At 47.0% G+C, this 57671-nt stretch carries 53 protein-coding genes, 1 pseudogene and 1 riboswitch (1 of these 55 running past the window's edge); of the genes and pseudogenes, 40 read left to right on the top strand and 14 right to left on the bottom strand.

Annotation, left to right across the window (positions count from 1 at the left end):
* From G358_RS0114315 to G358_RS0114295, 5 genes are all read right to left on the bottom strand, one after another.
* Positions 1-541, bottom strand: the start of a protein-coding gene (locus G358_RS0114315; RefSeq protein WP_019637925.1) for an MDR family MFS transporter. The gene continues 929 nt to the left of window position 1, outside the view; 541 of the gene's 1470 nt are visible here — the first part of the coding sequence; it begins with the start codon at positions 539-541; the stop codon falls past the left edge of the window.
* 256 nt (positions 542-797) lie between these two features.
* A complete protein-coding gene (locus tag G358_RS0114310) occupies positions 798-1949 on the bottom strand; it encodes a mannitol-1-phosphate 5-dehydrogenase (protein WP_019637924.1) in 1152 nt (383 codons plus the stop codon).
* Positions 1946-2383 carry a PTS mannitol transporter subunit IIA gene (locus G358_RS0114305; protein WP_019637923.1) on the bottom strand — a complete coding sequence of 146 codons (438 nt, stop codon included), beginning with the start codon at positions 2381-2383 and terminating at the stop codon, positions 1946-1948. Before G358_RS0114305 ends, G358_RS0114310 begins: the two co-directional genes overlap by 4 nt.
* A gap of 3 nt (positions 2384-2386) precedes the next feature.
* Positions 2387-4480, bottom strand: a complete 2094-nt coding sequence (locus tag G358_RS0114300) for a BglG family transcription antiterminator (RefSeq protein ID WP_051107688.1) — start codon at positions 4478-4480, stop codon at positions 2387-2389.
* Between the two features lie 78 nt (positions 4481-4558).
* Positions 4559-5977, bottom strand: coding sequence for a PTS mannitol transporter subunit IIBC (locus G358_RS0114295; RefSeq protein ID WP_019637921.1), 1419 nt, complete (start codon positions 5975-5977; stop codon positions 4559-4561).
* Between the two features lie 444 nt (positions 5978-6421).
* Here G358_RS0114295 and mgtE point away from each other — a divergent pair, with 444 nt between their 5' ends.
* Complete coding sequence (gene mgtE / locus G358_RS0114290) at positions 6422-7756, top strand: magnesium transporter (protein ID WP_019637920.1); 1335 nt, start codon at positions 6422-6424, stop codon at positions 7754-7756.
* Positions 7757-7973: 217 nt separating this feature from the next.
* Entirely contained in the window at positions 7974-8099 is a 126-nt protein-coding gene (locus tag G358_RS34000) for a hypothetical protein (RefSeq protein WP_019637919.1), read from the top strand.
* A 275-nt stretch (positions 8100-8374) separates the two neighbouring features.
* On the opposite strand, the gene G358_RS0114280 is transcribed toward G358_RS34000, so the two are convergent.
* Entirely contained in the window at positions 8375-9082 is a 708-nt protein-coding gene (locus G358_RS0114280) for a DNA alkylation repair protein (protein ID WP_019637918.1), read from the bottom strand.
* A 494-nt stretch (positions 9083-9576) separates the two neighbouring features.
* On the opposite strand from G358_RS0114280, the gene G358_RS0114275 reads away from it, so the two are divergent.
* From G358_RS0114275 to G358_RS0114240, 8 genes are all read left to right on the top strand, one after another.
* Positions 9577-10491, top strand: coding sequence for a dihydrodipicolinate synthase family protein (locus tag G358_RS0114275; RefSeq protein ID WP_019637917.1), 915 nt, complete (start codon positions 9577-9579; stop codon positions 10489-10491).
* A gap of 51 nt (positions 10492-10542) precedes the next feature.
* Complete coding sequence (locus G358_RS0114270) at positions 10543-11955, top strand: ABC transporter substrate-binding protein (protein WP_019637916.1); 1413 nt, start codon at positions 10543-10545, stop codon at positions 11953-11955.
* 91 nt (positions 11956-12046) lie between these two features.
* Positions 12047-12925: a carbohydrate ABC transporter permease gene (locus G358_RS0114265; protein WP_026342261.1), complete on the top strand. Its 879-nt coding sequence runs from the start codon at positions 12047-12049 to the stop codon at positions 12923-12925.
* A gap of 13 nt (positions 12926-12938) precedes the next feature.
* Positions 12939-13781, top strand: coding sequence for a carbohydrate ABC transporter permease (locus G358_RS0114260; protein ID WP_019637914.1), 843 nt, complete (start codon positions 12939-12941; stop codon positions 13779-13781).
* 29 nt (positions 13782-13810) lie between these two features.
* The gene (locus G358_RS0114255) at positions 13811-14503 is read left to right on the top strand and encodes an N-acetylmannosamine-6-phosphate 2-epimerase (RefSeq protein ID WP_019637913.1); all 693 of its coding nucleotides are present in this window, start codon (positions 13811-13813) and stop codon (positions 14501-14503) included.
* On the top strand, positions 14500-15378 hold the full coding sequence (locus G358_RS0114250) for an ROK family protein (RefSeq protein WP_019637912.1): 879 nt from the start codon (positions 14500-14502) through the stop codon (positions 15376-15378). Before G358_RS0114255 ends, G358_RS0114250 begins: the two co-directional genes overlap by 4 nt.
* A gap of 11 nt (positions 15379-15389) precedes the next feature.
* Positions 15390-16244 carry a MurR/RpiR family transcriptional regulator gene (locus tag G358_RS0114245; RefSeq protein ID WP_019637911.1) on the top strand — a complete coding sequence of 285 codons (855 nt, stop codon included), beginning with the start codon at positions 15390-15392 and terminating at the stop codon, positions 16242-16244.
* 39 nt (positions 16245-16283) lie between these two features.
* On the top strand, positions 16284-16757 hold the full coding sequence (locus G358_RS0114240) for a NanQ anomerase/TabA/YiaL family protein (RefSeq protein ID WP_019637910.1): 474 nt from the start codon (positions 16284-16286) through the stop codon (positions 16755-16757).
* Positions 16758-17019: 262 nt separating this feature from the next.
* Here G358_RS0114240 and G358_RS30210 read toward each other — a convergent pair whose 3' ends face one another.
* Positions 17020-18024 (bottom strand): tyrosine-type recombinase/integrase, encoded by a 1005-nt coding sequence (locus G358_RS30210; RefSeq protein ID WP_019637909.1) that lies wholly within the window; start codon positions 18022-18024, stop codon positions 17020-17022.
* A 473-nt stretch (positions 18025-18497) separates the two neighbouring features.
* Positions 18498-18594: riboswitch (cyclic di-GMP riboswitch) on the top strand.
* A 56-nt stretch (positions 18595-18650) separates the two neighbouring features.
* Between G358_RS30210 and G358_RS0114230 the strand changes: the two genes are divergently transcribed.
* The 15 genes from G358_RS0114230 to G358_RS0114150 all read left to right on the top strand — a co-directional run bounded on the left by G358_RS0114230 (position 18651) and on the right by G358_RS0114150 (position 34314).
* Positions 18651-19103: a chemotaxis protein CheW gene (locus G358_RS0114230; RefSeq protein ID WP_019637908.1), complete on the top strand. Its 453-nt coding sequence runs from the start codon at positions 18651-18653 to the stop codon at positions 19101-19103.
* A 41-nt stretch (positions 19104-19144) separates the two neighbouring features.
* Positions 19145-20737, top strand: a complete 1593-nt coding sequence (locus G358_RS0114225) for a methyl-accepting chemotaxis protein (protein WP_019637907.1) — start codon at positions 19145-19147, stop codon at positions 20735-20737.
* Between the two features lie 563 nt (positions 20738-21300).
* A complete protein-coding gene (locus G358_RS0114215) occupies positions 21301-21588 on the top strand; it encodes an ankyrin repeat domain-containing protein (RefSeq protein ID WP_019637905.1) in 288 nt (95 codons plus the stop codon).
* A gap of 3 nt (positions 21589-21591) precedes the next feature.
* Positions 21592-22482 carry an oxamate carbamoyltransferase subunit AllH family protein gene (locus G358_RS31315; protein WP_019637904.1) on the top strand — a complete coding sequence of 297 codons (891 nt, stop codon included), beginning with the start codon at positions 21592-21594 and terminating at the stop codon, positions 22480-22482.
* Positions 22483-22485: 3 nt separating this feature from the next.
* Positions 22486-24030, top strand: a complete 1545-nt coding sequence (fdrA, locus tag G358_RS0114205; protein WP_019637903.1) for an acyl-CoA synthetase FdrA — start codon at positions 22486-22488, stop codon at positions 24028-24030.
* Between the two features lie 7 nt (positions 24031-24037).
* A complete protein-coding gene (locus tag G358_RS0114200; RefSeq protein WP_019637902.1) occupies positions 24038-25462 on the top strand; it encodes a YlbE family protein in 1425 nt (474 codons plus the stop codon).
* A gap of 34 nt (positions 25463-25496) precedes the next feature.
* A complete protein-coding gene (locus tag G358_RS0114195) occupies positions 25497-26960 on the top strand; it encodes a cytosine permease (protein ID WP_019637901.1) in 1464 nt (487 codons plus the stop codon).
* A gap of 15 nt (positions 26961-26975) precedes the next feature.
* On the top strand, positions 26976-27926 hold the full coding sequence (locus G358_RS0114190; RefSeq protein ID WP_019637900.1) for a carbamate kinase family protein: 951 nt from the start codon (positions 26976-26978) through the stop codon (positions 27924-27926).
* Positions 27927-27946: 20 nt separating this feature from the next.
* Entirely contained in the window at positions 27947-28402 is a 456-nt protein-coding gene (locus tag G358_RS0114185) for a nucleoside deaminase (RefSeq protein ID WP_026342260.1), read from the top strand.
* Between the two features lie 265 nt (positions 28403-28667).
* Positions 28668-30245, top strand: a complete 1578-nt coding sequence (locus tag G358_RS0114180) for a sensor domain-containing diguanylate cyclase (RefSeq protein ID WP_019637898.1) — start codon at positions 28668-28670, stop codon at positions 30243-30245.
* Positions 30246-30377: 132 nt separating this feature from the next.
* Complete coding sequence (locus tag G358_RS0114175) at positions 30378-31289, top strand: LysR family transcriptional regulator (protein WP_019637897.1); 912 nt, start codon at positions 30378-30380, stop codon at positions 31287-31289.
* 116 nt (positions 31290-31405) lie between these two features.
* The gene (locus tag G358_RS0114170) at positions 31406-32542 is read left to right on the top strand and encodes a 5-methyltetrahydropteroyltriglutamate--homocysteine S-methyltransferase (protein ID WP_019637896.1); all 1137 of its coding nucleotides are present in this window, start codon (positions 31406-31408) and stop codon (positions 32540-32542) included.
* Positions 32543-32646: 104 nt separating this feature from the next.
* Entirely contained in the window at positions 32647-32847 is a 201-nt protein-coding gene (locus G358_RS0114165) for a hypothetical protein (RefSeq protein WP_019637895.1), read from the top strand.
* A gap of 195 nt (positions 32848-33042) precedes the next feature.
* Complete coding sequence (locus G358_RS34420; RefSeq protein ID WP_338042704.1) at positions 33043-33198, top strand: hypothetical protein; 156 nt, start codon at positions 33043-33045, stop codon at positions 33196-33198.
* 120 nt (positions 33199-33318) lie between these two features.
* Positions 33319-34314 (top strand): ABC transporter substrate-binding protein, encoded by a 996-nt coding sequence (locus tag G358_RS0114150; protein ID WP_019637893.1) that lies wholly within the window; start codon positions 33319-33321, stop codon positions 34312-34314.
* A 110-nt stretch (positions 34315-34424) separates the two neighbouring features.
* Here the strand turns inward: G358_RS0114150 and G358_RS34570 are convergent.
* Positions 34425-34618, bottom strand: a pseudogene (locus G358_RS34570) (hypothetical protein); the annotation flags it as partial.
* 426 nt (positions 34619-35044) lie between these two features.
* On the opposite strand from G358_RS34570, the gene G358_RS0114145 reads away from it, so the two are divergent.
* The 4 genes from G358_RS0114145 (at position 35045) to G358_RS0114125 (ending at position 40215) form a co-directional block, all read left to right on the top strand.
* A complete protein-coding gene (locus G358_RS0114145; RefSeq protein WP_019637892.1) occupies positions 35045-36091 on the top strand; it encodes an ABC transporter substrate-binding protein in 1047 nt (348 codons plus the stop codon).
* Positions 36092-36104: 13 nt separating this feature from the next.
* Positions 36105-37112, top strand: coding sequence for a FecCD family ABC transporter permease (locus G358_RS0114140; protein ID WP_019637891.1), 1008 nt, complete (start codon positions 36105-36107; stop codon positions 37110-37112).
* On the top strand, positions 37105-38139 hold the full coding sequence (locus G358_RS0114135) for a FecCD family ABC transporter permease (RefSeq protein WP_019637890.1): 1035 nt from the start codon (positions 37105-37107) through the stop codon (positions 38137-38139). Before G358_RS0114140 ends, G358_RS0114135 begins: the two co-directional genes overlap by 8 nt.
* 345 nt (positions 38140-38484) lie before the next feature.
* The gene (locus G358_RS0114125) at positions 38485-40215 is read left to right on the top strand and encodes an ABC transporter ATP-binding protein (protein WP_026342259.1); all 1731 of its coding nucleotides are present in this window, start codon (positions 38485-38487) and stop codon (positions 40213-40215) included.
* Between the two features lie 78 nt (positions 40216-40293).
* Here the strand turns inward: G358_RS0114125 and G358_RS0114120 are convergent, their stop codons facing one another.
* Positions 40294-41061: a glycosyltransferase family 2 protein gene (locus G358_RS0114120; RefSeq protein ID WP_019637887.1), complete on the bottom strand. Its 768-nt coding sequence runs from the start codon at positions 41059-41061 to the stop codon at positions 40294-40296.
* A gap of 170 nt (positions 41062-41231) precedes the next feature.
* Between G358_RS0114120 and G358_RS0114115 the strand changes: the two genes are divergently transcribed.
* The 6 genes from G358_RS0114115 to G358_RS0114095 all read left to right on the top strand — a co-directional run bounded on the left by G358_RS0114115 (position 41232) and on the right by G358_RS0114095 (position 46974).
* On the top strand, positions 41232-41966 hold the full coding sequence (locus G358_RS0114115; protein ID WP_019637886.1) for a glycosyltransferase: 735 nt from the start codon (positions 41232-41234) through the stop codon (positions 41964-41966).
* A gap of 89 nt (positions 41967-42055) precedes the next feature.
* Positions 42056-42244 (top strand): hypothetical protein, encoded by a 189-nt coding sequence (locus tag G358_RS33480; RefSeq protein WP_169447436.1) that lies wholly within the window; start codon positions 42056-42058, stop codon positions 42242-42244.
* 10 nt (positions 42245-42254) lie between these two features.
* On the top strand, positions 42255-44543 hold the full coding sequence (locus tag G358_RS30200) for a glycosyltransferase (RefSeq protein ID WP_169447435.1): 2289 nt from the start codon (positions 42255-42257) through the stop codon (positions 44541-44543).
* The gene (locus G358_RS0114105; RefSeq protein WP_019637884.1) at positions 44527-45213 is read left to right on the top strand and encodes a glycosyltransferase family 2 protein; all 687 of its coding nucleotides are present in this window, start codon (positions 44527-44529) and stop codon (positions 45211-45213) included. Before G358_RS30200 ends, G358_RS0114105 begins: the two co-directional genes overlap by 17 nt.
* Before the next feature lie 14 nt (positions 45214-45227).
* Positions 45228-46337, top strand: a complete 1110-nt coding sequence (locus G358_RS0114100; protein ID WP_019637883.1) for a DegT/DnrJ/EryC1/StrS family aminotransferase — start codon at positions 45228-45230, stop codon at positions 46335-46337.
* The gene (locus G358_RS0114095; protein WP_019637882.1) at positions 46330-46974 is read left to right on the top strand and encodes an acetyltransferase; all 645 of its coding nucleotides are present in this window, start codon (positions 46330-46332) and stop codon (positions 46972-46974) included. The genes G358_RS0114100 and G358_RS0114095 overlap by 8 nt, the downstream gene beginning before the upstream one ends.
* A gap of 148 nt (positions 46975-47122) precedes the next feature.
* Here G358_RS0114095 and G358_RS0114090 read toward each other — a convergent pair whose 3' ends face one another.
* The gene (locus tag G358_RS0114090; RefSeq protein WP_019637881.1) at positions 47123-48184 is read right to left on the bottom strand and encodes a glycosyltransferase; all 1062 of its coding nucleotides are present in this window, start codon (positions 48182-48184) and stop codon (positions 47123-47125) included.
* A 14-nt stretch (positions 48185-48198) separates the two neighbouring features.
* A complete protein-coding gene (locus tag G358_RS31770; protein ID WP_084662801.1) occupies positions 48199-49722 on the bottom strand; it encodes a glycosyltransferase in 1524 nt (507 codons plus the stop codon).
* Between the two features lie 51 nt (positions 49723-49773).
* On the opposite strand from G358_RS31770, the gene G358_RS0114080 reads away from it, so the two are divergent.
* A complete protein-coding gene (locus G358_RS0114080) occupies positions 49774-49956 on the top strand; it encodes a hypothetical protein (protein ID WP_019637879.1) in 183 nt (60 codons plus the stop codon).
* Positions 49957-50143: 187 nt separating this feature from the next.
* On the top strand, positions 50144-50437 hold the full coding sequence (locus G358_RS0114075) for a MurR/RpiR family transcriptional regulator (protein WP_019637878.1): 294 nt from the start codon (positions 50144-50146) through the stop codon (positions 50435-50437).
* Between the two features lie 188 nt (positions 50438-50625).
* Here G358_RS0114075 and G358_RS0114070 read toward each other — a convergent pair whose 3' ends face one another.
* From G358_RS0114070 to G358_RS33675, 3 genes are read right to left on the bottom strand one after another with little or no spacing between them, the layout of a single operon-like run.
* Positions 50626-51633: a Gfo/Idh/MocA family protein gene (locus G358_RS0114070; protein WP_019637877.1), complete on the bottom strand. Its 1008-nt coding sequence runs from the start codon at positions 51631-51633 to the stop codon at positions 50626-50628.
* A 37-nt stretch (positions 51634-51670) separates the two neighbouring features.
* Positions 51671-52327 (bottom strand): Gfo/Idh/MocA family oxidoreductase, encoded by a 657-nt coding sequence (locus G358_RS33680; RefSeq protein WP_019637876.1) that lies wholly within the window; start codon positions 52325-52327, stop codon positions 51671-51673.
* Entirely contained in the window at positions 52288-52689 is a 402-nt protein-coding gene (locus tag G358_RS33675; protein ID WP_033404067.1) for a Gfo/Idh/MocA family oxidoreductase, read from the bottom strand. Before G358_RS33675 ends, G358_RS33680 begins: the two co-directional genes overlap by 40 nt.
* Before the next feature lie 238 nt (positions 52690-52927).
* Here G358_RS33675 and G358_RS0114060 point away from each other — a divergent pair, with 238 nt between their 5' ends.
* The 3 genes from G358_RS0114060 (at position 52928) to G358_RS0114050 (ending at position 57054) form a co-directional block, all read left to right on the top strand.
* Positions 52928-54118 carry a cytochrome P450 family protein gene (locus tag G358_RS0114060; protein ID WP_019637875.1) on the top strand — a complete coding sequence of 397 codons (1191 nt, stop codon included), beginning with the start codon at positions 52928-52930 and terminating at the stop codon, positions 54116-54118.
* 378 nt (positions 54119-54496) lie between these two features.
* Positions 54497-56251, top strand: a complete 1755-nt coding sequence (locus tag G358_RS0114055) for a proline--tRNA ligase (RefSeq protein ID WP_019637874.1) — start codon at positions 54497-54499, stop codon at positions 56249-56251.
* Positions 56252-56334: 83 nt separating this feature from the next.
* Positions 56335-57054, top strand: a complete 720-nt coding sequence (locus G358_RS0114050) for a YebC/PmpR family DNA-binding transcriptional regulator (protein ID WP_019637873.1) — start codon at positions 56335-56337, stop codon at positions 57052-57054.
* Positions 57055-57671 lie beyond the last annotated feature (617 nt).

The raw sequence follows: 57671 nt of genomic DNA, 5'->3' as shown, positions 1-57671 counted from the left end.
CAAAAGGCAGCACGAGGAAAAACAACCAGCGCCAGTCGGCAATTTGTAAGATCAAGCCCGAAAGCGTAGGGCCAATCGCAGGAGCGAACATAATTACGAGTCCGATCGTACCCATGGCCGCACCGCGCGTTTCCGGCGGATAGAGCACCAGGACGGTATTCATCATGACAGGCAGCATAAGTCCGGCACCTCCGGCTTGAAGCAAGCGTCCAACTAGCAGCAATTCAAAGCTCGGGGCAATCCCGCAGAGGAACGTCCCGGCGGTAAACAGCACCATTGCTCCGAGGAACATTTGGCGGGTCGTAAACCATTGCACCAGCAAAGCGGATACTGGAATAAGCACGCCGACAACGAGCATATAGCCGGTGGCCAGCCATTGCAGCGTAGCAGCGGACACTTCCAGCGCCACTTCCAATTTCGGTAAAGCGATGTTTAACAGCGTTTCATTTAAAATCGAAAAAAATGCGCCAATAATTAATGATACTAAAATCGGCAGTTTTCTGATGTTTTGTACATCATGTTGTGCAGCAACATTGTTCAAAGTTCCATCCCTATCCTTATCTATTAAATTTTATATAACAGTGTTATTGTAACAGAAAAGTGTTAACTCTAATTAATAAAATTTGAAATTATTTTCGAATGCGGTGAACCGGGTAAGGACGACAATGCATCGAATGCAGCCGACAATGCAATAGGAAGGAGGCCATGCCAGCAATAGCAGAAAAAAATAAAAGCTGAAAGGCTCCAGCAGGTTTGCACTGAAGTCTATCAGCTTGCTTGCTTCATTATTATTATCGCTAATGCTTTCCTTTAAGCTCTTCGTATTCTTTGGCAATATTCAGATGAAGTGGATGGTCCTTTGGAAGCTCTGTGTATTTCTCGATCGCCGCATGGACGCCGTGCTCTTTAATGTAAGCCTGCAGCTCTGCCGATTCCGGATCATTGCTCTCATCGAACAGTAACGCCGCGGCGACAGCTCTGGTCAGATGGGGGACGGCGATATCAAGCTTGTAAGCGAGCAGTGCAGGGCGGATAAGCCGATCGTTCGGAGAAATTTTTCTAATCGGCGACCTTCCGACCCGTCCGACCTCGTCTCTTAAATACGGATTGACGAATCGCTCCAATATTTGCTCGATATACTGTTTATGTGTTTCTTCGTCGAATACGTACGTCTTGACAAGCATGGCTCCTGTCTCCAGCAAAGCTCCTTTAACCTCAGCCACCACAGCAGAGTCGGTCATCGCTTCCTGTATCGTTTCGTATCCGCGCAAAAAGCCTTGGTATGCGGCTATGCAGTGACCTGTGTTGACTGTGAACAGTTTCCGCTCAATATAGGGCATTAATTGATCTACATAATGGACGCCTGCAATCTCTTTAAATCCGTCCAGCATGGCTGACCGATCCACGGTCCACTCATAGAACGGCTCAACAGTAACGAGCAGCGGATCATCATGCTGCTGCAGCGGTACGATCCGGTCAACCGCGGCGTCGGGAAAGGAAATCACTTGCTCCGCCTGGGCTTTAGCCGATTCAGGCAGATGGTCGAATACGTGATTTTTCAGCAGCGTGCTGCCGCCAATCGCATTTTCACAGGCGATGATATGAAGAGGACGGCTTCCGCGGGACAGTCTCAGTTCGATGCCTGCAGCGATCGCGGCGGCAATATGCTTCAGAACGGACACGCCGACGGCCGTTGTGACGATATCCGCTTCCGCGATGGCCTCAGCGACAAGAGCGTGATCGCTGCCATTAATCGCTGTAACATTGCCGACAATGATGGAATCGGCTTGCTCATTCGCTAGAGTAACCGTATACTGCCGTTTGCTTTCCAATAAATTTACGAGTGCCTCATTCACATCGACGAAGGTAACTTCATATCCGGAGTTGGAGAGCAGTAAGCCGATAAATCCTCTGCCGATGTTGCCTGCTCCAAAATGTACGGCCTTCATTCCTCGATCCCCTGTTCGAATATGTGTATGAGCTCTTCTTCTGAAGCAGCGTTAACGATTCGTTTCATTTCTTCGTCGTCAGATACGAGTACAGCTACGTTCGTCAAAATACTTAAATGATCATCCCGAATCGCTGCTAGACCGATGACCAATGTAGCGGGCTCGTCGCCGCCGAAGTCAATGCCGTCTGGAGCTGTAAGGATAGCCATGCCCGTAGACTTTATCATCGATTTGGCATCATTCGTGCCGTGTGGCATCGCAAGGCCGCCCCCAAGATAGGTGGAGAGAGAATCCTCGCGCTCAATCATTTTTTCGATATATTCCTGCGGGGCATGACCTGCATCCACCAGCATTTGTCCTACCATGCGAATCGCTTCATATTTATCTTGTACTTTTACATTCAGTTTCACTTTATCCTTAGATAGAATAGCCATGGTTTAATCTCTCCAATCCAGTGTTCTTATAATGTATTTCTCCAGCTGTGCTGATATGAAGCCTTTGATCTCTTCACGATTCCCTCCTTCCAGTAAAGTAATCATGTCCGCTAATAGCAGCATGCCGCTGATTTCGCTAAGTACTTCTAGGCTGGCTTTATCCAGCTTCATCGGGCCGAGCATGATGAGGATTTGCCTGACGGTACCATCCTCATGATTAAGTTCTAACGGTTCGTCGTAGCGGAATAGTGAGATGATGGGCTGCTGGACCCATTCACTTCGTGTATGGAGCAATGCAATCTCTGTATCCGGCATGACCAGGCTGCCCTGCTGCTCCCGAAGCAGCAATTGCTGTACGATCTTTTCTTTGCTTAGCAAAATATTCGGCTGATTCATCACCGTGAGCATCTGCAGCAGTTCGCCTTCCAAATCGGGCTTGGCAGCGAGCAGCTTCATGGGATGAACTTTGAAGTTATCAAGCAGCCGCAGTACGATGCCGGAATAAAGATGCAGATGGTTTATCCGCTCAAATGGATTTTGATCCGATTCCGGAAGGGGGACGGCGGATTCTTTATTTTTCAAAGTGATGTCCTGTATAAATGAACGCAGCCGTGCTGTCTCTTCATCTGTAAGAAGAGGGCTGATCTTAATGTATTTGTCTGAATCGAGCGGCAAGCTGACGGTAGAAATGATTAAATCATACTCGTCCCCAGGCAAACGAACTGCTTCATACCAAGAATGATGACCGATCAGTTCAATTTGCGGCAGCTCCTTAGAGATGCGTACCGCCAGCAGTTTGGATGATCCGATACCGCTGGTGCATACGAGGACCGCCCGTACTTTCCATGGGATTTGTTTTAACCGCTCCAGGGCGGCACCAAAATGCATAACGATATATCCGATTTCCTCGTCCGGCACATGGATGGCATGTACTAATTTATCCACGCCCTGCCTCACAAGGGTAAAGAGCTGATCGTAGTCCTTTTTAATTTGCGGCAGGATCGGATTGCGGATCGCGGTGCCGCTGGCGATTCTTTGGAAGGCCGGACGCATGTGCTGAATTAGCCCTTCCACCAAGGAACGGTCATCCAGAAACGAGCTTTGGGTTTGGCTCTCGATATATTGGATAAGCTTGGTTACCGTTTCGATCAGCGACATGTCGTTATGGTTGACGAGAAGTCCTAGCTCGTGCTGTGCTTCACCTGTCAGGAGGGAGCTGATATATTCACACTCTTCCGCAGGCAATTGCAGCTCAAGCAGCTGTATTAGCTTGGCAAGCTGGCCGTTGTCCTTGCTGTCCTTGTTGTCCTTGTTGTCATGGCCGATGCCCTGTAATGTGCCAGCATCTGTCTCGGCGGGATGAATAAAACAGTGATGCTGGATTCGGGTCAAGGCGACGGAAAGCTTGATTAATAGGCGTGTATAAGCGGCTTCGGACAACCGGATGGGCCACTGCTTGTTGAGTTGCCACAGCGCTCTTTCGAGCTTGAAGAACTGTTCCTTGCCGACCATATTCAGCAGCTGAATTGTTAAGGGATGGACAACGGTATGCTCAGCATGCTCATTTTGCTGTCCAAACAAATCGGAATCATCCAAATATTTAATCGCCAGCATGCTGATCATTTGCCGTTTCGCTTGTTCCGTCCCCGTTAATTCGACACCGTATCCGCGCCTTCTAATCAATGTTAACTGCTGCTGTTCGATTGTATCCTCAAGCTGATCCAAATCACTGCTGATCGTTGGCATCGTTACGTTCAGCTCGTGGGCGAGGGTGAACAGCTTCATCGGCTCGTCGTCCTCCAGCAATTTGCACAAAATAAGCACTTTACGTTCTTCGGACGAGTATTCAGCCGGTACGGATAAATTGAGCTTCTGGCGAAAAAGCTCCAGCTTATCGCTGTCCGCTTCAATTTTGATGCCGATCCCGGATTTCTTATGAAGAGTAATGCCACTAGCCGCTAAAACTGGCTCAATATCGAGCAGCTCCCGGTGAATAGTTCGTGTACTGGTTCCAATCTTATCTGCGATATCGGCGGCTGTAATTTCATTCTGTTGATTGAACAGCAACTCCACAATTCGTCGTTGTCTAGTTGACATTATGATAGGGCATCATTCCTTCATGATAGAAATGAGCTTAACGCCGACAGAAAACTGTCAGCGCCAAGCTTGAAATTATTAGCTCAATCTTTCCACGAGCGTGTCGTATTCAGGACTTTTTAAGAAGTTGTCGATGGAAATGTGCTCTGCATTAGGATTTTTTTGACGCGCCCGGTCCGTCAATGTTTTGTGGGTGATGACGATATCCGCATCATCCGGAATGTCGTTAATCGCCGTATTAGTTACGGTGATAGGGAGACCGGCGGCATTGATTTTCTTTCTTAAAATAGATGCCCCCATCGCGCTGGAGCCCATGCCTGCGTCACAGGAGAACACGATCTTCTTCACTTCGGCCTTCGTTTTAGTGGACGCATCAGCAGAAGGAGCAGCAGAAGCGTTAGTGCCCTTGGACTCAGATTTCATTTGCTGCATTTTTTCCTGTGCTTCTTCCAGATTGTCTCCGCTGTCCTTACTTGTCTTCAGCAGCAGAGATGCGATCAAGAAGGATACGACCGTTGCAACGATAACGCCTGCGAACATGGCCAGATATCCGCCCTTTGGCGTCATGGCCATATAGGCTATGATACTGCCAGGGGAAGGAGCCGCTACAAGTCCTGCACCCAAAATCGAGAAGGTAAACGTACCGGCCATGCCACCGCCGATAGCTGCAAGGATCAAACGCGGATTCATGAGAATGTAAGGGAAGTAAATTTCATGAATACCGCCCAAGAAGTGAATGATGACCGCGCCTGGTGCAGAGTTCTTAACCATGCCTCTTCCGAATACCCAGTAAGCAAGCAGGATGCCAAGACCTGGTCCAGGGTTGGATTCCAGCATGTAAATGATAGATTGTCCAGCTTTGGATACTTGCTCCAACGCTAATGGTCCAAGAATACCGTGGTTGATCGCATTGTTCAGGAACAATACTTTTGCCGGCTCAATGAGCAGGTTAGCCAGCGGAAGCAGGCCTGTGTTGATTAAAAATTCAACGCCTGAAGCAAGGATGTTGCTGAACGTCTGGACGACAGGACCAATCCCTTTGAAGGCTGCCAGGGCGAGTCCGCCGCCGATAATACCGGAGGAGAAGTTGTTGATCAGCATTTCAAAACCAGCCGGAATTTTGCCTTCCACCGATTGGTCGAATTTTTTCAGCACCCATGCGCCGAACGGTCCAACCAGCATCGCTCCGAGAAACATCGGGATGTCCGAGCCGACAATGACACCCATCGTCACGACGGCACCGATTACACCGCCCCTTACACCGTGAACCATATGTCCGCCCGTATAGCCGATCAGCAGCGGAAGTAAGTAGGTGATCATCGGGCCTACAAGTGAAGCCAGACTTTCATTCGGGATCCAGCCTGTTGGAATGAATAGGGCGGTGATTAAACCCCAGGCAATAAATGCCCCGATATTCGGCATCACCATGCCGCTCAAAAATCTCCCGAAACGCTGTACTAATACTTTGATACCAGATGAAGACTCTGCAGTATCCATATTGTTGACCTCCTATATGCATTTTTGATCATTGGATATTGGGTATTTGTATTTCTAAATTTATCGTAGCTGTTAGCGTTTTCAGTATCAATATAATCAAAAGCAGTTTGCTTCATGATGGCTGTTGACATGATTTTAGTGTTTGGAAAATTACAAAAGGTTATACTATACGGATTGCGGATTGCGATTGATCGCCACCACCTCGTAACGATTGCTGCTGCATGTTACAATGGTAAGTTAAGGAACAGCTGAAGATGAAATTTACCAAGAAATTCATGGTTTTATTTCATAGGATGAAGTGGTTTGGGACGGATGAGTGCGTGCAGGATAAAGGCGAGTCATTTGATACGGCCAGCGCGAGGCATTTGTGTTAACTTATGAATGAGGAGGGCTGTTCGATTAAACATAGGATAGAGGATATTTTCACAAAGGAGTACGTTATAGATGATTGATTTAAAACGATTGCAGAATGCGGTCATGACATCGGATAAGCAGGCGATGATTGCGATTGCCGAAGCTTACAGGCCGATTGATTTGGCGGAAAGTCTGGAAAAATTAAATCATGATGGACAAAACAAACTGATTCAATCGCTTCCTTCTGCTTTGTCTGCGGAAATATTGGAATTTGTGGAGCCATTGCTGCTATACCGGATCTTGGATCATCTGGAGGTAGATTTGACTGCCCGGGTACTGAACGAAATGTCAAGTGACGTGGTCGTGGATATGATGCTGGCCATCCATCGTTACCAAGCGGAAAAATTGCTGAATTTGCTGCCTGCGGATTACCGGGAGAGAGTTCAAACGTTGATGACCTTTCCAGAGGAAACGGCCGGAAGTTTGGCCACAATTGATTATATTGCCGCGCCTGGCACGTGGACGATCGATACGACGCTGGCTCATATCCGTAAAGTGGGGCGTGAAGCAGAGATTACGGCATATATTTACGTTACCGGAATGAAGGGGGAACTGCAGGGGGTAGTTTCATTAAAAAAAATTATTTTGGCCGAGCCGCATACCCAGTTAAGGGACATCGCAGACGAGCCAATTTCCGTGCCTGCTCTGATGGAGCAGGAGGAGGCGGCGGACCTGTTATCCCGGTATGACTGGGTCGCACTGCCCGTTGTGGATATGCAAAATCGCTTGATCGGGGCCATTACCGTAGACGACCTGATTGACGTCATACAGGAGGAAGCGACAGAGGATATCCAAATGCTGGGGGGAAGCCAGCCGTTGGAAGATGTCTACTTTAAAACCTCGATATTTCATTTATACCGCAAAAGAATCATATGGCTTCTGATATTGTTTGTTGCGGAAGCGTATACCGGTACTGTATTAAGACATTATGAGGATACGCTATCGGACGCTATTTCATTAGCCTTTTTCATTCCGCTATTAATTGGAACGGGCGGGAATACCGGTACGCAGACCGTATCGACATTAGTGCGGGCGTTAGCGGTTGGTGAGGTACATTTTCGGGATATATTCCGCGTGATCAGAAAAGAATTGATGACTGCGCTCATGACAGGGGTTACTATTGCAACGGTCGCTTTCGCACGGGCATGGATGCTTGGTGTCGAGTTGAATGTCGGGTTCGTTGTTGGCATAACCGCTCTCATGATCGTCATATGGGCTTCGCTTGTTGCCGCGATACTTCCGCTTATTCTTCACAAATTGAAGGCGGACCCAGCCGTAATTTCAGGGCCGTTTATTACGACACTCGTGGACGGTACCGGTTTGATTATTTATTTTTCGATCGCTAAAATATTGCTGAATTTATAATTATGCGCGAGGATATCCTGACTGTGGCTAACGTGTACTTAGGGCTGCTAGCTACACGAGGGATAAATTGCAATCCAACCAAGCCTGGGGGACAAGGGTATAACTTGTAGTACAAGTATCTAATAAATAGACTTTATTATAGGGGAAGATGTCCAATCTGTATTTTAAATACTTGAATAGGATGGTGTGTACGCTAAATAAAAGGAGGTATACACACATGGGTGAAGTTGGTGGATTAGGTTATGGCGGTGGATCTTGTGCCGGTGGATTATTTACTTCAACTGCAGCGATTTTAGTTCTGTTCATATTGCTAGTAATCGTCTCAAGAACCTTTCTTTATTAACTAATTATTTTTAGTTAAATCGCTTGTCTGCTTCCAGTAATCAGGATATGATGTGGCTGCGTAGCGAGTACCGCCGTGCAATCCGAAAACATCAGTAATGAAGCCGCGCTGGCATTTAGCTGGCGGGGCATTTTTTTTTGCTATAATAGGATTCAGTTGAATATATTTTTCATTTAGGTTGCAAGGCAATAAACCGTTTCTTAGTATTCAACACCAAATATATCCCATTAACGGTGAATCTGCCTTTGTAAAGTTAGTTTTTTGGAAGTTCGTCATTAACAAATGCAGGTCTTTTTCTTTACGCCAATTTTTCCTCTTTGTTGTATTTTGGCGATATATTCCGCCGCTAGGGGAACTTTGCACGCCGTTTGACCGACATCGACCTGTACTTTCCCAATCTGTTGAGCGATTAGCACAGCTTCCTCATATAAAGGAGCTGCATAAGCTCCAGCGATAATTACAAAGTTGTTCATCGTATACCTTACACGGTTTCTCTCCTGATGGATATCCGTTTGGATCTGCTGTAAAAGTTCGCGGATTTCCTCGAAATCGAGCTGCTCGTCAGGCGTAATCGATATATAGTTTGCGTAAGTGCTCCAACCGCAAGTGGCAATCATTTCTTCCTCGGAAGCTATCCACTCTCGCGCCAAATCGAGAGCGAAGGGACTTTCTGCAGCCACACCGGCTACCGTGTATTCGGCAGGCGAGTACCAGTTTGCATGCCGAACCCAATGCTGCAGCTGCTCTATTGTCATTTTTTTTGGATTTACCGATAATCCGGCTAAGTACATGGCGTCATAGTTTCCAGAGTCGTACAAAGCCAGGGCAAGCTCCTGGTCTTGGGCAACCTGTTTCACCAGTTTTTTTAAGTCGCCAATTTTGACCCCAAACAGAGGTTCCTCTGCGCCATGGCGCATCAAGGTTTTCTTCGTTTGTTCAGAGCCCATTTCCTCCAGTTTTCTCATTACTTCTGTCAATGTCATGCTGTACTCCCTCCATCGCTTATCCAATTCCTATGGAAACTTCCACTGCTTCTTCCTAACTAAGTACCCATCTCAACAGTAAGCATCACAAAAGTACATCAAATTTAGTATATCTAAGCCGTCTATTTAAAACAATGAAGCGTCAGCCAGAGTGAATGCTGCAATTGGAAGAGTAGGTGAAAGCCCGGTTGTCCACTTAGGAAAAAATTTTCACAACAAAAAAAATCAAGAAAATAATTTACAAACTCTCAATAACGTGTTACTTTGAATATGTAAGAAGCCGAGTACAAATACTACAACCAAAGTATCGTGTAAGGGCTTCCAGATTTAGCAGCAAGTTTTATCAAACGGGGAGGTCAGTTCATCGAACAATGCCTTGTCATGACTTTTGGTGAAAATATTTTCTATATATTAATATAAAGGGAAAATATTTTCCGGCCGGAATTCAAACAAGGGAACAGCTCAGACATGTTGACAACAAGGAGGAAATAGGAATGACATCTTTAGAGAAGTTTTACGGTATTTTACCTGCCTTCTACGCTTGTTACGATGACGAAGGGAATATTTCAGAAGAACGTACTTATGATTTGTGTGAATACTTGTTAAGCAAAGGGGTACAAGGCGTATACGTTGGCGGAAGCTCAGGCGAATGCATCTATCACAATCTGGATGAGCGCAAAGCGGTGCTGACTTATGCTGCCAATCATCTGAAAGGAAAAATGACGCTGATTGCCCATGTAGGCGCTCCATCTACTAGAGACAGCGTTGAACTAGCCAAACACGCTGCGGCACTAGGATACGATGCGTTATCGGCTATTCCACCTATTTATTTCAAGCTTCCTGACAGTGCCGTATATAAATATTGGAGTGATATTCTCGAGTCAACTTCGCTCCCCTTCATAATTTATAACATTCCGCAAACGACGGGGTATACGCTTAGTCCGGCGCTGTTTGCCAAGCTGCTGGAAAATAAGAAAGTGATCGGCGTAAAAAACTCCTCGATGCCGACGATGGATATTGAGCGGTTTAAGAGAGTCGGCGGTGCAAATGTCATCGTATTTAACGGACCAGACGAGCAATTCGTATCCGGAAGAGTGATGGGGGCGGACGCCGGAATCGGCGGGACGTATGCTTCGATGCCGGAGCTGTTCCTGCAGGCGAATGAATTCGTGAAGGCCGGTAAATTTTCCGAAGCAACAGCCATTCAAAGCGATATTAACGACATTATTATCGCTCTTTGCTCCTTGGACGGGTCGATGTATGCCGTCATTAAGGAAGTGCTGAGAAGAAAAGGCGTAAACATTGGCGGAGTAAGAGCGCCGCTGGAAAATATTAGCGAAGCAGATGCCGGACGAATCGATGGAATCATCCAGCTGATCGACCAGGCCATCGACCACCATTGTAAGTAATCCAATCAGTCAGTCACATATTTTCTTACCTACAACTAGGGAGGCTTACACATGAACAATAAGCGTTTGTTTACAACGATGACGGCACTTTTATTAATTGTTTCTTTGATGGCGGGCTGCTCCGGTAACAATAAAGCCGGCAACGGCGCGGCATCATCTAACGCAGGCAAAGGCGGCAAAGAAAAAGTTGAAATCACGGCATGGCTGACGCCGCAGTGGAAAGGCGTGCTGAACGCATCGGAGCAAGGCGCTGATTACGACAGCTTCTTGAAATATGCGGCAGAGAAATTTGCAGCTCAATACGATAAATACGATGCCAGCGTAAAAGTGGAAGTGATTGCGGGAGATCAGCGCGACCAGCTTCTCAATGTTAACCTTAGCAGCAACACCCCGCCTGATGTGTTCTTTGAAAGCGTATTTCCAATGGGGGACTATGTTCACCGCGGTGCGATGGTGCCTCTAACAGATATCGTCGATGATGAAGCCAAGAAGGACATTGACCAAAGCTTCTGGGATGCCGTAACGTTCGGGGACGATATTTACTTCTATCCGTTCCAACATAATCCGGGCACGCTCGTATACAACGCGGATATGTTTAGAGCGGCTGGTTTAGAGAAGTTTGTCGGCAGCGAGAACGAAATTAAAACCTGGACTATGGATGAGTATCAACAAATTTTAGACGCTCTGAAAACCAATCTGCCAAAGGACAAATATCCTAATGCTTACCCGATGGCTTTGTATGCTGTAAATAATCAAGGCGACACTTGGAATTTGGCGTACCTGAGAACGTTCGGCAGCCCGTTCTTCAATAACGAAGGCAACATCGTGCTTGATGACGAGAAGGGCGCTAAAGCGGCGGCTTGGCTTAAGAAACTCTATGACGGCGGCTATACGAATCCTGGAGCTGAATCCGTATCTTCCAACGATGCGAACGCCATGTTCCAGAACCAGCAGCTGGGCATCAGCTTTACGAATCCGATCCTCTTTAGCAACATGAAGACGAACATGGAGAACGGCACGTCTCCTAAATTCGATGTGCGTCTGGCTAATATTCCGTCCGAAAGCGGAGACCCGCTGTCCTTTACGTACGTTGTTGGCGCCAGCGTGTTCCAATCCGGCAATGCGAAGAAAATAGAGGTAGCCAAGGATTTCGTTAAATTCTTCTCTACGGATCCTGAGTTGGTGAAGTCCTCGAAGAACGGCATTCCTGTAAGAAGCTCGGTTGCCGAGGAATTAAAAGGAGAAAACCCGCTCTTCGCGGCTTATGATGCGAATTCTAAATATTTATTCAATTTCACTGGCAACGTTCCAGGCTACAGCCAACTGAGAGAAGTGCTTTACCCTGAGCTTCAGGCGCTGTACTTGGGACAAAAAACGCCTGAGCAAATGGTGAAAGACTATCAAACGAATGGCAACAAGGTGATTGAGCAGAATAAAGCCGGCTCCGTTATCTACAATAAATAGTCTGCCGGCCGATCAACATTACACGATTAACAGCCTTGAGCTTCAAGAAATTGCCGGGCTCAAGGCTGCTAATTAGAAAGGTAAAATGGATATGAAACTACGAAGAAATATTTACGCCAAAGAGAATATGACCGGTTATTTGTTTATTTTACCTCAGATGCTCGTTTTCTTGCTCTTTCTTGTCTATCCGATCTTTGAAGGCATCAGGCTGAGTATGTATCGGATCAATTATCAGAGCGAGACATTTGTCGGCTTCGATAATTACTTGACCCTGTTTCATGACCCGGTCTTCTTCAAAGCCTTAGTGAACACCGTTGTATTTGTCGTATTTATCGTCATCCTTACAGTTGGTTTTGCTTTATTTGTAGCTTCGGCAATCTTTGATAAGAACGCCAGATACGTCTCTTTCATCAGAGGAAGCTACTATATTCCTGTCATGGTTTCTATGGTCGTCATGAGTATGGTTTGGAGCTTTTTGCTCAATCCCGCAAATGGATTGATTTCGTATTTTGCCCGCGATATGGGGCTAGGCGCAGTGAATCTTCTCGGTAATCCAAAGACGGTTATGCCCGTCATTATTTTCGTCACCTTTGCGACCAACGTCGGTCAAGCAATCATCCTGTATATCGCTGCGATGATCGGCGTACCTAAAGATCTATTTGAAGCGGCAGAAGTGGATGGAGCCAGCAGATGGCAGGTCATCCTTAAAATATTGATTCCTTCCGTCAAACCGACGACCGTGTATATCACAATCATTAACATCATTGCTGTTCTGAAAATATTTGTCGTCATTCAGTTGCTGACTGGCGGCGGCCCGAACAATGCTTCTGTGACATTGATGTATTACCTTTACAACAATGCTTTTAAATATAATCAACTCGGGGTTGCCTCTGCAGTTGGAGTAATCATGTTCGTCATCACGCTGCTGCTGTCAGTACCTCAATTGAAAAGCATGCTTCAGGACAAGTGAGGGGGATAACTACATGTCAGTCACCAAGAGAAAGAAAAAAATGGAGAAATTCGATTTCGTATCCAACGTAATCATTACCCTCTTCGCTGTATTAAACTTGTTTCCGCTATATTGGTTGTTTACAAGCTCTCTGAAAAACAGCTCGGATGTCGTAAAGATGCCGCCGGACTGGTGGCCTAAATCGATCACATTCTCCAATTATGTCGATATATTTCAAAACCAGCCCGCATTGCGCTGGACATTCAACAGTATTTACGTATCGGGCGCGACGACGATCTTGGTCATTGTAATCGGCTCGATGGCGGCTTACGCTTTCTCGAAAATCAATTTTAAATTCAGCAATCTCATTTATATTATTTTCGTTTCAAGCTTGATGATTCCGAAGGAGATCATGATCGTGCCGCTATTCCGTATCGTCCAAAATTTTGATATGGTCAATGCATACGGCGGGATGATCTGGCCTAACGTTGCCGGTGCATTCGGGGTATTTTTGTTAAAGGGATTTTTTGATACTACGCCGAACGCTTTAAGGGAGGCAGCGAGAATTGATGGAGCCAGTGAATGGCGGACATTTACAAGAATCATGCTTCCTATTGTGAAGCCGGGTATTGGGGCGTTGTTTATTTTAAATTTTGTTCAAGTCTGGAATGATTATTTGTGGCAACTCGTGGTAGGCCAAGAGAAACTGATGAAAACGCTGATGGTCGGCACCGCAACTTTAATGCAGGATCTTAATCCGAACTTTGCCTACAAAATGGCCGGGGCGACTGTAGCGGCGATCCCGATGCTGATCATCTTCATCTTATTCCAAAGATACTTTACCTCAGGGATTACAGCAGGCGCGGTGAAAGAGTAATTATTATTATAAATATGGAGTGGTTATGAATGAGTGCTGATCATTTGGTTTTGAAAGAGATTCACAAAAAATTAGTAGTTTCCTGCCAAGCACTGCCCGAGGAGCCGCTTCATAGTCCCTTTATTATGGGGAGAATGGCTTATGCGGCTTATCTAGGCGGAGCTGCGGGAATTCGGGCCAATAGTGTGGAAGATATTAAAGAAATCAAGAAAACAGTCAACCTGCCCATTATCGGTATTATTAAACAAGATTACGAAGGATCGGACGTGTTTATTACACCGACGATGAAGGAAGTAGACGCGCTATGTTTGGAAGGTGTTGATATAATTGCGATGGATGCCACGGATCGGATCAGACCCGACGGCACGACGATTTCGGAAGTATTCCCGCGCATAAGAGAAAAGTATAAAGATCAGTTATTTATGGCGGATTGCTCCACGTTTGAGGAAGGCGTACAGGCAGAGGCGCTCGGATTTGATTGCGTCGGAACGACTTTAAGCGGGTATACAGAGGCCACACAGGGCAGGGTATTGCCTGATTTTGATCTCGTCGGGAAGCTCGTCAAGCATTTATCAGTTCCTGTTATTTCAGAAGGCGGCATTTCGACCCCGGAGCAATTAAAAAAAATGTATGACCTTGGTGTATATTCCGCAGTGGTTGGCTCGGCGATCACCCGGCCGATGGAAATTACGCAGCGGTTCATGAAGGCTGTGACAGAATGAGAATATTAGCCGCAGATATTGGCGGAACGAATACAAAGCTGTGCCTTGCCGACGAGCGGGGGGAGTTGAAACAGTTCCAGGAGTATGACACGGAGAGCCGCCAAGGGGGGCCTCATGTGATGGCCAGGTTAATGGATAAGATCGCTGAATATGGCGATTTCGACGCTATAGCGATCAGTACGGCCGGGCAAGTGGATTCGCAAGCAGGAATTATCGTCTTCGCTAACGAAAATATACCTGATTACACCGGGATGAAAGTAAAGGCGATGCTTGAGGAACGGTTCCATAAACCCGTCAAAGTCGAGAACGACGTGAACGCCGCTGCGCTGGGCGAGGCATTTTTTGGCGCAGCCCGGCATTTGAGCGATTTCTTATGTTTGACTTATGGAACGGGGATTGGCGGAGCTATCGTGATCGATCGCAAGATCTATAAAGGGGCGAACGGCGTGGCAGCCGAATTTGGTCATATTTTGACGCATGCTGCAGACGGTAATCGTCATGGGGAGCCGCTTCCTTTTTACGAGAAATTCGCTTCAACGACGGCTTTGGTGCAGAAGGCCAGGCAGGTCGACCCAGACTGCACGAATGGAAAAATATTGTTTGAGAAACTTGGGCAGGGAAGCGGTCAGCTGGAACAAGTTGTACATGCCTGGGTGAATGAGGTCGCCTATGGTTTAGCGTCGATCATTCATATTTTCAACCCTTCGGCTATTATCGTCGGCGGCGGTGTGATGGAGCAGGAGTGCTTGATTCATCTCATTGAGGCAAGAACAAAGGCAATCGTGATGGAAAGCTATCGCGGGGTCGAAATTTTAAAAGCCTCCCTAGGGAATAAAGCAGGGGTTCTTGGAGCGGCATCATTATTTTTGCGATAGGGGGCGAAGCAATGCGTCCGATTAGTATTTTCACTTCCATTCACTCGAAGTATAACAATTTGACAAACACGGAGAAGAAAGTAGCGGACTATGTACTGGAAAATGCCGCGAGTGTAGTTTACATGTCGATTACGGATCTTGCCGATGCGTGCAATGTAGGAGAATCCAGCATTTTTCGATTTTGTAAATCGCTTAGCTATAAAGGATACCAGGAGTTCAAAATTGCTCTGGCCCATAGCACTACCGTAGACAACGAAATCCCTCAGCTGACCGATCAGGTGCTGATGGACGATACGATCGATCAGGTTGCATCCAAAGTGCTGGCTTCAAATATTAGCGCGCTAAACGAGACTTTTAATTTGCTTAATAGCGAGAAAATCAGTGAGGCCATTGATTATTTACTCGGTGCTGAGCGGATTTTGTTCTTCGGCGTCGGCTCCTCCCTTATCACGGCGATGGAGGCGAAGGTCAAGTTCATGCGCATTACGAATAAAGCGGAATGCACCTTTGACTCGCATCTGCAAATGATGTCTGCGGCGTTAATGACGGAGCGGGACATAGCTGTAATTATTTCTTATTCAGGCTCAACCAAGGACAATATTGAAGTGGCGAAAAAAGCGAAGGAGCGCGGCGCAACGGTCATTTCGATTACCCGGTTCGTCAAATCGCCGTTAACGTCGTATTCCGACCTCACGCTGTTATGCGGAGCAAATGAAGGCCCGCTGCAAGGAGGATCTTTATCGGCGAAAATATCCCAGCTTTATTTGCTGGATGTGCTATATGCCGAATATTTCAAAAGATCCAAGGAGCAATCGGTCGTCAACAAGGAGTCTACAGCTGCGGCAGTCAGCGAGAAGCTATTATAGGCAAATTAATTTATCTTTTAATTACGGGGAGATGCGAATATGATTTTAGGCTCATTGGCAACCTGGAAAGACAATCAAAGATTTGATCATAAAGTAATCGCTGAGGCGATTGAAGCGATCCAAAGCATCGTCAGCAATCCGCCGTCTCCTGGGCGCGTCGAGATTCGCGGCGATGAGATCTATGTATCGGTCATGGAACTGGAAGCCAAGCCGCTTGAAGAGCAGGTGGCGGAGAAGCATGAAGCCTATGTCGATGTTCATTATCTGATCGAGGGTGAGGAAATCATCGGATGGGCGCCCTTGGGTGAAGGGGAAGAGCCTGTAAAGCCTTATGACCAAGAAGGAGACTATGCTCTTTATCCGCCTTCAAAAGATGAAGTGCTGCTCACGTTAAAGCCGGGCATGTTCGCTGTCTTTTATCCGAACGATATTCATAGGCCAGCAATGGGAGTGCAGCCGTTAACGATCAAGAAGCTCGTGGTTAAAATTCATGTGGATTTGTTCAAATCCTAAACTGGACAGGGCAGGATAAGATCAGTTCAACTTAACAAAATAAAGGCATCCGATCATCGGCCGTTATCCTAATTAACCGAAGGAGAACGGTCTATTCGTCATGGGAAATGATATTTAATGACGTGAATTAAATTGCTTTGTTGTTGGTTCATTACATTAATTAATCCCCTTGCTCCGTTACCATTTTGCAAAAGTCCTGGCTGCCAGGACTTTTGCATTGTGAGAAGTTCAAGCGGCGGCTAACCCGTACATATAATAAAATTTATTGCTGCTGCCGCATCTTCATTGCCGCTGCCAGATTTTCCTGTTGAATGACTTCCTTCAGGCACTCTTCAACGAAATCGGGGGCAGCCTTTTGTATTTGCTCCACCGTATGTAAATAACGCTGAGTGGTATTGATTTGCGAGTGTCCTAGGTTTTCCTGCACCTGCTGTAAGGAAGCGCCGTGCAGTAAGGCTAGAGTGGCATTCGTATGCCTGAGCCAGTGGGGGGTAACTTTTTTAGTGAAATTACATTGCTCGCGCCCTTCTTGAATGATGCGCTCAACCTGCCGTACCGTTAAGGGAAATAAGCGTCCCGCCGCAGTTCGTCTTCTCGAGTGAAGAGGGGAATAGTGATAAGCCTGCAGCATAGTCCAAAGGGTTGAAGGTACTTTGACTTCCCGCTGCTTCCCGCCTTTGCCATCGACGATCGTAAGCCACATTGACGTTTCAGCAGGATCGGAATGAAAGTCTTCCCAGCGGATAGAGGTTAACTCAGATACCCTAAGACCAAGCATGATTAAGGTTAACCCAATTAAATAGTCGCGGGGATTTTGCTTATAAAGCTGGCTTAGCAGTGCAGTAACTTCATTTTTAGTTAAATAATGGTTTTTGCTATTAATGGAAATTTTGGGTGTGCGGACAGAGGTCGTAGGATTTCGGTCAAACAGCGCGATATTCGGATCACTTCCCCATTTATATAAAGAACGCAAGGGCGCGATTAAACTCGCCACAGTAGCGGGAGCTTGAGGCTGTTTGCTTTTGCTGAAATATCCCTGAACCAAGCCAAGTTTGTATACCTCGACTTCTTTCCATGTCGCTTCCCGCAATGATTTTGTGCCTAGGAAGCTGCGAAACTGGTTAATCGCTTTTTGATAATTTCGCAGCGTATATTTGGAGCCTTCAAAGGATGCCAAAAACATGTCGACAATTTGTTCATCCGAGTGATGTTCACTCTTTTCCATAGGATGCGAAAGCTGGTAATCAATCAAATCTAGCTGCATCATTCTATTTTCCCTCCCCATAATATGAACAAGTTGCAGTACGACCTTCATTGTACTCATCCTGCCGTTGATGTCAAAGAGGAATAAGCCCTCATGTAAATAAAGATGTGCAAAAATAGTAAAAAGAAGTTCTATAGCGGGGAAATAAGGGATTTGGCACAAGGATACAAAGAATTGTAAAATAATTCACAAAGTGCGGTTGCCTGGTTATAAAAAAATGTCGAACAATACATGTTGTTCGACATGCTTTAGATCTATCCTATTTCACTAAAAATAGTCTTTTAGATTCATACTTCCTAATCAACATAAGGCTTACAGCCCTTTCTCCGAGTTTATACTGTTATATTCATGCAATTAACTATTGTGAAATAAGTACTTATGAACTATAATCAAATGGTGATAATCAGCAAAAAACAATAAAAATGTATAGTTAAATGTCGAACAACATGTATTGTTCGAAGTTATCCCAAGTTAACCAAATAGAATGGCAAACTTACCGAAAGGTAAGGACGCAAAGCTAAAGGGGCTACTATGTTTCCGAAATCACGGGCATGATGCCAGCCAGTTGCCGAAATTGAGGAAATCCTCCGTTATTTCGGAGGATTTTTGCTGTGGAAAGGGGGGATGAAATGAGCCAAACGAGTGAACAATACGTTGTTTTTGCTATCAACGGCAATTATTATGGGATTCCTGTACTTGAAGTTTCGGAAATTATTCGGATGCAAACGGTGAATTGGATTCCTAATTCTCGCCGGGAATTTTTAGGCATGATTCAGCTAAGAGAAAAGCTGATTCCCATATTAAGTCTTCATACGATGTTCGGGGAGGCGGAGAAAGAGTTGGATTCCAAGACCCGCATCATTATTATACATACCGGTAAAGAGGTCGACCAGCATATCGGGATTGTCGTCGACGAGGTGAATCAGGTCATGTTTCTCCCTAGGGAAGGAATCAGCTTTCCGCCGCATATGTCCCACCAGGCTTGGCTAAGAGGGATGTTCCATCAGCAGGAGTCACTCATTGTGCTGTTGGATATACAAGCTCTGCTTACGGATGCTAGCGATAGCTATGCTTTTATGTAAATCATCACAATTACTGGAAAATATCGAACGAGGTGTCCTTAATGAAATGGTTTTATAATTTAAAGACGGCAGTCAAGCTAATTAGTTCCTTTGTTGTCATCGCAATTATTGTTACCTTTGTAGGTTTCTTTGGTTTAAACAACATGGATAGACTGAATAAGAGTGTGAACGAGATGTATGACCTTCGACTGCTTCCGATTACTAATGTGATGGATATGCAAATAACGTATCAACGATTACGAAATTATGTACTAAATCTTTATTTGGCTCCAACGCAGCAGGAAAAAGATGAAAACTTGTCCCAGATGGAACAATTCAGAAAGGAGATCGATGCTCGCATTGCGGAGTATGGGAAAAGAACGTTTAACACGACTGAACATGAAGAGTTATATAAAAAAGTAGAGCCTTCATGGTTGCGTTTTGAGAAAGCTGTTGATGAGGCGGTTCAACTCTCTATGACAGGAAGTAATGATCAGTTTATTGCCTTTCTTCATGGCGAATACAAGGAAAGCCGTGATGAATTTAACACAAACCTGGAAAATTTAATTTCATTTAACACCAGGCAGGCGGAGCAAGCCAGCATTGATACGGATGTGCTTTATGCATCCTCACGAACGACTACAATCGTAATTATTATCGCTGCTTTGCTGCTTAGCATTGGCTTCGGATATTTGATATCCCAAGTCATCGCGCGTCCGTTAAATCGTGTGGCCCGGTTAGTGGGAAAAGTAGCGAATGGCGATTTAACAGAAACAGAGGATATCAATACGAAGGATGAGGTTGGACAAGTAGCTGCCTCGATAAATGATATGGTGCTGAGTCTCCGCGAAACGGTAGGCAGCATTCTGACCTCGGCGGAGAGCGTCTCCGCGGCCGCAGAGCAAATCTCCGCCAGCACGGAAGAAATTGCAAGCGGCAGCACAAGCCAGGCCAACGATGCCCAGATGATGAATGAGCTGTTTCGCGAGCTGTCTCTCGCCATCAGTTCCGTAGCCCGCAGTGCTGAGGAAGCTTCCGAGCTTTCGAATCAAACGCTGACGATTGCACAGGATGGCGGCGAAGTGGTTCGTTCGTCGATTGTTGGCATGAACCAGGTCAATGAGCAGATGGCTCTGCTGGAGGAAGATTCGAATAAAATCGGCGAAATTATCGAGGTGATCGATGACATTGCCGATCAAACGAATTTGCTGGCGCTCAATGCAGCGATTGAAGCAGCCCGTGCTGGTGATCAAGGGCGGGGATTTGCCGTCGTTGCCGATGAAGTACGGAAGCTGGCCGAGCGCAGCAGTGAAGCAACCAAACAAATTACTTCCATAATTAAAGGCATGCAGCAAAATACACAACATAGCGTCCGCGCGGTGGAAGAAGGCGTGAATTCTACGCAGAAGACAGGCGAAGCCTTTGAGCATATTATGGCTATGGTCAGCGATTCAGCCCAGAAGGTTGCAGAGATTGCAGCCGCCAGTGAGGAACAGGCCGCGCAATCGTCGGATGTGCTCGCTTCGATCGAGAGTATCTCCGCTGCGACCGAAGAATCAGCAGCGAGCAGTGAAGAAACGGCATCCACTGCGCAATCCTTGGCGGAGCTGGCCGAGGAATTAAATCAATCGGTAGCTACATTTAAAGTCAATTAACGTTTACGGGATTGAATCCGTGGATTAGATACAAACTTCATGGGCCAAAAATTGAATATGAGGCCACTGCGTCTGATGCAGACGCAGCTTTCGCGCCACACAAAGAAGGAACCCCTCATCGGCAAATGGGGGTTCCTTCTTTGTGGTGGCTGTATGAGCGCGATAAGGCAACAACTCTTGCCAGTTTAAAATCCGAAGAAGCGAGCATCTACTTGGATAAAAGCCGGTAGATTTTCAATGCAAGCAACTCTGCAGCAGTTCTTCCGCATCCTTCAGTTCTGTATCCAAATTTCTGGCTATACAATGACGGTCTTGGACGCCAGGACTAAAATATGGTTTGTCATGCTGAACATCGGAAATAAATGTTTCATATTTCACAAAAGATATTTTCAAGCAGGACTTGGAAGCGGCGCACTCGGTGATTACCGTCAATTTTTATTTTACATCGTATCGCGGATCTGACAATAAAGCTTCTTTTTCTACTTCCCTCAAGGATTGACAGTGCGCTAATAGCCAGACAAAGTCTTGATCATAATAGGAATAAATAGAAAGGAGGAACGGACTTGTCTGCCAACCCATTAACAACGAAGTTCATGGAAGCGGCTGCACCCGGAGATGTTGAAGCGATAAAAGAATGTTTGGAGCAGGGTGCGGATGTCAAGCTGGGTTTGGTCAAAATGATGATTAGAGCGAACCCCAAGGTAGATCTCTTAACGCGTTTTGGCGGTGTAGGGCTCACTCCGGCAAACATACAGATGACCGATAAATGTGGAGTGACTCCGCTCGAATTGGCCGGCGGAAAAGGCTGCGCCGGGATTGGGCAAATATTGCTGCAAGCTGGTGCAAGGTAAGGCATGGCTTACACAAGTCAGGCCAAATCCGGGGACAGCCGCTTCATAGAGCTGATACAGCAAGGCCACTTTTGCGGAAAGGTGCACAGCGTTTTTAATCGAACCTTCAACATTCAAAGCGCAGATCAGGGCGAATTGTTCACTATTGCCAGCGAGAGCTTAGATAATGGACCGAATACGCTTGTGACCGATTTGGCACATTTCAGCAAAATACAGCTTTCTGTCCATGATCGCATTGAGGCGATGAATAATAAATTGTACGTTTTGAACAAAATAGAAATAGGTTTTGATCATGTAAAAAAGTGGGACAGTATTCTTCCTCCATTCCCGTTCAATGAACAGCAGTGGCGCCGCCATTTGTCAACAGCAAGAGATGTCATTGAGCAGCATGGAACAGGCGGTGGAATGAAATATCCCATTGCGTCAAGTAATAGCTTCGGTGTCGAAGTATGGAGGCTGCTGTCTGAACGTTCCGGCTTACTCGAGAATGCCTTACTGGAAGGACGGATTGGGCAAGCCATTCAGGAGGCGGTCCGCCTAATTGGTCTTGGCTTTGGACTCACGCCATCAGGCGACGATTATCTTGTCGGTCTATTTGCCGTGATCAATATGCCGCACGGGCCATTTTACGAACACCGGGCACTATGCAGTGAGATCGTAAATGCAGCTTCAGGACAAACAAATGAGATAAGCTACATCACTTTGAAGAAAGCATCCACTGGGGAAGTCAGAGAATCCCTCATCCGATTGCTGCGTGATTTGACAGGCGGCAGCGAGGCGGCCATGGTCCGCTCGTTACAGTCAGTTCTGAACATTGGCTCTACGTCTGGAACAGATCTTGCGACAGGAATCGTATCCGGCCTCGAACTCAGTGCAGAAAAAAGCTGGAGGTAAGGTATGTCAACAAAAATAGTAATCAAACCGAACACTTACTTCGACTCGGTATCGCTAATGTCTTTGTCAACAAAAGCGAACCAAATTGAAGGCGTTGAACAAGCAGTTATCGCAATGGGCACGGAGATGAATAAGGAGGTTTTAAGAAACGTAGGATTAATTACTCCTGAGCTCGAGGCTGTAAATACAGGCGATTTAATGATCGTTGTTAAAGCCGCTTCGGATGAGCTTAGTGAGAATGCATATGCTGAAATCGAGAAATTGTTTACGCAGAAGTCCTCGGCCAAAGGTACGAGTGAAATAAAATACCCGACGATTGACTCTGCAGCGCAGAATATCCCCGATGCGAATTTGGCCGTTATTTCCGTTAATGGGGCATTCGCAGCCAGAGAAGCCCGCAAAGCGCTGGAAAACGATCTGCACGTCATGCTGTTCAGCGACAACGTCAGCATTGAAGATGAGATTGAGCTGAAGAAGATGGCGCATGAGAAAGGCTTGCTCATGATGGGACCGGACTGTGGGACCGCTATTATTGGCAATGTCGGTCTTTGTTTTGCTAATAAGGTTAGAAAAGGGCACATCGGAATCGTCGGCGCATCCGGAACAGGTAGTCAGGAGCTGAGCGTTCGTATTCATGACTTTGGCGGCGGGGTGTCGCAGCTGATTGGAACAGGCGGCAGAGATCTGACGGAGCAGGTAGGCGGCATCATGATGCTGGATGGCATGAAAGCGCTCAATGATGATGAGGAGACGAAGGTGATCGTCCTGATTTCCAAGCCGCCGGCCAAGAGCATCGAGGAGAAAGTGCTTGCAGAAATTCAATATTGCAAAAAGCCTGTCGTCGTCTGCTTCATCGGCGGGTCTGAAGAAGCCGTCATCAAAGCGGGCGGTCATTTCGCGAAGACAACCAAAGAAGCGGCGCTGAAAGCGGTCGTTCTTGCCGGGGCGGACGAGAGTACAATTAACAAACGCGCCTTGAATCTTCCGCTGATCGAAGAGATCAAAGGCAAATTGTCTCCGGAGCAAAAATACATTCGCGGATTGTTCTGCGGGGGTACTTTGTGCGATGAAGCGATGTATCTGGCTATGGAGAAATACGATGACGTATACAGCAACATCCCCAAAACCGAAGAATACCGGGTAAAAGACATAAATGTCAGCCAGGCGCATACGTTTATCGACTTCGGCGATGATGAATATACAAAAGGCAAGCCGCATCCGATGATCGATCCATCTTCTCGCATCGCGAGATTTCTGCAGGAAGCGAAAGATCCTTCCGTAGGCGTTATTCTCATGGACTTTGTTCTTGGCTTCGGCTCCCATGAAGATCCGGTTGGCGTTACGCTGCCTGCGATCGTGAAAGCGAAGGAAGAAGCGGCGAAGGAAGGCAGACATTTGGAAATTTTGGGCTACGTACTTGGTACAGAATCGGACAATCAAAATTTTGCCGGCCAAGTCGCCAAGCTCGAATCCGCCGGGGTAACGATCGCCAGTAGCAGTACGAATGCGGGACTTCTGGCCAGAGGCTTTGTGGAGAAAGGGGAATAACGAGGCGATGAGTAGAATTAACGATTTATTTCAAAGCGATCTTCATGTCATTAACGTAGGCATCGAATATTTCAAAGATGATATGAAACAGCAGAAAGCCAACGTAACGCATTTGGACTGGCAGCCGCCAGGCGGGGGCAAGCCGGAACTGATTAAAGCGCTTGATAAATTAGACAAACCGGAAATATTGGAAAAAATTGAAGCCGCGAACAAAAAGGCGGTGGAACGCATTATCAACTCGCAGCCTGTACTGATCGGTTTCGATCAGGCGATCAACGTTGTGCCCGGGATGACCAAAACGACGATTCTGCATGCCGGACCGCCAATTACGTGGGAGCGCATGAACGGAGCGATGAAAGGGGCGGTAACAGGGGCGCTTGTCTTTGAAGGCTTGGCGAAAGACCTGGAGGAAGCAGCCGAGGTAGCGGCATCCGGCCAAATTACATTCTCCCCGTGCCATGAGCATAACTGTGTCGGTTCGATGGCCGGCATAACATCTCCTTCGATGTTCATGCACATTGTAGAGAACAAAACTTACGGTAACATTGCTTATACAAACCTTAGTGAGCAAATGTCCAAAATTTTACGCATGGGCGCAAACGATGAGAGCGTTATCCAGCGCCTCAACTGGATGCGCGACGTGCTCGGCCCGATGCTGAGGGATGCCATGAAACTGTCGAACGGCATCGATCTTCGCCTGATGCTCGCCCAAGCTCTGCATATGGGGGATGAGTGCCATAACCGGAACAATGCGGGAACAAGCCTGCTCATCCAAGCGCTTACGCCGTTTATTCTGGAAACAGATTACACGAAAGAGCAGAAACGCGAAGTATTTAATTTCGTAGCAAGCAGCGATTACTTCTCCGGCCCAACGTGGATGGCGCTGTGCAAATGCGCGCTGGACGCCGCACACGGCATCGAGAACAGTACAATCGTCACAACAATGGCGCGCAACGGCGTTGAATTCGGCATCCGCGTCAGCGGCATGGCCGGCAATACCTGGTTCACCGGCCCGGCGCAAAAGGTAGTAGGTCCAATGTTTGCCGGATACAAGCCGGAGGATTCCGGTCTCGATATCGGTGACAGCGCGATTACAGAAACGTACGGCATCGGCGGCTTCGCCATGGCTACCGCACCGGCTATCGTTGCTCTCGTTGGCGGCACCGTCGACGAAGCAATCGGCTATTCGGTCAAAATGAAGGAAATTACGACAACGGAAAACCCGAACGTCACGATCCCGATGTTGAACTTCCAAGGCATCGCAACAGGGATCGATATGCGCAAAGTGGTACAAACCGGTATTCTGCCAATCATCAATACCGCGATTGCGCACAAAGAAGCGGGCATAGGTATGATTGGGGCAGGTATAACGCATCCGCCAGTCGATTGCTTTGAAAAGGCACTGCTCGCTCTCAGCGAGAACATCAGCTAACAGATTTCTACCCTAAGATAAGGGAGATAGGGGAATGAAGATGGAAGTCAAAGCAAATGCCGAGTATGAGCAATATAAATCGTATGGGTATGCGGAAGACATTTTGCCGATTCCAGCGGAAAAGCGCGACTGGGGAATTTTCAACTACATCACCGTTTGGATGGGGCCTGTCCACAACATTATGTCCTATATGACCGTAGCCGGTTTTTTCATCCTCGGACTAAATGTGACTCAGGTGTTTCTCGCTGTCATGCTGTCCGCCGCGATCGTGGCAGCGGGATATGCCCTGAACGGATATTCCGCAGCAAAATATGGCCTTCCCTTTGCCATGCTGCTGCGGGATTCCTTCGGGGTTAAGGGTTCTATCATTCCGGCCTTGTGCCGGGGGCTCATATCCGGTCTCGTCTTCTTCGGAACGACGACGGTCGTTGGCGCACAATCGTTCAACGTTATTTTCACCAGAATATTTCCGGATTATATGTCCTGGGGCGGCGGCTTTAATATCTTGGGTCTGGACTTTCCGACGATGCTGTCGTATATCATACTATGGGTGGTTACTGTATTGCTGTTTCTATCCGGTATGAAAATTCTCGGCACGTTCAGTAAATATTCTTCGCCGATCGTTTATGTATTCATTATCGGTGCGGCGATCTGGGCGATCAATATCGCTGGCGGCATAGGTCCGATTATGCAATATGTTCCTTCGACACCGATGTCCAGCCCGCTCGTATTCATCGCTTGCGTCAGTGCGCTCGTATCCAACTGGGCTGGTCCGATCGTGAACATTTCCGACTACACACAGCGGGCTAAGAACATCAAAGCGCCGATGTGGGGGCTGCCGATCGGGTTTATTCTGTCCTATATCCTGTTTGCGATTACTTGTATCGCTTTGATCGTAGGAACGGAAATTGCTTTTGGCGAACCGATCTTTAATATCGTCGATGCGATCGGCAAAATCAACAACACGTTCTCCGTCGTAGTTTTGCTGCTGGCCCTTAACGTAGGGGCGACCGCCTTCGTCGTATTCGGAAATCTGATGCCGGCAGGTCTGCAAATGACCGCGCTGTTTCCTAAAACTTTCAACGTAAAAACAGCCGGGATTTTAACGGCGGTTATCGGTACGCTTATCCTGCCTTGGAAGCTCGTATCCAGCACGACAACATTGTATTTGTTCTACAGCTTTATCGGCTCCATGTACGGACCGATCGCTGGCATTATGTTAGCCAGCTTCTATATTCAGCACAAGAAACGCCTTGAAATGTCGCAAATTTACGTGAAACCGGGTGATGATGGAGGTTATACAGGCGGCTACAACCGCATTGCGGTTATCGTCCTGATCATCAGCTTCCTGATTCCAATGTCCGGCGTGGTATTTACGAATGTTCCATTGTTAGTTACATTAAAAGATTTTGCATTCTTCAGCGGGCTGATAATTTCGTTTGTACTCTACACTTTACTCTATAAGCAAACAAACGAGAAGACACAGGCAGCTAAGTAATTTGGGAGGATTATTGTGGGAAAATTGGTAGTAGTAGCGATTGGCGGCAATTCGCTCGTTAAAGGAAACGAACACGATACGATTCAGGATCAATATGAGGCTGTATGTGGAATTGCCGCCAACATTGCAGATATGGTAGAAGAAGGTTGTGAAGTCGTCGTTACGCATGGGAATGGTCCGCAGGTTGGCTTTACCCTTCGCCGCAGTGAAATCGCGGAAAAAGTAGCAGGCATGCCTGGCGTTCCGCTGGTCAATTGCGTAGCGGACACCCAGGGCGGCATCGGTTACCAAATTCAGCAGGCGTTAACGAATGAATTTATCCGCCGCGGGATGAAGCAGAAGGTTGCCACGGTCATTACGCAAGTCGAAGTGAACAGCGATGACCCGAATTTCCACAATCCGAGTAAGCCGGTCGGTTCCTTCTTTACATTGGAGCAAGCGGAGGAATTGAAGCAGGAGCATCCGGAATGGGTATTTGTTGAAGATTCGGGCCGCGGATACAGACGTGTAGTTCCATCGCCGAATCCGATCGATATTATTGAGAAAGAGGCCATTAAATCGCTGATCGAAGCCGGATACGTTGTTGTCGCTGTTGGCGGCGGCGGAATACCTGTCGTCAAGACGAGCGAGCAGACGTATGAAGGGATCGATGCGGTGATCGACAAAGATTTGGCAACGAGCCTGCTTGCTGAGCAAATCAAAGCAGAAACGCTGGTCATTACGACAGGAGTTCCAAAGGTATTCATTCATTTCGGCAAACCCAATCAGCAAGCGCTGGATGAAATTACGGTCGCCGAAACGAAGCAATATGTGCTTGAGGATCATTTTCCTAAAGGCAGTATGCTGCCGAAAATTGAGGCCAGCCTAAGCTTCCTGGAGCAAAGCGGCTCCAGAGTCATCATCACCAATCCAGAAAGCCTGAAGGCCGCGATCAATAATGAAGCCGGCACGCATATCGTAAAATAACTTGGAGAGGATGTATGAACATGGATTACATGAAGCTAGCAGCAGACAAAACCATCGAGGGCATGGACAACAACATCGGGGGACCTTTCGGCGCTACCGTCGTGCGCGGCGATGAGATTATCGCCGTGTGCAGCAACCGCATGATGGCCGATACCGACCCTTCGCAGCATGCGGAAATGGTCGCGATCAGAGAAGCCTGCAAAACGCTGGGTACGATGGATCTGTCCGACTGCGTCATTTATGCGACCTGCGAGCCTTGTCCAATGTGTGTATCCGCAATTATTTGGTCGGGCATCAAAGAGGTGTACTATTGCAACACGGCCGAAGATGCGGACAAGCACGGCTTCAGCGACATGCATCTGCGCAATTATTTGACAGGCAAAGATAAAAGCGTTCTGAATATGGTGAAGGTGCCGGCTCGTGAAGATTGCGACAACTTATTCGAGCACTTCCATAAACTGCAAGAGAATAAGTAATTAAAAAACATATATCCCAATTTAATTTTCCAGTCCTTTCCTGTATTTTCCTAGCAGGGGAGGATTTTTTAAATATTACTAGGATACCTTCTGGCGTGCGGCGGCGGCCTATCTAAAATCATTGTTTAAAACCACTCGTAAATATGATAGAATTCAACGGATTAGATAAATTTTTGAGTGTTTACGTAACAAAGAATTCCCTCTGTTTTTCATAAAAATAGAGCTGCATTCTTTTTGCCTACATCAGTTGAAATGGGAGACTTGAATGAAAAGAATGAAACTGTCGCTGCGGTATTTAATTGTTTGTGTAGCTCTATTATCTTTTATCTTAACGCTGATTAGCAGCTTGCTAAGCGGTTATGACACGAATAAGCAGACGCTGATTGCCAACACGCTGGAGACGAATCGGATGTATGCGGAGAAGCTGGCGAAGACGACGGATGGCTTCCTTCAGACGACATTGCAAATCTTGAGTGTCAGCGCGGTTGAAATCGCGACGATCATGGACGACGAGGCGGCTCTGCTGAGGGAAGCGGATCGTTTGAAAATGCAAACGCGAACATTCAATTCCGTGGTGATTACCGATCCCAGCGGAAAAGTATTGGCTACATCTCCGCAATCGCTCGATCTTAAAGGCAGAATGCTGACTTCGCCTGGCAGTAAAGAAGCGCTTGAAGAAAAAAGGCCGCTCATTTCGAAGCCGTATACGGGGATCACCGGGCGTTTGATTATTTTTATCTCTTATCCAGTTTTCGATCAGCAGCACAATTATTTGGGGATGGTTGGCGGTACGCTTTATTTGAAGGAAACGAACATTCTTAACGAAATTCTGGGGGAGCATTTCTATAAAGACGGTTCATATGTTTATGTAGTAGACCGAGATGGACGTATCATATACCATCAGGATCAAGGCCGCATCAACGACGTCGTCGACGAGAATCCGGTCGTCAGGAAGCTGATGAACGGGGAGGGGGGCGCCGAACGCGTCATCAACACGATGAACAAGGACATGCTGGCGGGATACAGTTATATTCCTACGGCGGATTGGGGCGTGGTTTCGCAGCGGGAGACGGAATTTACACTGATCCCTGCGAAGGAGATGCTGAAGAAGATGGTCGTCACCTCCTTTCCGTTCTTATTCGTTTCGCTCATCTTCATCATCTGGCTATCCAATAAAATAGCGCAGCCGCTGCATAAGCTGGCCTATTATACCGAAAACAGTACGGAGAAAAATCAGGCGAAGTATATCGCAAAAATACCAGCTTGGTATTACGAGGTCATTCAGTTAAAGAAGGCGCTTGTTCACAGCCTCGCGTTTCTTCATAATCGCATCAATTATTCCACGCATCAATCGAGGACCGATTCACTAACGAAACTGACGAATCGCCGCGGAATGGAAGAGCATGTGAAGAAGTGGCTGGAGGAAGAGAAGCCATTCTCACTTATAATGCTGGATATCGATCATTTCAAGCGGGTAAATGATACCTACGGCCATGCGGCTGGAGATCATGTGCTGCAATTTCTGGCCATGCAGATGGCGGAATCCGTAGAGCCAAATCATATATGCTGCCGTTATGGCGGAGAAGAGTTCGTCATCCTGCTGCCGGGCACAGCGCAGCATAATGCGGTTCAGGTCGCGGAGAGGCTGAGATCGAAGATGGAGAGTACAGTCAGTCCATGCGGCGATATTGTAACGGTCTCCGCGGGAGTGGCTGCATATCCCGATCATGCCTCCGATCTCGATGCGCTTGTGGCTAAGGCGGATTCCTCCTTATATGAAGCGAAGAAGCGCGGGCGCAACCAGATCGTCGCCTTCGAATCGCACAATGTCATACAGGCTTAGTAATCATACTTTAATCCATTTTGATCCATTGTATCAGCCAATTAAAAAATATTACGCAGACAGCCGACCAGGATAACTGGTCGGTTTGTTGCAAAGATGCAATATTCACCACAGTTAAAGGAGGCGTGAAGGATGACCCTTCAGCAGTTGAAATATGTAATCGAGGTAGCTACCCGCGGGTCCATGAATGAAGCGGCAAAGCGCTTGTTCATCTCGCAGCCCAGCTTGTCCAATGCGATCAAGGATTTGGAGGAGGTGCTGCAAATTACGATTTTTGAACGGACGAATAAAGGCATCGTGCTGACGAAGGACGGCGCGGAATTTCTGAGCTATGCCCGTCAGGTCGTCGAGCAGGCGGCGCTGCTGGAGAGCCGTTATTTAAACGTCAAGCCCGCCCCGCAGCATTTCTCGGTCTCGGCTCAGCACTACGCCTTTGCGGTCAGTGCCTTCGTGCAGCTTGTGAATGAGTACGGGCATGACGAGTACGAGCTGGCGATGCGAGAAACGAAGACTTACGAGGTCATCGAGGATGTCAAGCATATGTACAGCGAGATCGGCATCCTGTATCTGAACGAATTCAATGCACAGGTCATCAACCGGCTGCTGGACGATGCCGGACTGCAGTTCACCAGCTTATTCGTGGCGAGGCCGCATATTTTTATCAGCGCCAGAAATCCACTTGCCAAGCAGCCCACCGTCACTATGGATCAGCTCGACGATTATCCGTTCCTCTGCTTCGATCAGGGCGAATACAACTCGTTCCATTTCTCGGAGGAAATTCTCAGCACGCTGTCACATAAAAAGATGATCCGGGTCAACGACAGGGCGACTTTGTTTAATTTGCTGATCGGCCTTAACGGTTATACGATATCCACAGGGGTGCTTAGCGCCGATTTGAACGGCAGCGATATCATTCCTGTCCCCCTGGACTGTGACGAGACGATCAATGTAGGCTGGATTTCTCATCGGAAAATGCCGCTTTCGAAGCTGGGGGCCGCTTATGTGGAGGCACTCAAGGAATCTGTAGCCAAAGATTATGGTTGATATAGGCTTAGACTATAACTAGCTATAGCTAATTAGAGTTACGCTATAACAGTTGTTTCATGGTACCGTATTATTTAACAAATCGATTTGAAATTCACCTCAAGGGAGACAGCAAATTGAGCAGTGTACTTGAAGCAGCAAAGCAAAGAAGCGTAACACCGTTTAGATATGATATGGTAGGGAGCTTTCTGCGTCCGCAAGCATTGAAGGATGCACGGGAAAAATTCCTGAAAGGGGAAATTTCCGCAGAAGATCTGAAACAAGTAGAGGATCAGGAAATCATTAAGCTTGTGGAGAAGCAGAAATCGGTTGGGCTGCAAGCGGTGACGGACGGAGAGTTCAGACGTTCCTGGTGGCATCTTGATTTCATGTGGGATCTCGATGGCGTGGAAAAGGCTGAAGTTGACAAGGGCTATCAATTCCAGGGCATTGAGACGAGAGCGGAAACCGCACGTTTGACCGGGAAAATCGGTTTCTCTTCCCATCCGTTCGTAGAGCATTTTAAATTTCTGAAGGAAGTGAGCGGAGCGGATGTCATCGCCCGCCAGACGATCCCGGCACCGGCCCAGTTTCTAGCCGAGCTGCAGCGCTTTGAGAATATCGAAATTACGAAATCCATCTACTGCAGCGAAGAGGAGTTAATTCAGGATATCGTCAAAGCTTATAGGGGAGCGATTCTGGCCTTCTACAATGAGGGATGCCGCAGTCTGCAACTGGACGATTGCACCTGGGGCATGCTCTGTGATAGGAATTACTGGGCGGCCCGGCAGAAGGAGGGCCTCGGCGTTGAGAATGTCGCCAAACTGTATGCGCGGCTGAATGAGGAGACGATTGCGGGACTGCCGTCTGATCTGACGATTACGACCCACGTATGCCGCGGCAACTACCATTCCGCCTGGGCTTCCTCCGGCGGATACGAGCCGGTGGCGGAGCATTTGTTCGGGATTGACCATATCGCCGGTTATTATCTAGAATTCGACACTGACCGGGCGGGCGATTTCAAACCGCTGAGACATGTGAAGCATCAACAGGTTGTCCTTGGACTGTTCTCTTCGAAGCTCGGGGAGCTCGAAAGCAAGGAGGAGATCATCAGCCGCATCAAGGAAGCCACGGAATACGTGGACATTAATCATATCTGCCTTAGTCCACAGTGCGGTTTCGCTTCCACGGAAGAAGGCAATATTTTGACCGAGGAAGAGCAGTGGGATAAGCTTAGATTTATAAAAGAGGTTGCCGATGAAATTTGGAAATAATATATATAAGGAACAGTTTGACGGTTGAGCGATGGCCGTCAGGCTGTTTTTTTTGCACCTATGTTATAATATTGCTTTATTTTTTGGATCAGAGGTGCCGACAGATGAAAATCATCGATTGGATCGTTAAGTCTTCGGAACGCATCAGTTGGATTGAACTGCTGATCGCGCTAAGGATCGTGCATATATTCTGGTTGCTTCGCAAGCTGTTTACTAAATACTTCTGCTTTTTTGTTGTGCAGATGCTGACAAGAACCGAGCATGTTGCGATGGGGCTGAAGGGGGTTGAGAGGCCGCTGAGCTGAGCATTTTTTTAGTGTGACTGGATTATATCCTGCATCTAAATTTTACTGCCTGCGCTATGGAGCATACATATTTCTATCGATCGCCTGTACCGCAGCATGGCCATTATTCTGGCAGGCTTGGGAGTGTACAATGTGTCCGCAGCGTCATCAGAAGACGATAATGGTGAAATTCAGAGAAACGAGAGCAGTTAGAGTATCTTTATATCTTTTTTCACGAACACAACGGTTTGGGCCGAGTATTTGAAGGTATGGCAGGAAATAAACTTGACCATCATGCCAATTTCAGAGGAGGAAGGAATCAAGCTGGCCTATCCTGTACAGCGGATATTCCTTGAAGAGGCCCCGGCGTAAGGGGGGATGCATGCACGCAAGTTTGAAAATGAATTGGATTGTATCTCCTCCAAATTCAGGTTATACTATCATTAATGAAAATAATTATCATTATCAGCTAGACAGTGAGGAGATTCAGGAATGAAGAGAAACAGAAGATCAAAATATGGTTTTGCAGCGGTTTTGTTGAGCTTGACATTGTTGCTAAGCGCCTGTTCCGGCGGATCAACCCCAGCCAGCACGAATGGCAACGCAAACTCTGCTTCCGGAGGAAATCAAGTCGAGGAGTCCCAGCCGGCGGAGCGTGTGCTTACGGATTCATTAGGCCATGAAATGAAGGTTCCGGCCAATCCCGAACGGATCATCGCTTCATATCTGGAGGATCATCTCGTAGCGCTAGGCGTCAAACCGGCAGCCCAATGGTCCGTGGCAGAAGGCAAGACGGTGCAGAACTATTTACAATATGAGCTCAAGGATGTGCCGACGATTCCGTTCGAACTTCCTTATGAAGCGGTTATGAGCTTCGATCCTGATCTAATTCTGATCGATAGTGCCGAAATGGTAGCCGGAGATAAATATGAGCAGTACTCGAAAATAGCTCCTACATATGCCGTAGGTACAGAGCAGAACAATGACTGGAGGGGAGAGTTGCTTGCTGTCGGGGAAGTATTGAATAAGGCTGAAGAAGCCAAAAAAGCTCTAGCGGATTACGATGTGAAGGCGCAGGAGGCAAAGGAGAAGCTGCAGGCAGCCATCGGCGAGAAGTCGGCAGTTGTCCTTTGGCCGCTCGGCAAGAGCACGTTCGTTGTTCATGAGAAGTTCTCCAGTGGGGATGTCTTGTATCGTGATTTGGGCATGAAGGTACCAGCCATCGTACAGGAAATAGCAGCCTCGGCTACGGCGAACTGGAATGAGATTTCGGCGGAGAAGCTGGCTGAGCTGGATGCGGACTATATATTCATTGTCAGCTCCGCTGTGCCGCTGGAAGAACTGCTGGCCGATCCGATCTGGGCCGGGCTTCCGGCAGTGAAGAACGGACAGATTTATGAATTTGATAATGAATCGAGCTGGCTGTATACCGGTGTAATTGCGAATGGAAAAATTATTGATGATGTATTGGACAGTATTTTAAAGTAGGAAAAGTAAGTTATACGGAAAGCTGCTGTACCTAAAGTAGTTTTTTCAAAGCAGGAACAGATGAAATGAGTTACCCTATTTCACTTTTACGAAAGGCGCAAGTTCTCGGGCTATATCAGCCCCGGAACTTGCGCTTTTTGCTTCATGTTGGCCCATTTGAGCATATTATGGGCACGTGAAAACCACCGGACCTCGATCTTCAGGCTTACCTTGGGCAGGCCGCGAAGCAGGAATCGCCGAAATCCTCGGTGCCGAACCCTCGGTTTTGTTTTATTTGCCCAAACACGCTCTCCGGTTCAATCATTCATCGAAACTTTACTTACCCTACACCCTTTTAATAGTTCAACATTTATCTTAATGGATTTATAGTAGTTAGTTTCTGCGGCCAAGAAGGATATGTAAATTTAAATGGATTTCATGTCGTTAGAAGAAGGAAAGTTGCCAATTATAGTGGATTCTTTGATTATAGCTGCATAAAACCCATCTAATCCCCTTAAGCATTCATTTTTGAGCATATTAGATACATGAAATCCATCTACTTTACGAGTTATACGATCTTTGCTTGTCTTGGAAGCATCGTATCAGGGCCAAGTGGAAATTGTCCAAATGCAATCCGGATTTAGTCCATGTTCCATTCGGTGGCGGCGGACTATAATCTTTAATTGAGAATGATTATCGATGATAATAGATACAATCTCAAGGACGATCAAATATGAGGGGAGAGCAAGACATGTTAAAGAAATTATCAATTTTAGTTATAGCGCTGGGGGTAATGGTTAGTTTAGCCGCGTGTGGAACCAAGGAAGAGACCAAGCCGGCTAACGCAGGCGCAGCCAATCAGCAAACGGCAAATTCCGCTTCTTCAGACGGCAATTCCACAGCCAAGGACGGTAATTCCACGGCCCAGGACGGGGATGCTTCGGCTGAGGCGAGAACGATCAACTATTTAGGACAGGAATATACGGTGCCGGCCAAGGTCGAGAAAATCGTCATTACCGGTTCGGTGGAGTCGATGGAGGATGCTCTCGTACTCGATGTTAAGCCGGTTGGCGCGCTGACGATGGGCGGTTCGTTCGAGCCGCTATTCGCAGGAATTACTGATGGAGCGGTTGCGATCGGAGAGAAAACACAGCCGAATCTCGAAACGATTCTGAAGCTGGCGCCGGACGTTATTTTAGCCAGTACGAAGTTTCCTGCTGAGACGCTGGAGAAGCTGGGCAAAGTTGGACTCACGATCCCCGTATCTCACATTTCCACAGATTGGGAAGCGAATTTGAAGCTGCTTGCTGAGCTTACAGGCAAGGAAGGGCAATCGGACGAGGTGCTTAAGACGTACAAGCAAGAAGCCGCTGAATTGAAGGAGAAAATCGGACCAACCCTTCAGGGCAAAAGTGTACTTATGATCCGTTTGCGTTCAGGCAGTATGATGATCTACCCGGAAGACGTCTTCTTTAATCCGTCGCTCTATGGGGATCTGGGGGCTGACGTGCCGGAGGAAGTGAAACAGGCGAAGGCGCAGCAAATGATTTCGCTGGAGAAGCTGTCCGAGATGAATCCGGATTACCTGTTCGTGCAATTCTCGGAAGCAGAGAACAAGGATAAGCCAAAAGCGCTGGAAGAATTGCAGAGCAACCCGATCTGGAGCAGCATTAATGCGGTGAAGAACGGCAATCTGTTCGTGAACATTGTAGATCCCAGCGCCCAAGGAGGGACGGCTTACAGCAAAATCGCGTTTCTGGAAGCCGTGAAGAACAGCAAATTAGCTGAAGCGAAGTGACGGAGGCGGGGATATGCGGGCAAGGCGTTCTACAGCTGTCCTAATACTCGGAAGCTCGCCGATTCTGATCGTGCTTACGATCTTGTTATCCGTGCTGTATGGCGCAAAGAACATCGACTTTAGCACGATTCGCGAAGCGCTGTTTCATTTCGATGCGGGGAATGTGGATCATCAAATCATCATCCATTCCCGATTGCCTAGAGTCGTTGGGGCACTGCTTATCGGAGCTTTCCTCGCCATATCCGGGGCATTAATGCAGGGGATGACAAGAAATTATCTTGCATCCCCTTCTATTATGGGCGTCTCGGACGGTTCGGCATTTGCCATTACGCTCTGCATGGTATTTATGCCGGACTCGACCTCGGTGGAAATGATCCTGTATTCCTTTATCGGCTCAGCGCTCAGCATCGTGATCGTCTTCGGGCTTGCTTCGCTGCTGCCTGGCGGTTTATCGCCGGTTCGGATGGCGATTCTGGGCACGATCATCGGCACATTTTTGAGCAGCTTGTCTGCGGCGATTGCGACTTACTTTCAAGTTTCGCAAAATATTAGCTTTTGGTACAACGCGCGGTTGCATCAACTGAATCCAGAGCTGATCAAGCTGGCGATCCCGTTTGCCGTTATAGGCATTGCGCTAGCCATTTGGCTGTCCAAATCTATCACCGTGCTGAGCCTTGGGGAAGAAATTGCCCTTAGCCTCGGACAAAAAACAAAGCTGATTAAATTCGCGACTATGCTGACTGTCGTCATTTTGACGGGAATCTCGGTAGCTCTAGCGGGAAAAATCGGTTTTGTCGGTTTGATCGTGCCTCATATCGTCCGTTTCCTGACCGGTGTGAATTACAAGTGGATCATTCCTTGTTCCGGCGTCGTTGGCGCGCTGTTTCTGGCGCTTTGCGACGTTCTTAGCCGGTTTTTGAATTATCCCTATGAAATGCCGATCGGCGTAGTTACGTCCCTGCTTGGCGTTCCTTTTTTCCTTTATTTAATTCGATCCAGGGGGGACGGGAAGCGTGAATAAAAGAAACAATCAACGTTTTGCCGGGGTGTTTATGATCGGGCTTGCCCTGGTTCTAGCGACAGCGTATATCAGCCTGACGAATGGCACCTTCGATATAGGCATCCGGGATGTCGTCCGTACGCTGCTGCGGATTCATCCACAGCCGGATCACGATTTGGTTATTTTCGAATTTCGGCTGCCGCGCATCGTCATTGCACTGCTAGTTGGAGCAGGACTAGGCATGGCTGGCGCCGTCATTCAGAGCATTACCCGCAACGGTCTGGCCGATCCCGGCATTTTGGGGATTAATTCCGGCGCAGGGGCGGCGATGGTTATTTTTCTCTTTTTTTATCAAGGGCATATTCGCGGTGGCGGGTGGCTGTCCATTTTGGCGATGCCGCTCTTTGGTTTGGCAGGCGGGCTTATGGCCGCGATATTGATCTATATTTTCTCCTGGAAAAACGGCCGTTTGGAGCCGCAGCGGCTGCTGCTTACAGGCATCGCTATCGCCTCGGGGCTAAGCGCCGTCTCCCTTTATTTGACGTTGAAAATGAACCCGGGGGATTTTGAAATGGCTGCTGTCTGGAATATGGGCAGTATTTATAACGCCAACTGGAAATATATTATTTCCATGTTTCCCTGGCTCTTGCTTCTTTCCCCGCTCATTGTGTGGAGGTCGTATATTCTCGATTTATTCCAGTTGGATGAAGACAGCGTAATCAGCGTGGGGATTGCTTCAGAAAAAGAAAAAGCCTTGCTCCTGTTGGCCAGCATCGGCATTGTCAGCGCCTGTGTATCCGTCTCGGGCGGGATCGGCTTCGTCGGATTGATGGCCCCGCACATTGCAAGGCGCCTTGTTGGCCAGGCGCACCGGCACATGCTGCCGGTTTGCGGCGTAGTGGGGGCTCTGCTGGTCATGATGGCGGATTATATCGGCAGGATGGCATTTGCCCCGGCGGAGCTGCCGGTAGGTGTCGTTATAGCGTTGCTCGGCGTGCCCTATTTCATATTTCTGCTATATAGAGCCAAGGGCCGGGGCATTTCCTGAATTTCTGGCTCAGCTTTTATGAGAATCGTTCAGTTTGTATAAAAAACAATTTTACAAATGTGTATTGTAGCGTCGAACAACCTGGGTTACAATGAGATGAGCAAACGAGAATGATTATCATTGTTATATTTGAAAATAAAGTGGAGGGCAAACGTATTGGCCGCGATGAGTTTGAGTCGCAACGAACTATCCTCTGTAGGCGATTCTAACATGGAGGGCTCTTCAACCCCGGTTGAGGAGCTTTCTTTTTCATACTTTTCGCGCAGCAAGTCGGGTTCAGCAACGGAAATATTTTTGAAGAAAGAGTATACATAGAAAGGGGCTGGAATGAAGCCTATGAATAATATGATTCGCCGTTTTTTTGCTTACTATCGGCCTTACAGGGGGTTGTTCCTGCTTGATTTCGGCTGCGCCTTGATCGCCGGTTTGCTGGAGCTGGGTTTCCCGCTCGTTGTAAACCGATTTGTGGATGATCTGCTGCCCAATGAAGAATGGAATCTGATCGTATGGGCATCGCTAGGTTTATTGGCGTTATACCTGTTAAATACGGTTCTGATGTATATCGTCAATTATTGGGGACATATGCTCGGAATTAATATCGAGACAGATATGCGCAAGAAACTGTTCGATCATATTCAGAAATTGAGCTTCCGTTTTTTCGATAACACCAAGACAGGACATCTGATGTCGAGGCTGACGAACGACATGATGCAAATTGGGGAAATGGCCCACCATGGACCCGAAGATTTATTCATAGCCGTCATGACGCTGGCAGGTTCTTTCACGCTCATGCTTATGATCAACTGGAAGCTGGCGGTGCTCACCTTCGTCGTCGTTCCCGTCATCATTTGGCTCGTTGTGTATTTTAACGGTAAAATGACTAAAGCGATACATCAGCTTTTCACCGACATAGGCGACTTTAACGCGCGTGTCGAAGATAACGTCAGTGGTATTCGCGTCGTTCAGGCGTTTGCAAATGAAAAGCACGAGAAGGAAAGATTCGCGGTGAATAACGGCCGGTTTCGTCTGACGAAATTGTTCTCCTATAAGCTGATCGCCAAGAATGGGGCGATCAGTTATATGATGATGCGTCTCGTTACGCTGTTCGTCATGGTGTGCGGTACATGGTTTGTCATACGCGGCCAGCTGTCCTACGGCGAATTTGTCGGCTTCCTGCTGCTGACGAACGTCTTCTTCCGGCCGATTGAGAAAATCAATGCGATCATCGAGAGCTATCCGCAAGGCTTCGCCGGTTTCAAGCGCTATGTCGAGCTGCTAGATACCGAGCCGGATATTGCGGATAAGCCGGATGCCGTGGAAATCGGCGAGCTGAGACGGGAAATCCGCTACGAGGGAGTGACCTTCAGCTATGACAGCGAATCGCCTGTCCTAAGCCATATCAACCTGACGATCCGGCAAGGAGAGACAGTAGCTTTCGTCGGCCCTTCCGGTGCCGGCAAGACGACATTGTGCAGCCTGCTGCCGCGCTTCTATGAGGTGGACGCGGGCTCGATCACGATCGATGGCATCGATATTCGCGATATTAAGCTGCAGTCGCTGCGCCATCAAATCGGGATTGTGCAGCAGGATGTGTATTTATTTGCGGGTACCATCCGCGAAAATATACTCTACGGAAAGCTGAATGCATCGGAGGAGGAAATTTGGGAGGCGGCGCGCCGGGCCCGTCTGGACGAATTTATCCGTTCCCAGCCAGAGGGCATGGAGACGGTCATCGGCGAGCGGGGCGTGAAACTGTCCGGCGGGCAGAAGCAGCGGCTGGCGATCGCCCGGATGTTCCTAAAGAATCCGCCGATCCTCATTCTGGACGAAGCGACCTCCGCGCTGGATACGGAGACGGAGCAGGTCATTCAGCAGTCGCTCATGGAGTTGTCCCAAGGCCGGACAACGCTCGTCATCGCGCATCGGCTGGCGACGATCAAGAACGCCGACCGCATCGTCGTTGTAACCGAGGAAGGCATCGCCGAGCAAGGGGCGCATGAGGAACTGCTCGCGGCACGGGGCGTATACCGCCGATTGCATCAGGCGCAATTTCAAGGAGAAGCAGGCGTTTTATAACAGATTAATAGATTAATAGATTGATGAAACAACGCAAGGGTGTCCCCTTGGTCATGAAATGACGAAAGGGACACCTTTTTATTTCTTTTTTATGATAACGCCATTGCCCGGGTAGCTCCACTTGCTGTTAAAATAAGCTTCACTCTGGACCCAATATTGCCTGATGGCTTCATCGCGCTGCGGATTCGGGTAATATTCGTGATAAATCGTACTCTTCGGGCAAAACAAGACATTATAGCCGGAATAGTTCGCGTTGAAGCAATAATCCGTTTCTTCAAAATAGTGAAAGTAGTGCTCATCCAACAAGCCGATCTTCTCCAATAAATGTCTTTTTAACAAAAAACAAGCGCCATTGATCGCTAAGCAGGCCCTCGTCTCTTCCAAAAGCCCCGGTTCGTCCGGACAGAGAAAGTAAGGAGACTTCCAATCCCAATCTGTTCCCACGCCAACCAACTGATTGGCGCTGTTGATTAACTTGGGGGCTGCGATGGCCGTTTTTTCATCCTCCCAAAGAGCTTCCAGAAGAGGTGGGAGCCAGCCGCTTGTAACAAATACATCTGGATTCATGACGGCGACGGTCTCTCCATTTCCCTGTAATATTCCGCGGTTTACGGCACTGGCAAAGCCCGTGTTGCGCTCATTTTTCAGGAGTACAATATCAGGGCAGTTCTCGGCGTATTGAATGGTACCGTCTGTGCTGCCGTTATCGACAATGATAATCGTGTATTCCGGAGGCGTGTGCTCACGTATGGCCTGGATACATTTCTTGATATATGAGGCGGAGTTATACGTGACAATGATGAGATCGAGCATCAAATCGAGCGCCCCTTTCCGTTTTATGCTCATTTTTTATTGTTTCTCTCTAACATATGCGACGGATGAAGGCAGCGCTTAATATAAATGACTATTTCTCGCCTCATTAGTTGTTTCACACATAAAACAGGCAAATGCCGATGTTCCCGGCCATCCAGCTGGAATAGACTGTGCAATATATGACCATTGGAGTGTGGTGACAGATGAAGTTAACGGTAATAACGCCCGTTTTGAATGAGGAGACCTTTTTGCGACTATTTCTGGAAAGAGCCGTAACCTTCGCGGATGAAATCATAATTGTAGATGGGGGGAGTACCGATCAATCCATCCCCATCATCAAATCCTATATGGATAGCCACAATATTCACCTATTCCGAAACAGGCAGGGGACAGCTTATACCGATGAATGGGATGAATCCAAAGTACGGAATTTTATGGTTGATCAGGCTCAGGGGGATTGGATTGCCAACATAGACGCAGATGAAATTTTCGATGATGCGCTGGATTCGGTATTGTTTGAAAAATTGGCCCAGACGAATGCCGATGTCCTTAAGTTTCCGATCGTAAACTTTTGGAAAGATCCTTGGACGATACGGATCAATGCGGCTAATGATGAGAGATGGTCCAATGATATTATTCGAATGTGGAGAAACGGAAGAGGGATTCGATATAAAGATGAGAAGCATCACTGTACGCTAAGAGGTGAATTCAGTGATATTTGGTCCCTGCCTTCCGAACGCATCGATGTTCCACTGTATCATTATCATTACGCATTAGGCAAAAGGTTCAAGTTTAACGATAACCGGCGTGGCGATGTTAATCTATATGATAATATCGGGGAGCCGGATTGGTCCTATCACCACGGGGAGTATGAAGTGCGAACGACTCCTTTTACAGGAACACATCCACAAATCGTAAGAAACTATCTGGGCATTTGATAATAGATCATTTAGGACTTAGAAAGGTGGATCAGCGTGTATACCAAAGAGCAGCGAAGGTTACTAAAGATGTTAAATGGAGTTGTTAAATGGAAAAAGGGAAAGAAGCAGGCGCGGCTGCAAAAAAGGAGATTGATCAGAAGAATACAATACTGGGAATTTACAAAGAGAAATCGGGCCAAACTCCCCGCCAAGTCTGTTATTCATTTTCCAGCCCCAGCAACTCAGCAGCATATTCCTACTCCGATGGAGATGCAGCTGAAAAATACAGCAACTGAGCAATTAACAATGAGGTCGTTTCCGAGTAAAGCACATACGTTGGATTCGCTGGAATCTCAACCAGCCACACTGGATATCGATATTTTCCGCTTTCCTATCATTGACTGGGACTACAGATGGCAAAGACCTCAGCAATTGTGCCAACAATTTGCCCAGCACGGATACCGTGTATTTTATTTTTCCATTGAATCCGAACAAATCAATAATCGCAATGCAGACTTCGAGGAAATCCGAGCGAAATTACGCATTGAAGAAAAGCAAAATAATGTATGGCTGGTCACACTATGCTCGTATTCCCGCTTGAACGCTTATCGGGATACGATTAAACATCCGCTTGATAAACAGTATTTGAAATGGTCCATAGAAGCATTGAAGCAAAGGTTTGGTATACATCAAACCGTAACGATCGTCGATCTTCCGTTCTGGTCCACCCTTGTTTTTGAGCTTGATCATAATAAAGTCATTTACGATTGCATGGATGAGCATGCCGGATTTTCGAATACATCTGCTGAACTCCTTGCTTTAGAGCCCAATTTGCTGAGTCGTTCCGACGCTGTCGTCACTTCTTCTGATCTGTTGTGTGAAAAAGCCAAACAATTGAATTCTTCCGTACATCTTATTCGAAATGCAGGGGATTATAAACATTTTGCAGAGAAGCCGAGCCAGCTGCCCAGCGATATTTCAAACGTTCGAAAACCGGTCATCGGTTACATCGGAGCTATCGCGGACTGGTTTGACATGGGACTCGTCCATGAGCTGGCCGAACGCAATCCAAACTGGGATTTTGTATTAATCGGGAATACCTATTATAGCGATACGTCAAAAGTCGAGATGTTAAGCAACGTACTTCTATTAGGCGAAAAGCCGTATTCGGAATTGCCTGCCTACCTTCATCAGTTTGATGTGTGCTTGATTCCTTTTTACATTAACCAGTTAACAATGGCAACGAATCCCGTAAAAATATATGAATATTTAGCCGCGGGTAAACCGGTCGTATCGACGGAATTGCCGGAGTTGAACAGTATGCAGGAATATGTCGCTCTTGCCAAAGGGGCAAAGGAGTTCGAGGCTGCGATTTGGGAAGCTCTGCAGGAGCAGAACAGCATGGAACACGCTGAGAAAGTGGAGAAGCGCCGGCTATTTGCGGCCAATAATACATGGGCCGATCGATATGAAGATTTCCAGGCGATCATCATGAATGAACTGTATCCTAAAGTAAGCATCATTGTCGTTACGCATAACAATTGGAATTTGACCCGCAGATGCATAGACAGTCTTCTTCGCTATACCGACTACCCGCGCCTTGAAATTATTCTCGTCGATAACGCATCGACGGATGAGACAACAACACATTTGCTAAAACTACAACACCCCCATATCAAAACGATATTACTATCAGAGAATACGGGATTTGCTGGAGGAAATATTGTCGGCACATTGAATGCGACAGGGGATTATGTTGTGCTGCTGAACAACGATACCATCGTTGCCAAAGAGTGGCTCCCTCGTTTACTGCGGCCATTTACAGTGGATGACAAAATCGGTGCTGTCGGACCGGTGTCCAATTTTGTAGGAAATGATCAGAAGCTGGATTTCTTTGTAGGTGATGAAATACAAGGCGCGAACGAAGCTTGGTTGAATGAGTTCCATGAGCTTTACAATCAAAAAATGAGATATTCCGAAATGCTCGGCTTTTTCTGTGTGGCAATTAAAAAGACGGTCTTTGCGAAAATTGGCCATTTGGATAAAAACTTCGGCTATGGCATGTTTGAAGATGATGATTATTGCTTGCGGATGCAGCAAGCGGGATACCGGCTTGCGGTGGCTGAGGATGCATTCGTATTTCATCAAGGGAATGCCACGTTCAAGCAGTGGAATGAGGAGCAGAAGTCCAGCTTATTTACAAACAACAGAACGTATTTTGAGGCAAAGTGGGGAAGAAGCTGGGAGCTGCCGAAAATGCCATTGTCTCTGTTTATTAATCAAAGCGATCCCGACAAAATAGCGGAAATCGTAGCGGCAAGCGGCAAAAGTTCGGTATTTGTTTACTGTCCCGATCATTGGGGCGCCCCGAAAGAGGAATGGCAGCATAAGCTGCTTGACATTTGCAACGAACAAACGCTTGTCATCGCTCTTGTCAAAAGTTATTTTAATGAACCGATTCACGGTATTCGCAAAATCGGACCTCATCTTTATTTTACAAATAATGAGCAGCTGCTGGAGAAGACAAACTTTGATTTTATTTATTCTTTTACCCATGTGGTGCCTAGAGGTGAGTTTAATGGTGACGCCAGCTGATTTCTTACAAGCGGCCAGCACAGAACAATATAAGAAAATATATGAGTTGGAGCAGCCCCTAGTTACGATCTGTATCCCTACTTACAATCGGGCTGACGCATTATTGAACTGCAGCTTGAAATCAGCGGTGCGGCAAACGTACACCAATTTGGAAATTATTGTAGTAGGTGATGGCTGTACCGATCATACCGCGGATGTCATACGCCAATTCAATGATCCCAGAATTAAATTCGAAAATAGGGAGAGCAGAGGAGAGTACCCGAGTGAAACTTATCAACGCTGGCTCGTGGCGGGAAGCATCCCGACGAACCGTGCGCTGGAGTTAGCGACCGGTCATTTTATTACACATTTGGACGACGATGATGAGTTTTTTGACGACCGTATTGAGAAGCTGGTCGCTTTTGCGAAAGAAACTCAAGCCGATCTCATTTATCACCCGTTTTATTATTTAATTGGTCCCGAGCAATGGGTAATGAATGATGCCGAGCCGCTCATGTGCGCAAAAGTGACGACTTCATCGATGTTTTATCATAACTGGTTAAAATGTATTCCTTGGGATCCCCGATCTTATTTGCTGAATGAGCCTGGGGATTGGAATAAAGTTCGACGTATGGTGGAGCTCGGGATAAAGACGGCCAGATACCCCGAGCCTCTAACAATGAAACATTGAGGGAAGTGATGTCAATGCACTATATTCCATTTCTTAAGCCAAAGCTCGTACCGAAAGAAAGCTATCAACATTATTTGGAACGGATTGATGCTTCAAGAATTTATACGAATAACGGTCCGTTGAATAGAGCGTTCGAGGAACGAATTCTTCTTGAATACTTTAATAATGAAGGTGCTGTAGTGACCGTTAGCAATGCGACAATCGGTCTGATGCTCGCCACTGCGCAGTTGAGACGCCGGGGCAAATATGCTCTTATGCCCAGCTTTACCTTCCCGGCTACTCCGCTGAGTTCATTATGGTGCGGGTTAGAGCCTTATTATATCGATATAGATCCAGATCATTGGTGTATGGATGAAAAGAGGCTGGAGGAAGCCATACAGATGCTTGGGGAGGAAGTGGCTGTAGTTGTTCCTTACGCCACGTTCGGTGCTTCCCTCAACTTCGCCTATTATGAGTCTTTGCTCCAGCGCGGCATACCGGTTGTTATCGATGGCGCTTCCAGTTTCGGTTCTGCTCTGGCGCAGCAAGATGAGCGAGGGTTCCAGGGAGCGATCGTCTACAGCTTCCATGCCACGAAATCATTCGGGATCGGAGAAGGGGCGATCGTTTACAGTGGAGACCAGGAGCTGATCCAAAGTATACGGCGTTCCGCCAACTTTGGATTTAACGAACAACGGGAATCGAAGCAATTGGGTTTGAATGGGAAAATATCAGAGTATACGGCGGCTATAGGGCTGGCTACACTGGATGTATTTCATGAGAAGATTGCGAAACGGGAGCAAATTGGAGAATGGTATGAGGAAGCTTGGAGGAGACATAAGCTCTCTGATTTGGGATGGAGAGTTCAGCAGGCAAAAGGCAAAGTGGCATATCAGTTTTATCCGGTCCTGTGCCGAACCGATCGGGACAATAAATATTACGTCAACAAGCTGGACGCATCAGGCATACAGGTTAGAACTTATTTCTCACCACCTTGTCACCTTCATCAAATGTTTGAGCTGCACCCTCGAGGATTGCTCAACATTACTGAGGATATCAGTAACCGGATTATTAGCTTACCCATTTGGGAAGACATGGAGCAAGAGCAAATCGAGCACATCGTCAGGTGTCTAGCGAATGCATGATGCAAAACTGGTCATTTGGGGCTGCGGAGGAATGGGGCGGGAAGTTCTCGCCCTGTGCGAAGTACTAGGACGGAACGTAGCCGGGTTTCTGGATGAACGGGAGGAAATGCGGGGGCAAATGGTGGATGGCGTTCCTGTACTAGGAGATATTCAACATATTTATGCTTACAGAAATGAAGTGGAAGTGATTTGCAGCGGGGTGGGTGATCCTGTTTTAAAGAGAAAATTTGCCCGCAAAACGAGGGACGCCGGTTTTCGATTAGCCGGTCCGCTTGTTCATCCAGCTGTTAATATTCCGCGAAGCAGTCAGGTTGACGATAATAGCATCGTTTGTGCCGGATCGATCGTGAGCATTAACGTGAACATCGGAAAATTTGTTATCATCAATACGCAGGTTACTTTGGCCCATGATGTGACGATTGCCGAGCACTGCACTATTTCCCCCGGCGTAAACATTAGCGGTAACGTAACAATGGAGGAAGGCGTGTTTATCGGTACGGGATCAGCTGTCCGAGAAAAGGTGACGATCGGAGCTTGGTCAATCATTGGCGGCGGAGCGTTTGTCAAGGATACGGTGCCTGCGAATGCCCTGTATGCAGGTGTTCCCGCTGTCTTCAAAAAAAAGATTATACGGTAATAATTAGGTAAACCTTGCGGTAAACAATGATGCCCCCGTTCCTTGTGCGTGGGAAATCATGATTTATCGCAAGGTTTTTTGTATTAGTTGTCCGTCCAATTTTTATTTTAGGGCCTTATTGGACAGTCCCATCTCTACCGAAATTGCTTTAGGTATTACCGAGTAGATGTGTCAATTTTTTGTTCACGATCTTTTTCATATTGAAGCTGGATCTGACGGTCTTTGCACCATTCGCCGCTATCCGTTTTGCCTTGCGGGTATGATTGCTGATCCAGTTTAGGCTATGGAGAATGGACTGGGCCTCAGCGTCTATTTTCAAATAATCCATTCCTTCTTTTAATATGAGCTGGTCATTCCGAGGATTTGTCGTCAACAGAAGGCAGCCCGTAGCCATGGCATCTGCCGCAGTCGTAGTAGGAAAACCGTCCAAAGCTAGGTGGTCAGGCCTGCTGCAATTGATGAATACGTGGCAGTGCTGGTACAGAAGCGCCAATTTTTCGGGTTGCAGTGCACCATGAAACGTATAGCGCTTATTTTTTAATTGTGAAAGTTGATCCTCCCAATTACCTACGATATGGAGGTGAAAATCATCTGAATTGAGACTGTTGTAAGCTTTAACAAGTAAAGGGAAGCCCTTCCTGGGATAATTGAAGGCGCAAAAAATGAGATGAAAGGGGGGACTCCAGCATCTTGCAGCGAGATTGTACAGTTCAGTATTTATTACGACAGGTTGATAAATACTCGTCTTAATATTTAAGAGAACTTCTTCAACATTAGTAAAGATGGTTGAACAATTGGCTGTTACAATGTCGAAAAATTCAGGCCTAGTTCCCTGAGCGAGTCCGCCGCCTGGATACAGTGTCGTGTGCAGTTTAATCTTGCGCTCCATTAAGAAGTCCCTAATATTTATATATGGATTCGAGCCTGGCACTTGGGTGCCATCAGGCAGTGTGTAAGCCCCCAGCAGACTTAATACTAAGTTTAAAAAAACACAATATACGTCTGTAATTCCTTCGGAGTCAGCTAACTTCTTAAACTGAGAGAACGGATATACAATTTTAGGGAATTTGTCCGAATGAGGTTCTGTGGCAAAAAACAAAGTGTCTGGACGCTGGGCATGGATTTGAATATTTTCCCAGTAACGAAACCCGCTTAACTGCCAAGGAAAAAATGTGTCAATAACAGCGAGCCGGCGATTTGTAATCATCATGTACGATCACGGCTTTATATCTTACGGAAAAGCCGCAGGCTGTTATAGTCACACAAATAAGAGTAATTATCATCTAAACGCATCTCATCCACCGCTTGGGTAACACCGGGCAGTTCTGCCCATTCATATCCTGGGCATGTTTTATAGGAGTAGTCATGGAAGGCAATGATTCCGCCAGAGACGACTCGTGATGCATAATAGATAATATCGTGCTTAACCCCGTTATAACTGTGATCACCATCAATGAACAGCGCTGCAATTGCTGGAGGGCAGTCGTCGTAAGCTTCTTGGCTAGGCTTTTTGATTTTCCGAATGTGAGGCTCCAAACCAGCGTTGCGGATATTTTCATCGAAATCGTCTTCATAGTTTACGGGCAAGGCGGGATGATAAAAGGGATCGATAATATGAATGGGACGTTTTTGCGTTGTAAGATATTGACTGCTCAGTCCGAGTGCGATCGCGCTTTTTCCCTTGAAGGTTCCGATTTCAACGAGGCCGCCTGAAATATGATCTACCAGCAGAGGCAGATGAAGGAGAGCTAGTATTTCAAGCTCCATTAAATAACCTTCCGTATTTTTGACCCTCTCAAGCATTTCAGAAATTTGAAACTCATCATTTATACTCATTGTTGTACAGCGCTCCTTTTCAAATGTACTTTGGCAATCGGAATTTATGTTAAATTGTTGCTTATGCTTCTCAATCAAAGACAAGTTTAAAACGTTACTGGATGCTGTCCCTGACGGAAATTGGTTGCATCGATTCTCATAATAGGCTATAAAGCTCTTGCGGATATCCTCGCCATATTCCTGGAGGAAACGTACACGATTGTCCTCATAATTAGCCAGATCAGCTACTCCGCAGTCATGAACAACCCAAGGGGTATCCTGATGAGGGATGCCAATCTCATAACCGGCCCGGGCAAATTCCATGCACTGTGATATATCATAGAAGTCCCAATTATGGAATAGATCATCGCGCCAGGAAATATCCGTTTGCGTCATGATGAGCAATCCATCGACAGCTGTAACAGGCTGATACGAGCGTTCTTTTTCACATGGATTGAAGGCCAGCAGTTCCATGCTGCCTGAGTGGCTGCCGTAAACCTGACCGTAGTTTTCGCCGGAGTCCCACCACATTCCGTTTTCCGGAACGTAGGCTGAGCCAATTACGCCTATCAGACCCAGGTTTGCATGCTGCTGAAAAATATGAATCGTATCTTGAATGAAATTTTCATTAAGGATGTAGACATCTTGATGCAGGTACACTTTATATTTCGCATCAGACTCAAGCATCGCTCGATTGTAGCCTGATGCCATGCTTTTAGCCCCGCAAATAATTAAAACTTCTACTTCAAATCCGTCGGGAATATAGAGGGCTGAAATATGACGTGTAGATTCTAGCAATTGTTCTAGTCGGTTTGCGCAATAAATGAAGCAAATTTTATTTGGGTTCATGAGCGATTCGCTGACTCCTTTCAAAAAAAGTGGATAAACTCCATGTACCTTTATATGTTGAAGTATGGAAGTTCGCTTGTTCATTTGGTGGGTTCGATACTAAAATGTGTCTTTGCATAAGAATGTCACGAACAAATGCTTTACAGGGCTTCCGATGAAGGTTACCTGACGATTGTCATATTGCCGCAGGGAACGAATCAGCCGCTTGATTCTGTAAGAGAAGCGGGCGGTAATGTGCTGCTGAATAAGAAAACAAGTTTCTTATGGTTCATGCTACAAAGCTTGAAAAAATCGCACAAGGCGCTTATCCGGGCCTAATTGGCAAGCAGCTTGAAATCAAAACGCGCTAAACTTAAGTCATTAACTAGCTGAGCTCATGTCATTTTTTATTGGAGTCAAAGGGGAATCCGTCAGGATTCCTCTTTGTTTGATAGTATACTGGGATTAATGAATACTGTGATCTAGCGAATTAGGGTTATAGAAGCATAAGGAAAGGATGGGTTTCATGTTAATTCAGAAAATGAAATATATGAAAAATTTGACGACACAGGAGAAAAGCATTGTCGATTACATATTAAAGCAGCCGGGTATGGTGTTCGAAGTTACAGCGCAGGAACTGGCTCGATTAACCTACACAAGCTCTTCTACGGTCGTCAGGCTGTGTAAGAAGCTGGGCGTGAAAGGCTATCCTGATTTTCAATTAAAAATGGCCCTGGACTATCCGCAGCGGGATCAAGAAAGAGCGTATGTCACGCCAAGGCCGGGTGGAGCCGGGAATGGAGGCCAAGCTGTGCGATGAAGCCATAATAATAGGTATGGATAGAGAGCGAATGCGTTTATCCAAAATAACCGGTACAATTTCAGTGCAGTACATTTTCGATGTTCTCTATATGAGCACATTAACAAATGAAGGATAGAAGCCCGGGAGGTCATGGCTTCTATCCTTTAGATTTTCCTTGATTCTATCCTGCATTGCATTTTGATTGATCAGTTCCTATTCGCTGCAGCTGAGTGATCCAGGTCGGCGGCAAAAACAATTCCCGCATCGTTCCGGGCTTGTACGACCGTTTCAATAACGGAACGACTGTGCTCTAACAGCCGATAACATTGTTCAAAATCGTTTGTTTTGTAAATATGATTAAACGCAGCCAACTCATAATACAGCAGATTATCGTTCGTCTGCGCATTGAGTTCGATTTCGCTGTCATTCGTATGCAGAACTAGCTTCCGGCAGCCGTTGGCTCCTTTTTCTACATGAAGATAGCCTTTTTCGCCTTGGATGAGCACGAAATTCATGCTGTTGGTATCCTTGCAGCCTACACATTGTGCGATAAATTCAGGGTATTTCAGCACCACCGTTCCCGATGTATCAATTCCGTTTGGATGCTTATTCGCTGTATAGCTTACAGATTGAGGGGAGCCAAACAGTTTCAGCACAAAGTGGAGGTTGTAAATGTTAATGTCTGTCAGCGCGCCCCCAGAGAACTGAGTGCTGAACACATTTGGCGTTTCGCCGTTTAGCAGTTGACCGTATCTGCTCGAATATTGGCTATAATTGCATTGGATAAATTTAATCGCTCCCAGTTTACTGAGCTGTTCCTTGATCAATTGAAAATTGGGCAGGTGAAGCGTAGTAATGGCCTCAAACAGAAGCAGCTGCTTCTGCTTCGCTAAGGCGATTAACTGGTCAAGCTCCGCTATAGTTGACGTAAAGGGCTTCTCGCAGATGACATGCTTGCCATGCTGCAGCGCCAGGTATGCCTGTTCAAAGTGCAGGCTGTTTGGAGAAGCGATGTACACTGCGTCGACATTTGGATCTTCCATCAGCGCTTCAAGCTTTGTGTAGACGGCCGCGATGTTGTATTTCTCCATCAAAGGCTTGGCCGTCTCCTCCTTCCGTGAATAGACGGCTGTACATTGTATATCCTCTATTTGGTTTACAGCCGATAAAAAAGCATCCACTATGAAGCCGCTTCCTATTGTTGCGATGTTCATGAAAAAATCTCCTCTCCGTAGCAATGAATTGCATGAATTAACTTACTTTAGCGGCTTTTGCCGCTGCCACACCAGCATCCAAAACGTTTAGCACATATAATACTTCGTGATCCTTAACGGGCTTTTCCTTGTTAAGGCGGATGCATTGATACAATTTTTCGTATAGCCGGCCGTAGTCGGTTACCTCCGAAGGGACGAGTTCATTGTACTCGGAACCATCCTCGCCAATCCAGGACAGCTTTCCCCAATTGTCCTCCGGTTCACGTTCGTAAGTCACGCGTGTAGGACCATGATCGTTTTTCTGCTGATGACCGCTGCTGTACTTGATGAAGCTGCCCCGGTCTCCATGCACGATAAATTTGGGAGGCTGGCTTTTGACGCTCAAGCTCGATTTGACCGTTGCTTTGAGGATGCCGTAATGAAAGTCGATATCGATGTAATCATCGGACTCTCCGGGGTAATAGATGCTTCTGACATCATAATGACATTTCTCAGCCTTCCCATATAAGGATACCAATTGATCGATCGTATGAACAGCCAATCCGCTTAACAGTCCGAAACCTGGTTGAATTGACTGGGGACGGAAATAGCTGTAGTGCGATTGAATTTCCACGATCCGGCCGAGTTTTCCGCTATCCAGCACCTTTTTTAGTGTCAGGAAGTCGCCGTCGAATCGGCGATTCTGGTAGGCCATAGCAATAAACCTTTACGAGCGGCAAGATCAAATATCATCTGCGCTTCTTCGCTGCTAGCCGCGAAGGGCTTCTCAACGAGCACATGTTTGTTGTGCTCCAAAGCTAGCTTCGCATAGTAAGCGTGACTATCGACATGCGTACAGACTACGATTAATTCAATTTCAGCGTCATTCCACAAATCGTCGAGATCAGTCGTAAATTGTATGGAGGGATAGTAATTTTCTCTATCGGTATCGCCAATCCGGTCTTCGGCTCTTCTGTATATGCTTTTGACCTTAATACTTGGCCGTGCCTCTAAATAGGGCAGATGATAGTTCACCACACTGTTGCCAAATCCAATATAAGCTACCGACAATGGCATAGGTAGGCCTCCTTATCCATTGATTGGTGTCATCATAGCATGCCGTCTTGGCCAGGAGTTGATATCTGCTCATTTTGGCTGGGACTTGCAAATAAGGCGAAATGAACGGAAAGTTATGAAATTTGATTTCATGTAAAAATAGGCAGATTTACGTTTATTTGCTATCGTGATAAACGTCATGGTAATATTTTCTTGTAGTTGATTTACAATTTCAGATGAGGAGAGAGGAGCTATTATTATGCAGACCAATCCGTCCTTAAGCGAAAGTTTGTTTACTGAAGCATTTACACAGAATCCGTTTCCAGTCTATGAGCAAATGAGAGAAAAAGAGCCGATTATGCGCATGCTGTTTCCAGATGGGCATTATGGCTGGATCATTACGAGGTATAGCGATGCTGTTGAAGCCTTGAAAGATCCTCGTTTTGTGAAAGATATGAGGAATGCCGGGATTGAAGAAGATATGCCCTTTATGAATAATAATATGTTGTTCTCCGATCCGCCGGATCATAAGAGATTGAGAGGTCTGGTACAAAAAGCGTTTACGCCGCAGTTGATTTCCGGCATGAGGGGACGGATCCAGCAAATCGCAGATGAGCTGCTGGCAGAGGTGGAAGGCCAGGAGACGATAAATTTGATCGATGAATACGCATTCCCACTGCCGATCATTGTGATCAGCGAGATGCTGGGCGTGCCGAATTCGGATCGGAATAAGTTTCGGGCCTGGTCGAATGCGCTTATCGAGCAGACTGGCCAGGGACCTGATGAGGAGATGCGCGGTTTAATTATGGAGTTCAGGGAGTATTTGGCGGACTGGATTTCCAAAGTCAGAAAACAGCCGGGCGATGATTTGATCAGCCAATTAGTTATTGCGGAGGAACAAGGAGACCGGCTTACAGAGGTTGAGCTGTACAATCTCGTTATGCTGCTCATCATTGCTGGTCATGAAACGACCGTCAATTTGATCGGCAACGGCATTCTTGCCCTGCTCCAGCACCCGGAACAGCTTCGTTTACTGCAGAGCCGGCCCGAGCTGATTCATACGGCGATCGAAGAAATACTGCGTTATAACGGTCCCGTTGAATTCAGTACGGGCCGTTGGGCAAGGGAGGATCTTGAATTCAAGGGTGTATCCATGAAAAGAGGAGAATCAGTAATTATTTCCCTGAGCTCGGCAAACCGTGACCCGGAACAGTTCAACGATCCCGATCTCTTTGACATTTCAAGGGAGAAGAGCCCGCATCTGGCCTTCGGCAAAGGAATCCATCTATGTCTTGGTGCGCCTCTCGCCCGGCTGGAAGGGGAAATTGCTATCAACACCCTGCTGAAGCAATATCCGAATATTCGGCTCAAAGCCGATGTAAGCGAGCTGGAATGGCGGCCTGGCATGATCGTCCGGGGAGTCAAGGAAATGCCGTTATATTTGGGGTAAGCGGGATTGACTATATTGTTGTAATCAGGTATTTTGTATTAAATACTTATATAATCCAAGCTGTATTCAAGTAACATATCGACAATAGCTTAGACCAAGGCAGCGGTTCTTGGCTCGCTGACCAGAGAGGAATCCCCTGGCTGAAAGGATTCTCATCGCGGGCAAACCGGCTCCTACCTTGCGAGCTGTAGCGGGAATCCTATTGATGATATAATAGACTAACCGCAACCGGCATTATGCCGTTATCGTCTTGAGGATCGTCAGCTTCATGCATGCTGCGGTCATAAATAGGGTGGTACCACGACACATTCGTCCCTGACGAATGTGTCTTTTTGTTTTTGATAGCTGGTGAATTGAAAAATGAGGAGGGTGTACAAAATGAAACAAAGCAAGTTATTGCTTAACACACTGCGTGAGTCGCCAGGTGAAGCAGAGGCTGTAAGCCATCAGCTGCTGATTCGAGCTGGATTTATTCGGCAGTTGGCATCGGGCATCTATACTTATTTACCGCTTGGAAGGCGCGTGCTTCGCAAAATCGAGCAAATCGTGCGCGAGGAAATGGATGCGGCAGAAGCTCAGGAACTGCTTATGCCCGCTATGCAGCCAGCAGAGTTGTGGAAGGAGTCGGGCCGGTATTCTCTTTATGGGCCGGAACTGATTCGGCTGCATGACCGGCACGACCGCGAATTTGCTCTCGGTCCGACTCATGAAGAGGTGATCACGACGCTCGTGCGCAGTGAAATTAATTCTTATCGCAAGCTGCCGGTCATTTTATATCAAATCCAGACGAAATTCCGGGACGAACGCCGGCCTCGGTTTGGACTGCTGCGCGGCAGGGAATTTTTGATGAAGGATGCCTATTCCTTTGATATAGACTGGGAAGGGCTAGATCAGGCTTACTGGAGCATGTTTCATGCCTACGAAAGGATATTTCATCGCTGTAATCTGAATTTCCGTGCGGTAGAAGCTGATGCAGGAGCAATCGGAGGTGAAGGGGAAACCCATGAATTTATGGCACTTGCGGATATTGGCGAGGATACCGTAGTAACATGCAGTAGCTGCGATTATGCGGCGAATCTTGAACAGGCGGAGTCGGTTAAAGCCATCAGCTTCGATGATGAAATAGTGCTGACCACGGACGAGCTAAGTTCCAGCCCAGAGTTCGAAACCGGGCTTGAAGCTGAGAAATTCCATACGCCGAACCTGCGCACAATTGATGAGCTGATTGCGAATTTACATATCGATCCTGCGGTAATTCTTAAAACGGTAGTATTTATGGCAGATCTTCAAGCTGTGGCCGTCGTTGTTTCCGGAAAAGACGAAATTAACGAAATTAAAGTGAAAAATTACCTTGGAGCCGAAGCGATTTCTATCGCCGATGCGGATACCGTACTAAAGTTAACGGGAGTAGCCACTGGTTTTATCGGGCCAAAAGGCTTGTCTCTTCCCGTATTGATCGATCAATCCGTCATCCATATGACGAACGCCATTGCAGGAGCTAACGAAAAAGATTACCATTACAGAAATCTTCATGTCAGGCGTGATATTCCGCTGAACCATATCGGAGACTTTCGTAATGTTAAAGAAGGGGAGTGCTGTCCGCGCTGCAAGGAAGGAACTTTCAAGTTCTACAAAGGAATCGAGATCGGGCATGTCTTCAAGCTCGGGACGAAGTATAGCGAGCAGTTGGGCGCTGCTTTTCACGATGCTTCCGGGAATGAACAGACGATGATTATGGGTTGTTACGGTATCGGGATCTCGCGGATACTCTCGGCCATCATTGAACAGCACCATGATGAAGACGGTATGATCTGGCCTGTAAGCATCGCCCCGATGCAGGTACATATTATCCCAGTTTCAGTGAAAGACGAAATGCAGGTGAACACCGCGCGGCAGCTTTATGACCGCATGGTCAAGCAAGGGGTCGAAGTTCTGCTCGACGACCGGGATGAGCGGCCGGGCGTAAAATTCAAAGATGCGGATTTGATAGGTCTGCCGGTTCGCATCGTCGTTGGCAAAGGTGCCGCTGATGGTTTGGTTGAATTTGTGGAGCGGAGCAGGCAAGAGAAGGAAATGATCTCCCTGGAGGAAGCAGTGGGACGAGCTACGGAACTCCTGCATGCATTCCTCTGAATATATGAGCCACCCACAATTTTTCAAATTGGCGGAAGATGTTATAATAGGAACGAAAAATAATATAAGAAAGCGGGAACAACATGGGTCGTAAATGGAATAATATTAAAGAGAAGAAAGCATCGAAGGATGCGAATACGAGTCGTATATATGCGAAGTTCGGCGTCGAGATCTACGTGGCTGCCAAGAAAGGGGAGCCGGATCCTGAATCGAACCGCGCATTAAAGGTCGTACTTGAACGCGCCAAAACGTATAATGTGCCTAAGGCCATCATCGATCGTGCATTGGACAAGGCTAAGGGAAGCGCGGAAGAAACCTATGAAGAGCTGCGTTATGAAGGCTTTGGGCCAAACGGTTCGATGGTCATTGTTGACACTTTGACGAATAACGTAAACCGGACGGCACCCGAAGTACGCTCGGCCTTCAACAAAAACGGCGGAAGCATGGGGGTAAGCGGCTCGGTATCCTATATGTTCGATGCCACAGCGGTTATTGGCGTAGCGGACAAAACAATCGATGAAGTTTTCGAGATAATGATGGAGGCCGACTTGGACGTCAGGGATATCATTGACGAAGAGGACAATGTGATCGTCTATGCAGAGCCGGATCAATTTCACGCTGTGCAGGAGGCATTCCGCGCTGCAGGCATTTCGGAATTTACCGTCGCCGAGCTGACGATGCTGGCTCAGAACTACGTGAATCTTTCGGAGGAAGCGCAGGTGCAATTTGAAAAATTGATCGACGCGCTGGAGGATTTGGAGGACGTACAGCAGGTATATCATAATGTGGAGCTCGAAGATTAATCCCTGTACGCCCATACACAATAAAGCAGCTTAATTTCTCTGGTTTCAGAGATTTAAGCTGCTTTTTTTAGGCTTTAGCTAGTTGAGTGCGTGAAACGCGCGAAACAAAAAACGACCCGCTAAGCCGGTGGAGGGATTTAATTACCCGAAAATTACAGAGGAAGCCCCAGGCCTGAAAATAACGCCTATATTGTCCTTCACCCTGCAGAACATTTACAGATTTCTGCATCCTATACTAAGTATTTACGAATGGCCACGCAGTCACGCTGGAAAACCACGTCGTTTACTTCGGTTTTGGAGGAAGTTACTCCTTGCAAAGATTGGATTTAGTATTACCGACTGTTGTGTAATTCTAGCTATGATGAACGATAAACAGACAGCCCTCCACATTGCTACATCTCGTAGGTTAAAATGGAAAGTGGAAAGACCAACCATTTCAGAGCTACATAGCAAAGGAGAGCTGATACTATGCAGTCTATCACAAAATTCGTCGGTTTAGATGTATCCAAAGAAAAAATTTCGGTGGCCATTGCGGATTCAACCGGGGAAGCCCCTCGCTATTACGGGAGCATTCCACATTCGGCGGCGGCACTTCGTAAACTCATCAAAGAACTGGG

The organism is Paenibacillus fonticola DSM 21315 (assembly GCF_000381905.1).
GTDB lineage: Bacteria > Bacillota > Bacilli > Paenibacillales > Paenibacillaceae > Fontibacillus > Fontibacillus fonticola.
The sequence above is the reverse complement of the archived record's forward strand: the minus strand, read 5'-3'. Positions and strand labels throughout refer to the sequence as shown.

What these genes read in the sequence shown, in the direction of transcription:
- G358_RS0114090 (WP_019637881.1), bottom strand. Translation starts at nt 48,184, where the DNA reads ATGATGATTACAAATCGCCGGCTCGCTGTTATTGACACATTTTTTCCT.
- G358_RS31315 (WP_019637904.1), top strand. Translation starts at nt 21,592, where the DNA reads ATGGCTTACACAAGTCAGGCCAAATCCGGGGACAGCCGCTTCATAGAG.
- G358_RS34000 (WP_019637919.1), top strand. Translation starts at nt 7,974, where the DNA reads ATGGGTGAAGTTGGTGGATTAGGTTATGGCGGTGGATCTTGTGCCGGT.
- G358_RS0114240 (WP_019637910.1), top strand. Translation starts at nt 16,284, where the DNA reads ATGATTTTAGGCTCATTGGCAACCTGGAAAGACAATCAAAGATTTGAT.
- G358_RS33480 (WP_169447436.1), top strand. Translation starts at nt 42,056, where the DNA reads ATGGAAAAAGGGAAAGAAGCAGGCGCGGCTGCAAAAAAGGAGATTGAT.
- G358_RS0114295 (WP_019637921.1), bottom strand. Translation starts at nt 5,977, where the DNA reads ATGGATACTGCAGAGTCTTCATCTGGTATCAAAGTATTAGTACAGCGT.
- G358_RS0114230 (WP_019637908.1), top strand. Translation starts at nt 18,651, where the DNA reads ATGAGCCAAACGAGTGAACAATACGTTGTTTTTGCTATCAACGGCAAT.
- G358_RS0114075 (WP_019637878.1), top strand. Translation starts at nt 50,144, where the DNA reads ATGTTAATTCAGAAAATGAAATATATGAAAAATTTGACGACACAGGAG.
- G358_RS0114145 (WP_019637892.1), top strand. Translation starts at nt 35,045, where the DNA reads ATGTTAAAGAAATTATCAATTTTAGTTATAGCGCTGGGGGTAATGGTT.
- G358_RS0114270 (WP_019637916.1), top strand. Translation starts at nt 10,543, where the DNA reads ATGAACAATAAGCGTTTGTTTACAACGATGACGGCACTTTTATTAATT.
- G358_RS0114305 (WP_019637923.1), bottom strand. Translation starts at nt 2,383, where the DNA reads ATGGCTATTCTATCTAAGGATAAAGTGAAACTGAATGTAAAAGTACAA.
- G358_RS0114260 (WP_019637914.1), top strand. Translation starts at nt 12,939, where the DNA reads ATGTCAGTCACCAAGAGAAAGAAAAAAATGGAGAAATTCGATTTCGTA.
- G358_RS0114310 (WP_019637924.1), bottom strand. Translation starts at nt 1,949, where the DNA reads ATGAAGGCCGTACATTTTGGAGCAGGCAACATCGGCAGAGGATTTATC.
- G358_RS30210 (WP_019637909.1), bottom strand. Translation starts at nt 18,024, where the DNA reads ATGATGCAGCTAGATTTGATTGATTACCAGCTTTCGCATCCTATGGAA.
- G358_RS0114245 (WP_019637911.1), top strand. Translation starts at nt 15,390, where the DNA reads ATGCGTCCGATTAGTATTTTCACTTCCATTCACTCGAAGTATAACAAT.
- G358_RS0114280 (WP_019637918.1), bottom strand. Translation starts at nt 9,082, where the DNA reads ATGACATTGACAGAAGTAATGAGAAAACTGGAGGAAATGGGCTCTGAA.
- G358_RS33675 (WP_033404067.1), bottom strand. Translation starts at nt 52,689, where the DNA reads ATGCCATTGTCGGTAGCTTATATTGGATTTGGCAACAGTGTGGTGAAC.
- G358_RS0114225 (WP_019637907.1), top strand. Translation starts at nt 19,145, where the DNA reads ATGAAATGGTTTTATAATTTAAAGACGGCAGTCAAGCTAATTAGTTCC.
- G358_RS0114115 (WP_019637886.1), top strand. Translation starts at nt 41,232, where the DNA reads ATGAAGTTAACGGTAATAACGCCCGTTTTGAATGAGGAGACCTTTTTG.
- G358_RS30200 (WP_169447435.1), top strand. Translation starts at nt 42,255, where the DNA reads ATGAGGTCGTTTCCGAGTAAAGCACATACGTTGGATTCGCTGGAATCT.
- G358_RS0114080 (WP_019637879.1), top strand. Translation starts at nt 49,774, where the DNA reads ATGCTTTACAGGGCTTCCGATGAAGGTTACCTGACGATTGTCATATTG.
- mgtE (WP_019637920.1), top strand. Translation starts at nt 6,422, where the DNA reads ATGATTGATTTAAAACGATTGCAGAATGCGGTCATGACATCGGATAAG.
- G358_RS0114125 (WP_026342259.1), top strand. Translation starts at nt 38,485, where the DNA reads ATGATTCGCCGTTTTTTTGCTTACTATCGGCCTTACAGGGGGTTGTTC.
- G358_RS0114180 (WP_019637898.1), top strand. Translation starts at nt 28,668, where the DNA reads ATGAAAAGAATGAAACTGTCGCTGCGGTATTTAATTGTTTGTGTAGCT.
- G358_RS0114100 (WP_019637883.1), top strand. Translation starts at nt 45,228, where the DNA reads ATGCACTATATTCCATTTCTTAAGCCAAAGCTCGTACCGAAAGAAAGC.
- G358_RS0114255 (WP_019637913.1), top strand. Translation starts at nt 13,811, where the DNA reads ATGAGTGCTGATCATTTGGTTTTGAAAGAGATTCACAAAAAATTAGTA.
- G358_RS31770 (WP_084662801.1), bottom strand. Translation starts at nt 49,722, where the DNA reads ATGAACAAGCGAACTTCCATACTTCAACATATAAAGGTACATGGAGTT.
- G358_RS0114200 (WP_019637902.1), top strand. Translation starts at nt 24,038, where the DNA reads ATGAGTAGAATTAACGATTTATTTCAAAGCGATCTTCATGTCATTAAC.
- G358_RS0114060 (WP_019637875.1), top strand. Translation starts at nt 52,928, where the DNA reads ATGCAGACCAATCCGTCCTTAAGCGAAAGTTTGTTTACTGAAGCATTT.
- G358_RS0114265 (WP_026342261.1), top strand. Translation starts at nt 12,047, where the DNA reads ATGAAACTACGAAGAAATATTTACGCCAAAGAGAATATGACCGGTTAT.
- G358_RS0114070 (WP_019637877.1), bottom strand. Translation starts at nt 51,633, where the DNA reads ATGAACATCGCAACAATAGGAAGCGGCTTCATAGTGGATGCTTTTTTA.
- G358_RS0114105 (WP_019637884.1), top strand. Translation starts at nt 44,527, where the DNA reads ATGGTGACGCCAGCTGATTTCTTACAAGCGGCCAGCACAGAACAATAT.
- G358_RS0114275 (WP_019637917.1), top strand. Translation starts at nt 9,577, where the DNA reads ATGACATCTTTAGAGAAGTTTTACGGTATTTTACCTGCCTTCTACGCT.
- G358_RS0114175 (WP_019637897.1), top strand. Translation starts at nt 30,378, where the DNA reads ATGACCCTTCAGCAGTTGAAATATGTAATCGAGGTAGCTACCCGCGGG.
- G358_RS0114250 (WP_019637912.1), top strand. Translation starts at nt 14,500, where the DNA reads ATGAGAATATTAGCCGCAGATATTGGCGGAACGAATACAAAGCTGTGC.
- G358_RS33680 (WP_019637876.1), bottom strand. Translation starts at nt 52,327, where the DNA reads ATGGCCTACCAGAATCGCCGATTCGACGGCGACTTCCTGACACTAAAA.
- G358_RS0114300 (WP_051107688.1), bottom strand. Translation starts at nt 4,480, where the DNA reads ATGTCAACTAGACAACGACGAATTGTGGAGTTGCTGTTCAATCAACAG.
- G358_RS0114055 (WP_019637874.1), top strand. Translation starts at nt 54,497, where the DNA reads ATGAAACAAAGCAAGTTATTGCTTAACACACTGCGTGAGTCGCCAGGT.
- fdrA (WP_019637903.1), top strand. Translation starts at nt 22,486, where the DNA reads ATGTCAACAAAAATAGTAATCAAACCGAACACTTACTTCGACTCGGTA.
- G358_RS0114120 (WP_019637887.1), bottom strand. Translation starts at nt 41,061, where the DNA reads ATGAGCATAAAACGGAAAGGGGCGCTCGATTTGATGCTCGATCTCATC.
- G358_RS0114185 (WP_026342260.1), top strand. Translation starts at nt 27,947, where the DNA reads ATGGATTACATGAAGCTAGCAGCAGACAAAACCATCGAGGGCATGGAC.
- G358_RS0114050 (WP_019637873.1), top strand. Translation starts at nt 56,335, where the DNA reads ATGGGTCGTAAATGGAATAATATTAAAGAGAAGAAAGCATCGAAGGAT.
- G358_RS0114150 (WP_019637893.1), top strand. Translation starts at nt 33,319, where the DNA reads ATGAAGAGAAACAGAAGATCAAAATATGGTTTTGCAGCGGTTTTGTTG.
- G358_RS0114140 (WP_019637891.1), top strand. Translation starts at nt 36,105, where the DNA reads ATGCGGGCAAGGCGTTCTACAGCTGTCCTAATACTCGGAAGCTCGCCG.
- G358_RS0114095 (WP_019637882.1), top strand. Translation starts at nt 46,330, where the DNA reads ATGCATGATGCAAAACTGGTCATTTGGGGCTGCGGAGGAATGGGGCGG.
- G358_RS0114165 (WP_019637895.1), top strand. Translation starts at nt 32,647, where the DNA reads ATGAAAATCATCGATTGGATCGTTAAGTCTTCGGAACGCATCAGTTGG.
- G358_RS0114195 (WP_019637901.1), top strand. Translation starts at nt 25,497, where the DNA reads ATGAAGATGGAAGTCAAAGCAAATGCCGAGTATGAGCAATATAAATCG.